This window comes from Henriciella mobilis, assembly GCF_003576315.1.
Taxonomy (GTDB): Bacteria; Pseudomonadota; Alphaproteobacteria; order Caulobacterales; family Hyphomonadaceae; genus Henriciella; species Henriciella mobilis.
Genome location: NZ_QWFZ01000003.1, coordinates 170339 through 226079, shown reverse-complemented (window position 1 = coordinate 226079; position 55741 = coordinate 170339). Strand labels below are relative to the sequence as shown.

General features: G+C 61.9%; 52 protein-coding genes, 4 tRNA genes and 1 other RNA gene (1 of these 57 only partly in view). 24 read left to right on the top strand and 33 right to left on the bottom strand.

Annotated features, from left to right (window positions below):
• Positions 1–80 precede the first annotated feature (80 nt).
• The 3 genes from D1227_RS01095 to D1227_RS01085 are packed head-to-tail and all read left to right on the top strand — an operon-like array spanning position 81 to position 1108.
• Complete coding sequence (locus D1227_RS01095; protein ID WP_119403489.1) at positions 81–368, top strand: GNAT family N-acetyltransferase; 288 nt, start codon at positions 81–83, stop codon at positions 366–368.
• Entirely contained in the window at positions 365–640 is a 276-nt protein-coding gene (locus D1227_RS01090; RefSeq protein WP_158586532.1) for a GNAT family N-acetyltransferase, read from the top strand. Before D1227_RS01095 ends, D1227_RS01090 begins: the two co-directional genes overlap by 4 nt.
• Before the next feature lie 15 nt (positions 641–655).
• Positions 656–1108, top strand: a complete 453-nt coding sequence (locus tag D1227_RS01085) for a YcgN family cysteine cluster protein (RefSeq protein WP_119403487.1) — start codon at positions 656–658, stop codon at positions 1106–1108.
• Between the two features lie 23 nt (positions 1109–1131).
• Here the strand turns inward: D1227_RS01085 and D1227_RS01080 are convergent, their stop codons facing one another.
• A complete protein-coding gene (locus tag D1227_RS01080; RefSeq protein WP_119403486.1) occupies positions 1132–2160 on the bottom strand; it encodes a TraB/GumN family protein in 1029 nt (342 codons plus the stop codon).
• 137 nt (positions 2161–2297) lie between these two features.
• Here D1227_RS01080 and D1227_RS01075 point away from each other — a divergent pair.
• Positions 2298–2374: transfer RNA gene (locus tag D1227_RS01075), tRNA-Arg, on the top strand.
• A 113-nt stretch (positions 2375–2487) separates the two neighbouring features.
• On the opposite strand, the gene D1227_RS01070 is transcribed toward D1227_RS01075, so the two are convergent.
• Together D1227_RS01070 and D1227_RS01065 are read right to left on the bottom strand one after the other, a co-directional pair.
• Positions 2488–3876, bottom strand: a complete 1389-nt coding sequence (locus D1227_RS01070) for an alginate export family protein (RefSeq protein ID WP_119403485.1) — start codon at positions 3874–3876, stop codon at positions 2488–2490.
• An 86-nt stretch (positions 3877–3962) separates the two neighbouring features.
• Entirely contained in the window at positions 3963–5759 is a 1797-nt protein-coding gene (locus D1227_RS01065) for a methyl-accepting chemotaxis protein (RefSeq protein ID WP_119403484.1), read from the bottom strand.
• A 475-nt stretch (positions 5760–6234) separates the two neighbouring features.
• Here D1227_RS01065 and D1227_RS01060 point away from each other — a divergent pair, with 475 nt between their 5' ends.
• Positions 6235–6882 (top strand): TetR/AcrR family transcriptional regulator, encoded by a 648-nt coding sequence (locus D1227_RS01060; RefSeq protein ID WP_119403483.1) that lies wholly within the window; start codon positions 6235–6237, stop codon positions 6880–6882.
• Between the two features lie 5 nt (positions 6883–6887).
• On the opposite strand, the gene D1227_RS01055 is transcribed toward D1227_RS01060, so the two are convergent.
• Both D1227_RS01055 and D1227_RS01050 read right to left on the bottom strand, forming a co-directional pair.
• Positions 6888–6961: transfer RNA gene (locus tag D1227_RS01055), tRNA-Gly, on the bottom strand.
• A 231-nt stretch (positions 6962–7192) separates the two neighbouring features.
• Positions 7193–7277: transfer RNA gene (locus tag D1227_RS01050), tRNA-Tyr, on the bottom strand.
• Between the two features lie 98 nt (positions 7278–7375).
• Between D1227_RS01050 and rlmB the strand changes: the two genes are divergently transcribed.
• Both rlmB and D1227_RS01040 read left to right on the top strand, forming a co-directional pair.
• Positions 7376–8149, top strand: coding sequence for a 23S rRNA (guanosine(2251)-2'-O)-methyltransferase RlmB (gene rlmB, locus D1227_RS01045; RefSeq protein ID WP_119403482.1), 774 nt, complete (start codon positions 7376–7378; stop codon positions 8147–8149).
• Positions 8146–9015 (top strand): alpha/beta fold hydrolase, encoded by an 870-nt coding sequence (locus tag D1227_RS01040; protein ID WP_119403481.1) that lies wholly within the window; start codon positions 8146–8148, stop codon positions 9013–9015. The genes rlmB and D1227_RS01040 overlap by 4 nt, the downstream gene beginning before the upstream one ends.
• Positions 9016–9019: 4 nt before the next feature.
• On the opposite strand, the gene D1227_RS01035 is transcribed toward D1227_RS01040, so the two are convergent.
• On the bottom strand, positions 9020–9544 hold the full coding sequence (locus D1227_RS01035) for a flavodoxin domain-containing protein (RefSeq protein ID WP_119403480.1): 525 nt from the start codon (positions 9542–9544) through the stop codon (positions 9020–9022).
• 177 nt (positions 9545–9721) lie between these two features.
• Between D1227_RS01035 and D1227_RS01030 the strand changes: the two genes are divergently transcribed.
• Positions 9722–10360 (top strand): protein-L-isoaspartate(D-aspartate) O-methyltransferase, encoded by a 639-nt coding sequence (locus D1227_RS01030; protein ID WP_119403479.1) that lies wholly within the window; start codon positions 9722–9724, stop codon positions 10358–10360.
• A gap of 4 nt (positions 10361–10364) precedes the next feature.
• On the opposite strand, the gene D1227_RS01025 is transcribed toward D1227_RS01030, so the two are convergent.
• The gene (locus D1227_RS01025) at positions 10365–10976 is read right to left on the bottom strand and encodes a trimeric intracellular cation channel family protein (RefSeq protein ID WP_158586531.1); all 612 of its coding nucleotides are present in this window, start codon (positions 10974–10976) and stop codon (positions 10365–10367) included.
• 225 nt (positions 10977–11201) lie between these two features.
• Between D1227_RS01025 and thpD the strand changes: the two genes are divergently transcribed.
• Together thpD and D1227_RS01015 are read left to right on the top strand one after the other, a co-directional pair.
• Positions 11202–12128, top strand: coding sequence for an ectoine hydroxylase (thpD, locus tag D1227_RS01020; RefSeq protein ID WP_119403478.1), 927 nt, complete (start codon positions 11202–11204; stop codon positions 12126–12128).
• A 200-nt stretch (positions 12129–12328) separates the two neighbouring features.
• Positions 12329–13099: a Crp/Fnr family transcriptional regulator gene (locus D1227_RS01015; RefSeq protein WP_158586530.1), complete on the top strand. Its 771-nt coding sequence runs from the start codon at positions 12329–12331 to the stop codon at positions 13097–13099.
• A gap of 5 nt (positions 13100–13104) precedes the next feature.
• Here the strand turns inward: D1227_RS01015 and D1227_RS01010 are convergent.
• Positions 13105–13178: transfer RNA gene (locus D1227_RS01010), tRNA-Gly, on the bottom strand.
• Between the two features lie 114 nt (positions 13179–13292).
• Here D1227_RS01010 and D1227_RS01005 point away from each other — a divergent pair.
• Positions 13293–14240 carry a radical SAM protein gene (locus tag D1227_RS01005; protein WP_119403476.1) on the top strand — a complete coding sequence of 316 codons (948 nt, stop codon included), beginning with the start codon at positions 13293–13295 and terminating at the stop codon, positions 14238–14240.
• Here D1227_RS01005 and D1227_RS01000 read toward each other — a convergent pair whose 3' ends face one another.
• The 3 genes from D1227_RS01000 to D1227_RS00990 are packed head-to-tail and all read right to left on the bottom strand — an operon-like array spanning position 14241 to position 15283.
• Positions 14241–14615 (bottom strand): hypothetical protein, encoded by a 375-nt coding sequence (locus tag D1227_RS01000; RefSeq protein WP_119403475.1) that lies wholly within the window; start codon positions 14613–14615, stop codon positions 14241–14243.
• Positions 14616–14647: 32 nt separating this feature from the next.
• Positions 14648–14863: a helix-turn-helix transcriptional regulator gene (locus D1227_RS00995; protein ID WP_119375349.1), complete on the bottom strand. Its 216-nt coding sequence runs from the start codon at positions 14861–14863 to the stop codon at positions 14648–14650.
• Positions 14864–14875: 12 nt separating this feature from the next.
• Positions 14876–15283, bottom strand: a complete 408-nt coding sequence (locus D1227_RS00990) for a hypothetical protein (RefSeq protein ID WP_119375348.1) — start codon at positions 15281–15283, stop codon at positions 14876–14878.
• Between the two features lie 123 nt (positions 15284–15406).
• Between D1227_RS00990 and D1227_RS00985 the strand changes: the two genes are divergently transcribed.
• Positions 15407–16711: an MFS transporter gene (locus D1227_RS00985; protein WP_119375347.1), complete on the top strand. Its 1305-nt coding sequence runs from the start codon at positions 15407–15409 to the stop codon at positions 16709–16711.
• On the opposite strand, the gene D1227_RS00980 is transcribed toward D1227_RS00985, so the two are convergent.
• The 4 genes from D1227_RS00980 to D1227_RS00965 form a co-directional block, all read right to left on the bottom strand.
• Positions 16708–16893, bottom strand: a complete 186-nt coding sequence (locus D1227_RS00980; protein ID WP_119403474.1) for a hypothetical protein — start codon at positions 16891–16893, stop codon at positions 16708–16710. The genes D1227_RS00985 and D1227_RS00980 overlap by 4 nt on opposite strands.
• An 85-nt stretch (positions 16894–16978) precedes the next feature.
• Positions 16979–18718, bottom strand: coding sequence for an N-acyl-D-amino-acid deacylase family protein (locus D1227_RS00975; RefSeq protein WP_119403473.1), 1740 nt, complete (start codon positions 18716–18718; stop codon positions 16979–16981).
• Between the two features lie 82 nt (positions 18719–18800).
• On the bottom strand, positions 18801–19241 hold the full coding sequence (locus tag D1227_RS00970; protein WP_119403472.1) for a hypothetical protein: 441 nt from the start codon (positions 19239–19241) through the stop codon (positions 18801–18803).
• Between the two features lie 64 nt (positions 19242–19305).
• On the bottom strand, positions 19306–20331 hold the full coding sequence (locus tag D1227_RS00965) for a 2'-deoxycytidine 5'-triphosphate deaminase (RefSeq protein WP_119403471.1): 1026 nt from the start codon (positions 20329–20331) through the stop codon (positions 19306–19308).
• Positions 20332–20377: 46 nt separating this feature from the next.
• Here D1227_RS00965 and metZ point away from each other — a divergent pair, with 46 nt between their 5' ends.
• Genes metZ through D1227_RS00945 form a run of 4 tightly spaced genes read left to right on the top strand, consistent with a single transcriptional unit; the run spans position 20378 to position 23664 of the window.
• On the top strand, positions 20378–21586 hold the full coding sequence (gene metZ / locus D1227_RS00960; protein WP_233349507.1) for an O-succinylhomoserine sulfhydrylase: 1209 nt from the start codon (positions 20378–20380) through the stop codon (positions 21584–21586).
• Positions 21587–21610: 24 nt separating this feature from the next.
• Positions 21611–22027 (top strand): Co2+/Mg2+ efflux protein ApaG, encoded by a 417-nt coding sequence (gene apaG / locus D1227_RS00955; RefSeq protein WP_119403470.1) that lies wholly within the window; start codon positions 21611–21613, stop codon positions 22025–22027.
• A gap of 51 nt (positions 22028–22078) precedes the next feature.
• Positions 22079–22978 (top strand): DMT family transporter, encoded by a 900-nt coding sequence (locus D1227_RS00950; protein WP_119403469.1) that lies wholly within the window; start codon positions 22079–22081, stop codon positions 22976–22978.
• Positions 22975–23664, top strand: coding sequence for an N-acetylmuramoyl-L-alanine amidase (locus D1227_RS00945; RefSeq protein WP_119403468.1), 690 nt, complete (start codon positions 22975–22977; stop codon positions 23662–23664). Before D1227_RS00950 ends, D1227_RS00945 begins: the two co-directional genes overlap by 4 nt.
• Here D1227_RS00945 and D1227_RS00940 read toward each other — a convergent pair.
• Complete coding sequence (locus tag D1227_RS00940; RefSeq protein WP_119403467.1) at positions 23649–24581, bottom strand: YhjD/YihY/BrkB family envelope integrity protein; 933 nt, start codon at positions 24579–24581, stop codon at positions 23649–23651. The genes D1227_RS00945 and D1227_RS00940 overlap by 16 nt on opposite strands.
• Positions 24582–24767: 186 nt before the next feature.
• On the opposite strand from D1227_RS00940, the gene D1227_RS00935 reads away from it, so the two are divergent.
• Together D1227_RS00935 and rnpB are read left to right on the top strand one after the other, a co-directional pair.
• On the top strand, positions 24768–25301 hold the full coding sequence (locus D1227_RS00935) for a low molecular weight protein tyrosine phosphatase family protein (protein WP_233349508.1): 534 nt from the start codon (positions 24768–24770) through the stop codon (positions 25299–25301).
• A gap of 53 nt (positions 25302–25354) precedes the next feature.
• Positions 25355–25728: RNase P RNA component class A (gene rnpB, locus D1227_RS00930), an RNA gene on the top strand.
• Positions 25729–25779: 51 nt separating this feature from the next.
• On the opposite strand, the gene D1227_RS00925 is transcribed toward rnpB, so the two are convergent.
• The 3 genes from D1227_RS00925 to D1227_RS00915 all read right to left on the bottom strand — a co-directional run bounded on the left by D1227_RS00925 (position 25780) and on the right by D1227_RS00915 (position 28340).
• On the bottom strand, positions 25780–26256 hold the full coding sequence (locus D1227_RS00925) for a DUF2721 domain-containing protein (protein ID WP_119403994.1): 477 nt from the start codon (positions 26254–26256) through the stop codon (positions 25780–25782).
• A 317-nt stretch (positions 26257–26573) separates the two neighbouring features.
• Positions 26574–27887, bottom strand: coding sequence for a UDP-glucose dehydrogenase family protein (locus tag D1227_RS00920; RefSeq protein ID WP_119403466.1), 1314 nt, complete (start codon positions 27885–27887; stop codon positions 26574–26576).
• Positions 27888–27995: 108 nt separating this feature from the next.
• On the bottom strand, positions 27996–28340 hold the full coding sequence (locus tag D1227_RS00915; RefSeq protein ID WP_119403465.1) for a hypothetical protein: 345 nt from the start codon (positions 28338–28340) through the stop codon (positions 27996–27998).
• Positions 28341–28498: 158 nt separating this feature from the next.
• Between D1227_RS00915 and D1227_RS00910 the strand changes: the two genes are divergently transcribed.
• The gene (locus tag D1227_RS00910) at positions 28499–29056 is read left to right on the top strand and encodes an RDD family protein (RefSeq protein WP_119403464.1); all 558 of its coding nucleotides are present in this window, start codon (positions 28499–28501) and stop codon (positions 29054–29056) included.
• Between the two features lie 13 nt (positions 29057–29069).
• On the opposite strand, the gene D1227_RS00905 is transcribed toward D1227_RS00910, so the two are convergent.
• Positions 29070–30755 carry an acyl-CoA dehydrogenase family protein gene (locus tag D1227_RS00905; protein ID WP_119403463.1) on the bottom strand — a complete coding sequence of 562 codons (1686 nt, stop codon included), beginning with the start codon at positions 30753–30755 and terminating at the stop codon, positions 29070–29072.
• A gap of 101 nt (positions 30756–30856) precedes the next feature.
• Positions 30857–32278, bottom strand: coding sequence for a protein adenylyltransferase SelO family protein (locus D1227_RS00900; RefSeq protein ID WP_119403462.1), 1422 nt, complete (start codon positions 32276–32278; stop codon positions 30857–30859).
• Between the two features lie 268 nt (positions 32279–32546).
• Here D1227_RS00900 and D1227_RS00895 point away from each other — a divergent pair, with 268 nt between their 5' ends.
• Together D1227_RS00895 and galE are read left to right on the top strand one after the other, a co-directional pair.
• On the top strand, positions 32547–35450 hold the full coding sequence (locus tag D1227_RS00895) for a TonB-dependent receptor domain-containing protein (RefSeq protein WP_233349510.1): 2904 nt from the start codon (positions 32547–32549) through the stop codon (positions 35448–35450).
• A gap of 176 nt (positions 35451–35626) precedes the next feature.
• The gene (gene galE, locus D1227_RS00890; RefSeq protein ID WP_119403460.1) at positions 35627–36628 is read left to right on the top strand and encodes a UDP-glucose 4-epimerase GalE; all 1002 of its coding nucleotides are present in this window, start codon (positions 35627–35629) and stop codon (positions 36626–36628) included.
• Between the two features lie 18 nt (positions 36629–36646).
• Here the strand turns inward: galE and D1227_RS00885 are convergent, their stop codons facing one another.
• The 3 genes from D1227_RS00885 to mutS all read right to left on the bottom strand — a co-directional run bounded on the left by D1227_RS00885 (position 36647) and on the right by mutS (position 42624).
• Positions 36647–38458, bottom strand: coding sequence for an SLC13 family permease (locus tag D1227_RS00885; RefSeq protein ID WP_119375331.1), 1812 nt, complete (start codon positions 38456–38458; stop codon positions 36647–36649).
• A gap of 121 nt (positions 38459–38579) precedes the next feature.
• Positions 38580–39467, bottom strand: a complete 888-nt coding sequence (locus D1227_RS00880; RefSeq protein ID WP_158586529.1) for a LysR family transcriptional regulator — start codon at positions 39465–39467, stop codon at positions 38580–38582.
• A 487-nt stretch (positions 39468–39954) separates the two neighbouring features.
• Complete coding sequence (gene mutS / locus D1227_RS00875) at positions 39955–42624, bottom strand: DNA mismatch repair protein MutS (RefSeq protein WP_233349512.1); 2670 nt, start codon at positions 42622–42624, stop codon at positions 39955–39957.
• A 153-nt stretch (positions 42625–42777) separates the two neighbouring features.
• Here mutS and D1227_RS20395 point away from each other — a divergent pair, with 153 nt between their 5' ends.
• Entirely contained in the window at positions 42778–45066 is a 2289-nt protein-coding gene (locus D1227_RS20395; RefSeq protein WP_119375328.1) for an NADP-dependent malic enzyme, read from the top strand.
• 23 nt (positions 45067–45089) lie between these two features.
• On the opposite strand, the gene D1227_RS00865 is transcribed toward D1227_RS20395, so the two are convergent.
• The 6 genes from D1227_RS00865 to D1227_RS00840 all read right to left on the bottom strand — a co-directional run bounded on the left by D1227_RS00865 (position 45090) and on the right by D1227_RS00840 (position 51702).
• Positions 45090–46523: an AmpG family muropeptide MFS transporter gene (locus D1227_RS00865; RefSeq protein WP_119375327.1), complete on the bottom strand. Its 1434-nt coding sequence runs from the start codon at positions 46521–46523 to the stop codon at positions 45090–45092.
• Positions 46520–47992, bottom strand: coding sequence for a response regulator (locus D1227_RS00860; protein WP_119403458.1), 1473 nt, complete (start codon positions 47990–47992; stop codon positions 46520–46522). Before D1227_RS00860 ends, D1227_RS00865 begins: the two co-directional genes overlap by 4 nt.
• Positions 47993–48046: 54 nt before the next feature.
• The gene (locus D1227_RS00855; RefSeq protein ID WP_119375325.1) at positions 48047–49606 is read right to left on the bottom strand and encodes a YifB family Mg chelatase-like AAA ATPase; all 1560 of its coding nucleotides are present in this window, start codon (positions 49604–49606) and stop codon (positions 48047–48049) included.
• Between the two features lie 90 nt (positions 49607–49696).
• Entirely contained in the window at positions 49697–50062 is a 366-nt protein-coding gene (locus D1227_RS00850) for a hypothetical protein (RefSeq protein ID WP_119375324.1), read from the bottom strand.
• 27 nt (positions 50063–50089) lie between these two features.
• Positions 50090–51040, bottom strand: a complete 951-nt coding sequence (gene gshB, locus D1227_RS00845) for a glutathione synthase (protein ID WP_119375323.1) — start codon at positions 51038–51040, stop codon at positions 50090–50092.
• Positions 51041–51183: 143 nt separating this feature from the next.
• The gene (locus D1227_RS00840) at positions 51184–51702 is read right to left on the bottom strand and encodes a fasciclin domain-containing protein (RefSeq protein ID WP_119375322.1); all 519 of its coding nucleotides are present in this window, start codon (positions 51700–51702) and stop codon (positions 51184–51186) included.
• A 189-nt stretch (positions 51703–51891) separates the two neighbouring features.
• Between D1227_RS00840 and D1227_RS00835 the strand changes: the two genes are divergently transcribed.
• Positions 51892–52764 (top strand): META domain-containing protein, encoded by an 873-nt coding sequence (locus tag D1227_RS00835; RefSeq protein ID WP_158586528.1) that lies wholly within the window; start codon positions 51892–51894, stop codon positions 52762–52764.
• 6 nt (positions 52765–52770) lie between these two features.
• Here D1227_RS00835 and D1227_RS00830 read toward each other — a convergent pair whose 3' ends face one another.
• Genes D1227_RS00830 through rsmI form a run of 3 tightly spaced genes read right to left on the bottom strand, consistent with a single transcriptional unit; the run spans position 52771 to position 54710 of the window.
• Positions 52771–53406, bottom strand: coding sequence for a BON domain-containing protein (locus D1227_RS00830; protein WP_119375320.1), 636 nt, complete (start codon positions 53404–53406; stop codon positions 52771–52773).
• 37 nt (positions 53407–53443) lie between these two features.
• Positions 53444–53833 carry a YraN family protein gene (locus D1227_RS00825; RefSeq protein ID WP_119375319.1) on the bottom strand — a complete coding sequence of 130 codons (390 nt, stop codon included), beginning with the start codon at positions 53831–53833 and terminating at the stop codon, positions 53444–53446.
• Positions 53826–54710, bottom strand: a complete 885-nt coding sequence (gene rsmI, locus D1227_RS00820; RefSeq protein WP_233349513.1) for a 16S rRNA (cytidine(1402)-2'-O)-methyltransferase — start codon at positions 54708–54710, stop codon at positions 53826–53828. The genes D1227_RS00825 and rsmI overlap by 8 nt, the downstream gene beginning before the upstream one ends.
• Before the next feature lie 35 nt (positions 54711–54745).
• Between rsmI and D1227_RS00815 the strand changes: the two genes are divergently transcribed.
• A protein-coding gene (locus D1227_RS00815) for a penicillin-binding protein activator (RefSeq protein WP_119403457.1) crosses the window boundary here: on the top strand, positions 54746–55741 show its 5' portion. 321 nt of this gene lie beyond the right edge of the window; 996 of the gene's 1317 nt are visible here — the first part of the coding sequence; it begins with the start codon at positions 54746–54748; the stop codon falls past the right edge of the window.

The following is a 55741-nucleotide window of genomic DNA, read 5'->3' as shown; positions in this document are numbered from 1 at the left end:
CCGGCGCAAGATCGCTTGCCATGGTCTGACTATTCATAATACCAGACTGCAATCGAAACGATTTGGTATTGCAGGCCCCGTTGAGCACATTTGAAATTCATCGCAGCGAAACCGATAGTGGCGGTCGCTACTCCGTATCCCTCGACGGCCACGTGGCCGAAATGACTTATTCCCGCGCTGGCGAGAGCATCATAATCATTGACCATACCGGCGTTCCTCAGGCGTTGGGCGGGCGGGGCATCGGGCAAGCCCTGGTGAAACGCGCTGTCGACGATGCCCGCGCCGAGGGCCGCAGAATTGTCCCGCTCTGTCCGTATGCGAAGGCGCAGATCGAGAAACACCCCGAATGGCAGGACGTACTGAGATGAGCGACCTCGTTCTCAAGGGTTCCGGGCAACGACTGACAGCAGATGTCGAAGGCCATGAGTTGGAAATTCGCTATGGCTGGGCGAAACCGGATGTGATGCGTGTCGACTTTGTCGGCGTGCCATCTGTTCTGGGCGGCAGGGGTCTTGGAACGAAACTCGTCGGCGCGCTGGTTGAAAAGGCGCGCCAGGATGGCTTTCAGCTTCTTCCGGTCTGCGGGTTTGCCAAGGTCCAGCTTCAGCGTCATCCTGAATGGCAGGACGTGGTCCATTAGACCGGGAGCTCGACGATGAGCCGGCCCTTCTGGGAAACGAAACAGCTGTCCGAGCTGACCAGAGAAGAATGGGAGTCACTCTGCGACGGCTGCGGCAAGTGTTGTCTGCTCAAGCTGGAAGACGAGGATACCGGCGAGGTGGCATATACGCGCCTTCACTGCCGGTTGTTCGATCCCGAGACCTGCAGCTGCTCAGATTATGAGAACCGCAAGGAGAAGGTCCCGGACTGCATCATCCTGACACCGCAAAGCGTATCGGACCTCAAATGGATGCCGAAGAGCTGCGCGTATCGAAGGATCAATGAAGGCCGGGGGCTGGCGGATTGGCACCATCTCGTCTGCGGGGATCGCAATCGCATCCATGAAAAGGGGCATTCCGTGCTCGGCCGCACTGTCAGTGAGGACAGCGTGCTCGAGGAAGACCAGATCAACTGGATCATCGACTGGGAAGGCAACCCGCCGGACTGACGCCCGGCGCGCCGGAACGGCGCTTACGGCCCCTCCACCTCATAGCCCTTGTCGCGCAGCATGGTGACGACGCTGTCTGGACCAGCCAGATGGCCGGCGCCGACAGCAACAAAAAAGGTGCCGGTTTCGTCGAGCATTGCCTCGATCTGCGGCACCCAGTTGCTGTTGCGCTTGATAAACAGCGCATCATAGATGCCCTCGCCGCCACCCGTGTCAGGATTGGCGACCAGTGTGCCGAGGCCCTCGACATCGCCATCGGCCCATTCATCCACGACCTGGTCGAGCATCAGCGTAGATTCGTCCAGCGTCAGTGCCGTCTCGTAGAGAAAGGTCTTCTGGACGTCTTCCGGCAGGGTGTCGAAGATATCGGCTTGCACGGCGGCTGTTTCGAGGAAGGCGAAGTTCTTGCCGTCATCCTTCGCGTCGGCGATGAGGACCTGTTCGACACCGGATTCCGGATCAAACCCTTCCGCCTGCAGGTGCGAGACCGACAGGGTGACCGCGACCATCCAGGGCTCCATCGGGTCGAGCGCGGCAATCGGCAGGCCGAGCGGCTCGAGCGCCGTTTCAAGGACGCTGAGGTCTTCATCGCTGAGTTGGCCGCTCAGCGTGCGGCCATCGCCGTAGAGACCGCGTTGCACGAAGTCCCGCATCACGGCCTGCTGGCCAGCTTCGCTTTCCATGTCGACTTCGAGAACCAGCGTATCGGCGCTGTCGAAAGCCGCGTCGAATTCGGGCGTGCGCCAGTCGAGATCCGGGCGCAGGATGTGGACCGTGCCGAACAGGTAGATCGTCGTGTCTTCGTCGGACAATGTCCACAGAGCTGGCTCGCCATTGCCAGACGTCTCGCGTGCCTCAGCCAGGGCGGCCTCATACTCTGCGATGATGTCCTCACGGTTGCGCCGCTCGGCCTGCTCGGTGCTGCCGGGTGCGTCAGTTGCGGCGGAGGCTGGTTCATCGCTGCTGGTCGAGGATGGATTGCAGCCTGCAAGCGTGAAGGCCAAGGCTGCGGCAGCGACGAGGCCGGCGTACGTTGAAAGTCCTGATTTCATGTCCGTGCAACTTCCTTCTCGAATGCCTTCGGATTGTCTGACGGTATTTTGCACAGACGCTCGAAAGGTAAAAGCTGAAACGGCGTGCTGGCGAGAGATTGCACCGTGAGCCAGCTTCGCTTACAGGGTGGCTCAACGCACCTATAGCTCAGCTGGATAGAGCGCTGCCCTCCGAAGGCAGAGGTCACAGGTTCGAATCCTGTTAGGTGCGCCATTCCTTTCGGCTGCCGCCCGTCATCCCTTTCGAGACAAAAAAAGCCTGCGAGGCCAGGGCCGCGCAGGCTTTAGATGATGAAGTTACCGGTTTCGCCGAGGCGAATCCGGGATCTAGAAGTGAATGTAGAAGTCTACGTAGCCGTAGTGGGTATCGCTCGTGTCCTGGACGTTCGGTGCATCTTTCAGGAAGCTGCCCTTGTTCAGGACGGCGCCGCCAATATCCATCTGCAGGAAGTCCGGGACGATCCAGTAGCGCAGCCGGGCTTCAACCTGGTTGGCACCGAAATCGCCGCTGCTTCCGCTCGCGTCGCGAATACCCGTCTTGGCGAAGCTGTCGGTTTCCTCGTCAAGCCAGACGCTGTGGGCCGAGATAAAGCCGTCGAGACGTTTGGAAGGCTTGAATTCGAACCGGACGCCAAGATCGCGGATATTGTTTCGGCTCAGCGGTCCGAAAAGGGAAGAGGATGGGCCCCATTCCCCGCGGCGGATGCCAAAAAGCGTGTCGAAACGGTTGAAATCCGAGGAGTCCGGATCGTCACCGCTGGCAATGTTCCCGACGAGTGCAACGCGCGGCTTGATCGAGGTGTCGAAGGTGTAACCGACTTCTGCGGCGATCGTGTAAGCCGACACGTCGACTTGCGGTGCGGCCGCAGCCGAGGATGTGCGAATGTCACCGGTCTGCCAGGCGCCTTCGAACTCATAGTCGAAAAGACCTGTGCCCTGGTCGGAGTAAATCCGCGCACCAGGCGTCAGTAGGTGACGGTTCCTCGTCGCACGGTCAGAGCGGTCATCCTCGTCGAGGCCGTAGAAATAGAGTTCGACAGTGCTGCGTTCGTTGACGGCCGGCGTGGAGAAGAACGCGCCCCAGAAGCGCAGGTCGTCGCCTTCGCGGTCCCACTCGGTCTCATTGTCGAGCAGTTCGCTCTTTGCCGAGGGCAGGCGCTGTTGCGGCAGCGTATAGAAGGCCGTGAACTTCTGCTTGCCGGCACCTTTCCAGTCCGCCTTGACGCCGGTAAAGCCGTTGCCCGTGTTGCGGAAGCCCGGTGTGGCGGCCAGGCGCTTGGATCCTAGATTCATCGTGAAACGGCCGGCTGTCAGCTCCGTGCTTGTTCCGGCGCCGGCGAAGTCCCCCAGCTCAGCAGTGACATAGGCCTGGAGAAGTTCGAACGTGTTCACTTCGGCCGTCGAGAGCGGCGTGTCGGTATCGGCGTCATAAGCGCGAGAATCCTGCAACGTTCCGCCAAAACGGAAGCTGCCGGCATCGTATTCAGCGTTGATGAGCGTGCGGAAGCTCACAAGGCTGTCTTCGGTCGCGCCGCTGGAGCGGAAGGCGCCATCAAAGCCTTCGAACCGGGTGCGGAAGGAGCCGTCGATCTTGAAGGCGTCGGAACCGAACGTTTTCTGAAGACTCGGCGCAGAATTCTCCTGAGCCTGGGCAAAGGGGCCCACTGTCGCGGCGCTGGCGCAAGCCAGAGCCGCGAGGATATGGTGTCTTTTCATTGTTATTTCCTTTGGGGTGAGCCGTCCTGGCTCTGAGCTTTTCAAGAAGAGTTCAGGGTTGCAGGAAGCGCGCGGCTCGTGCCCGCTTACCCGCCGACCACGCGCTTGCCACCCGTTGCGGCGACGCTTGTGGTCTGCTGGCGTGCATTGATCGAGTGGATTGCACTCACGCTGGATTGCTCACGCAGCGAGAACTGCGAAACCAGCTGTGCCAGGCTGTCGGCAGAACTCGCCAGGTTGCGGGCAGCAGCAGTGCTTTCCTCGACCATGGCGGCATTGTTCTGCGTAACCATCTCGACATTGCTCATCGAGCGGTTGGTTTCCTTGAGATTGTGCGACTGCTGTTCAGCCTTCGTGCTGATCTGCTCGACCAGGGCGGAGACACTGCTGATCCGCTCATTGATGCGTTCAAAGGCAGCGCCTGTCTTGCGCACCATGTCTGCACCATTCGCGACCTGGTTGCTGCTGGTCTGGATGAGGCCCTTGATGTCCTTGGCGGCATCGGCAGAGCGTTGGGCCAAGGCGCGAACCTCGTTGGCGACGACGGCGAAGCCGCTGCCAGCGTCGCCGGCACGGGCTGCTTCCACGCCTGCGTTCAGGGCCAGCAGGTTGGTCTGGAAGGCGATGCCGTCGATGACAGCAATGATCTGCTCTATCTTCTCAGTCGATTCTTCGATGCTGGTCATGGCGTGGACCGCCTGCTTGACGACGGCGCCGCCATCCTTGGTTTCGGCCATGGCTTCAGCAACGTTGCGGTCAGCCTCGGCGGCGCTGCCGGCCGTCTCGCTGAGCGTCGAGGAGATCTCGTTGATCGCCTCGGCAATGCGGGCCATGTCGCCCGCATGATGCTCGGTGCGCTGGGCCAGGTCGTCGGAGGCCGAGCTGATCTCGTTCGAGCCGATGCGGATCGAATGCGCAGACTCGGCAACCGAAGAAAGCGTATCGTGCAGCTGGTTGATCGTGCGATTGAAGTCTTCGCGCAGACCGGCATAGTTTTCGCCAAGCTGGCCGAGTTTGACGGTCAGGTCGCCGCGAGACATCCGCTGCAGGCATTCGCCGACCTGCTGGGCCATTTCGATCATTTCCGCATCCGACTGGCGTTTGGCGCGGCTGGTATCGCGAAGCTGGACGGCTGCGCGAGCCAGTTCACCGACATCGTCATTCCGCTCTGCGTGCTGGATTTCGATATCAAGGTCGCCAGCGAGGACTTTCTTGATTGAGCCGCTGATGGCGTCGAGCTCGCTCGAAATCGCCTTTTTGATGACCCGCGCGATCACGAAGGAGCTCAGGCCTGCCAGGATCGCAATCAGGATTGTGATGCCCATGATGGTCGTGGAAAGGCTTTCCTGAGCCACGGCGATCGCGGCTGACTTTGCAATGACCGGATCGCGGATCTCCTCGATGCTGGCGTCAACGATATCGCCCTTCTCCATAATGCGGTTGACGCCTTCGACGCCGGTATTGCCGGACCCGATCACCTGATTGACCGTGGCGACGTAAACATCGGCCGCTTTGCTGACGACGAGAAGCTGGGCTTGCTCGGACTGACCCAGCTTGGCCTGAGCTTCGGCTACCGCCTGACGGAAGTCGGTCACATTGCCTTCATAGTCGGCCTTGGTTTCTTCGTTCTGCAGCAGTGCGTAGCGAAACACGTCACGCTCGAGGGACGCAAAATCCTTCTCCAGCAGCGCAGAAGACAGCGCCTGCCCGGCGAGATCGTTGTCTTTCTGGATCATGCCTAGACTGACATAGGAGCCGCCCGCCAGAACTGCGACAAGGCAGAAGCTGAGCAGGATGGCCGAACCGGCCTGGAAGCCCAGCCGCTGATTGATGGATTTTGACTTCAGCCAATAACCCAGACTAAAAAACTTCAGAAACCGCATGATCGGCTATCCCTCAATTAGAGCCGTAGTTCACCATCTGGCAGTCATCCAGGACCATGCGGTTTGGATTTTGCAAATAGACGGCACCCAGAATTGAATACTGATGCTCGATTATGACCGGTAAGTAATTTAATGGTTAAATCGCCTGCGTGCGATTGTGCTAAATGCAGCTCTATCACCCAGTTATGACAGGCAATACTGGCGTTTCCGCAGCGACCGGTGGCTCGAAAATTTTCGCACCTTCGCTTCGGCGGATGATGTAATCCCACGGGTTTTTACTGTTCTTGTCACGTGATCATGCCTCAAGACTTTGTCGGTGTCTCGATGAACTTTTCAAGATTCCGATTCGCTCAAGACAAGCTTTGCAGGGAATTGCCTGACGCCGGATGCATCTGCTGGCACGATAAGACTAGTCATTCTAGCGTGTTGGCCTAGGCTCTCCGGGACGGGCAATCCTTAGTTGGAGGAGGGTGACATGGCAGATTTTGGCGAGCAGGTTTCGCGCAAGGCTGCCATTCTGGACGCAGCAGAAGCGCTGTTTGCCGAGCATGGCTACGACGCTGTCACGCTGCGCGCAATCGCGGCCCGCGCGGGAGTCGATGTCGCGCTGGCGAACTACCACTTTGGCCGCAAGCATGAATTGTTCGAGAAGACCTTCCAGCGCCGCGCCGATCTTCTCAATGCCTGGCGGCTCGATGCGCTCAGGGCCTGCCAGGCAAAGGCTTCACCGGGCCAGCCGGGCGTGCGCGACATCATCGATGCCTATCTGCGTCCTTTGCTGACGGGCCCGCATCTCAGCGATCCGGGCTGGCGCAACTATTATGGGATGGTCGCCTATGTGAACAGTTCGACGGTCTGGGGCGGGCAGCTGATGACCCGCTTCTTTGATCCGGCGATCCGCGAGTTCATCAAGGCGCTACGCGCGGCGCTCCCGGATGCGTCCGATGATGCGATCTATTGGGGATATCACTGCCTCTCCGGCGCTCTGACGCTGGCCTTCGCCCAGACCGGGCGACTTGACCACCTGTCGGGCGGCAAGGTCTGTTCGACTGATCTGGAAGGTGGCTACCGGCAAATGGTGGACTTCATAACCGCCGGTTTCGAACGCATCGCTGTGAAATGAGGTGTTGGAGCGGATAGCGGGAATCGAACCCGCATCCTCAGCTTGGAAGGCTGCTGCACTACCATTGTGCTATATCCGCGCTCCGAGCGGCAGGAGATACTTGGTGGGGCGTCGCGATGCAAGAGCTGAGCGTGGGAGTATGGCAGTGAGGGGCGTTTCTCCGATGACGAGCGAGCAGTCCTGAGCGCGATCCATGTGAGGCGCGCAGCGGTGATACGGGATCAAAAGGAAAAAGCCCCGGCCGGGGCATTCATTCCGCAAAATCAGTCTACCGGACTGATTGTCGGCCCGCAGGGCCACCCGGAATGAATGGTGGAGGGGACAGGATTCGAACCTGTGTACGCTATGCGGGCAGATTTACAGTCTGCTGCCTTTAACCACTCGGCCACCCCTCCAGAGGGTTGTCCTGAGGCGACTGGATTGACGCCCCCGGATCATCGCGCCAAATGCCTGCAACAGCAGTCACCTGCGCACCGAAGCGCGCTTTATAGGGATGAAGCCTATTCCACGCAACCATGAGAAACGCCGATTTGCAGCAGGCTCTGCAGCCGACCCGAACGGGCCAGTCTGGCTATGGGGGCAGCATGCGGTCGAGGCGGCCCTGGCAAACACCAATCGGGAAATCCTGCGCTGCGTCGCAACCGAGAATGCCGCGCGCCGGGTCGGGCTTTCGCAGGCCGAAACACTCGACCCCAAGGCGCTCGACAAGCTCTTGCCGCCGGGGGCTGTGCATCAGGGGCTGGCCGTCAGGGTGAAGCCGCTTGAGGCCGCTTCGCTGGATGATGTCCTTGCCCGGCCTGAGCTGCCAAGGCGTCTGTGCGTGCTCGACCAGATATCGGACCCGCACAATCTTGGCGCCATTTTCCGGTCGGCGGCAGCCTTTGGCGTTGATGGACTCATCCTTCAGACGCGGCACACGCCTGCGATCACCGGCGTGGCGGCCAAGGCGGCTGCGGGCGCTATCGAGACAGTGCCCGAAATCCGCGTGGTCAACATTGCGCGGGCGATCGATCAGCTGGGTGAGGCCGGTTACCACACCGTAGGGCTCGCGGGAGAGGGGGTGGAAACCATCTCCGCCGCCGTCCACCGGGCGGGCCGGGTGGCTTTTGTCATGGGCGCAGAGGGTTCAGGCCTCAGGCCAGCCGTCGCCAAGGCCTGCGCGACGCTGGCGCGGATTCCGATGACACCGGGCATGGAAAGCCTCAACGTCTCCAACGCCGCAGCCATTGCCTTCTACGAGGCAATGCGCCAAGAAACCGGCGCATGACACTGCACGGACCTGTTTCACACACATATTTTTCGCAACGCCTCAAGCTTCACTATGTCGATTGGGGCAATGAGAGCGCACCGCCCCTCCTGCTCGTCCATGGCGGGCGGGACCACTGCCGCAGCTGGGATTGGGTAGCCGAAGAGCTGCGCCATGACTGGCACGTCATCGCGCCGGACCTGCGCGGCCATGGCGACAGTGCCTGGTCGCCCGAAGGCAACTACAACATGCAGGCCTACATCTACGATCTGGCGCAGCTGATCCACCAGCTGAAGCTTGCGCCGGTCACGATCGTGTCGCACTCGCTCGGCGGGAATATCTGCCTTCGCTACACGGGGCTCTATCCTGAGAACGTCAGGAAGCTCGTCGCCATTGAGGGCCTCGGCCCGAGTCCGAACATGATTGCCGAGCGTGAGAAGACGCCCTGGCAGGACCGGTTCCGAAAGATGATCGAGGACAAGCGAGCCCTGTCCGGGCGCCAGCCAAAACGCTATGAGAGCCTCGAGCAGGCCTATGCCCGGATGAAGGAGGAGAACAGCTTCCTGTCCGAAGAGCAGGCCCGGCACCTCACCATCAACGGGATCGCCCGTAACGAGGACGGAACCTATTCCTGGAAGTTCGACAACTATCTACGCGTCTGGAATTCCGTCGACATCACACTCGAGCAGATCCATGAACTCTGGTCGTCCATCACCTGTCCGACGCTTTTGCTTTACGGCGAGAAGAGCTGGGCATCGGATCCGTTAAAGGATGGGCGGTCGAAGTACTTCCGCAATGCTGCGGTTAAACTCTTCCCCGATGCGGGCCACTGGCTTCATCATGACCAGTTCGACCTGTTCATGAAGACGTTGCGGGACTTCCTCTAGGGCCTCAATCCAGCCAGCTATCCAGCCAGGCGCCGAGATCTTCCCAGTCCGTGTATTCCTTGTCTTTGCCCGTATCGGCATCCGGATCTTTCGCTGCGATAATCCTTTTCATGATCAGGCGCGTGAAGATGTCGTACTCGGATGGCATGTACGCACCCGCAACATGTTTGCAGGCCTTGGGCTGCCAGCCCGTGGCTTCGCGGAAATCGTCCAGGATGTGATCCAGGCTTCTCCAGTCGTCGGCATCGTGACCGGCTGCAGCCAACGACACCGATATAAACCGGGTCGGGAGGGCATTCAGCTTTTCGGTATTGTCTGAAACGAATTTGATCAGCGCCTTCGGATAGTGGCCAACATGAATCGGGGCTGCCAGCAGGATGGCGTCAAACCGCTCCAGCCCGATCTCGCTCGCGTCTCGCAACGCCAGCAGCTCAACCGCATGCCCCTCATCGGCAGCCCGGTCGGCGAGAAACCTGGCAATCGTCCGGGTTTGTCCTTCCTTGGTGGCATAACCAATCAGAAGCTTCATGGTTCGGACTCCTCGCGCCTAAATCCAGGTTCAGCGCGAAAAGCCCTAGCCCTGAAGCAAGCGCTCCAAAATCCGGGAAAATACGCATCCGGGCGACCTCCGGGCATTGCGCGGCTTGTCGGTCCGGCCACTACCCCCGTTCGGCCACATGCGGCATACTGGCGTGTGGGAGGCGAGATGACCGATTTCGATGGCCTTCGGAGCCGAATGGTGGAGACCCAGCTCAAATCGCGCGGAATATCCGATGAGCGCGTGCTGGAGGCCATGGCGACTGTGCCGCGCGAGGCCTTCCTGCCCGATACGGGCCGTCTCGACGCCTATGAGGACCGTCCGCTCCCGATCGGTGGCGGACAGACCATCTCCCAGCCCTATATCGTTGCGCTGATGGCAGAGCTCGCCGATATCGAGCCGGGCGCCCGCGTGCTCGATGTCGGCCTCGGCTCGGGATACTCCGCGGCGGTCCTGGCAGAAATGGGCGCGGAGGTGTTCGCGATCGAGCGGCGCGGCGACCTTGCCCGGCGGGCCGAAAAGACGCTGCGCCGCCTCGGATATTTGCAGGTGACCTGCCGCACAGGCGATGGAACGCTCGGCTGGCCCGAGGCAGCTCCTTTCGATGCGATTCTTGTTGCTGCGGCTGGTCCGGTCACGCAAGCGCTTCGCGAACAGTTGAAAATAGGCGGGCGCCTGATCATCCCGGTCCCGGTTGGCGCGGGGCATCAGGAATTGCAGCGGATCACGCGCCGCTCGGAAACGGCGTGGGATACCGAGACCATTGGCGGGGTCAGCTTTGTTCCGTTGCTAAGCGGGGAATCCTGACGGCTCAGCCTTTCGCGCGCGGCAGGGACAGGCCGAACAGGATCGCACCGGCGCGAAGCATGAACGCCGTCGTCATGCCAGCCGCAAAGGCAATCGTTTCCCCGAGGCCAAGGCTGGCGGCGCCGAAATAGACCAGAGACCCGGCGAGCGCGCAGGTCGCATACAGCTCCCCGTCCTTCAGCACCAGCGGCTCCTCATTGGCCACGACGTCGCGGATCAGCCCGCCTGCGCTGGCTGTCATTGCGCCCATGATCAAGACAACGAGGAAACCGTGGCCGAGCGCCATGGCTTTCGCCGCACCGGACACGGCAAATAGCGACATGCCGACCGCGTCCGGCCAGCGAAGCGCCCGGAAGCGGCTGACGAAGCGATAGAAGAAGAAGGCCGCAAGCCCGCCCGCTACAGCCAGTAGCAGCGTCACGGTGTCGTTAAGCCAGAAGACTGGCTCATCGAGGATGATGTCCCGCAGCGTGCCGCCGCCAATGGCGGGCAGGAAGGCGAGGACGATCACGCCCAGAAAGTCCATCTGTTTGCGCACGGCGAGAACCCCGCCGGAAATGGCGAAGACGAAAACACCGATCCGGTCGGCCAGCGAGAGAAGCAAGTCAGGGCTCATGGGCGGCTTATGCATGACGGGCCGCCCTGCCGTCCATCCTCATGGTTCACGGCCGATCTCTTAACCGAGATTATCTGTGCGTGCGGTTTCTGTTTTTGCTTGCAACTCATTGGTGTGTCCGTGCGTAGGGGGCCGCGACGGATGACGAACGAGAATCCGTTCTTGAGTTGAGGCAGAGCCGGTCCCGGAAATACCGGCATCAGAACAGAGGAAATAGCAACTGACATGCAACAGGTAGGAAAGGATCTTTACCAGACCCGACTGGCCGGCAGCCCGCAGCGCATCGCTCGCCAGGAACCGGTCGTCCACAATGGCGACTGGAGCGGGGCCCCGTTGAACCGCGATGCGCTAGCCGCGTTCGAGCGCGACGGCTTTCTGGTCCTCGAAAACGTCTTCTCGCCCCGCGAAGTCGAGCAGATGCGTTCGACCGCCGAGGCGATGCGCGCTCACCCCGCCAGCCTGGCGCGGGAAACCGTCATCAGCGAGCCGGATGCAGGGGCGGTGCGCTCGGTATTTGCACCCCATCGTCAAAGCGACGAATTCGACCTTATCTCGCGCGATCCGCGCCTGGCAGGTCTCGCCCGATTCATTCTCGATGATGAGGTCTACATCCATCAGTCGCGCCTGAACTACAAGCCGGCTTTCACCGGCAAGGAATTCTACTGGCATTCGGATTTTGAAACCTGGCATGCGGAGGATGGCATGCCACGGATGCGGGCGCTTTCGATGTCCGTGATGTTGACCGACAACCATCCGCAGGCCGGGCCCGTCATGTTCGTCCCTGGCAGCCAGAAGCAGTTCATCGCCTGTGTCGGCGAGACGCCGGATGAAAATTACAAGTCTTCCTTGAAACGTCAGAGAACGGGAATCCCGGACAGGGCGTCGATTTCAGCCATGGTCGAGGCCGGTGGCATTGAGGCACCTGCGCCCAAGGCCGGATCGGTCGTGATTTTTGACTGCAACACGCTGCACGCCTCAAGTGGGAACATCACACCATTCGAGCGGATGAACGCGTTTTTCGTCTTCAATGCGTGGTCCAATCGGCTGGAGCAGCCCTTTTCTGCGTCCAGACCCCGCCCGGAACACATCGCGCACAGACGGGTCGATGGGCCACTCAGGCCGATCACGCGCGGTCAGTGGGACATAAGCTGACAGCGGCCTGCATCCGCGAAAATACTAAATGCCGGCAAGGAACTAGCGCTTCCTGCCGGCTTTTTCTTGCGCGAAACGGCCCTCGAATTGCCCAGAAATCGCCCGGAACTATTTCCCTGATGGATCGTCACTATAGCGAGCTGATGGAAAGCAGCAGGGCCCTGAATTCCTTGCTGATTTAGCCGCAAATGAGAAGACTGATGACACTTTCGGGACCAGAATATGTAGAGCCGTGCGAGCAGGCAGACAGCTGCCTGGCGGAAAAGCTGCGCACGCTTGCGCCTATTACAGAAGAGCAGGCGGGCCTGATGGCCGACCTTGAGCGCAATCGCAATGAAGCCAGGTCCGGTGATGTGATCGTCGAGGCCGGAGCGCCGTGCAACGACCTCTTCGTCCTCAAGAAAGGCTGGCTGATTTCGGAGTCGTTCAGCTCGGGCGGCCAGAGGACCATTGTGCGTGTTCACCTTCCTGGCGACATCATCGGTTCCTCCCAGGTGCCGTATGCTGCGACCCCTTATCGAATCATTGCCCGGTCGGACGCGATTTTGTGTCCCTTCCCGCGCAAGAACATGTCAAACCTGCTGGAGCGCTCGCCAAGGCTCGCGTCCTTGCTTCTGACGATCGCGATGATCGAGAGCGCCGAACAGGAGGACCGTGCCTCGGTGTTCCGGCGCAACAGCGCGGTGGCAAAACTTGCCCTCTTTGCGCAGCAGACCTTTGGCCGCCTGAAGCTGATGAACCCGCTCCTGCGCGACAGCTTCCACTGTCCGCTGAACCAGACCGATATCGGCGATGTTGTCGGCATGACCAGTGTGCATGTCAGCCGGACGTTCTCGCGGCTGGAGGAAGAGGGCGCCCTGAAGCGGCATGGTTCACTGATCCGCCTGATCGATGAGGACGAGCTGTCGGCATGCTCAGGCTATATAGACCGGTATGACCAGCTGGATCTCAGCTGGATTCCGGAAAAATAGGCGGCTGGAGCGGGTGAAGGGAATCGAACCCTCGTCTTAAGCTTGGGAAGCTTCTGCTCTACCATTGAGCTACACCCGCGACGGCGAGCATGCTTTGCCACGGCGGTTGGCTGCGTCAAGCTGAATCACATCTGTGTCATCGCCTGCGTGCAGCCGCTTGCCTTGCGCGGTCGTGCGCATAGTCTCGCGGGCCATGGCGCATACGACCCTGATTCAGCAGAAGTTCCACGATCCCTTTGTGACCGCCAAGGGTGAAACGCGCGGCAGCGTCGACTGGCGCGGGCTCAAGACGCTCTGGCTCAACACCGGGACGCTCTGCAATATCGCTTGCCGCAATTGCTATATCAAAAGTTCGCCAACCAATGACGATCTGGCCTATCTGACGCTGGGCGATGTCATGCCCTTCCTCGATGAGATCGATGCGCTCGGCGATGGCACGAAGGAAATCGGGATCACGGGTGGTGAGCCGTTCATGTGCCCGGACATTCTGGCGATCATGGAGGCGATCCTCTCACGCGGCCACAGGCTGCTGCTGCTGACAAATGCAATGCGCCCGATGATGCGCCCGCGCATCCGAGAGGGCCTGCTCGCCCTGAAAGCGCGCTTTGGCGGGCAGATGACGCTGCGCGTTTCGATGGATCATTACCTGGAGGCGCCGCACGATGAGGAGCGCGGGACCGGTTCATTCGCGGCAGCGCTTGAGGGGCTTTCCTGGCTGGCTGGCGAGGGCTTCCGCATCGCAATTGCGGGCCGGCAGGCGCTGAGCGATGACGATGCGCAAGCCCGCGCGGGCTATGGGGCGCTGATCGGGCGGTTTGGACTGGGTATCGATCCGTCGGACGCCCGTCAGCTTGTCCTGTTTCCCGAAATGATCGAAGGCGACGACCCGCCTGAGATCACCACCGCCTGCTGGAGCATCCTGAATATCGATCCGTCCGACATGATGTGCGCAAGCCAGCGCATGATCGTGAAGCGGCAAGGGGCGGCAAGACCGGTCGTGACCGCCTGCACGCTTCTGCCCTATGACTCGCAATTCGAGCTTGGCGAAACGCTGTCGGAGGCGACGGCAGCGCCTGTCCAGCTCAACCATGCCTGGTGCGCCAGCTTCTGCGTTCTTGGCGGCGGCAGCTGCTCGGCCTGATTAGCGCGCTTCCTCACACATCTTCTCAATGAGGGCGGTAGCGATACCCATCGGTTGGTCCTGTCCGGAGAAATCAACGCCCATGAGGGTCACCTGGCCGGTGGTTTCATCATAGAGAAAGCCAAGCCGTGCCGTTTTATAGGCACCGGCGAACATGATCTCGCCTTCGGCATAGACTTCCCTCGTGGTCTCTGTTTCGCCATTGTAGGCCGTCCAGCTGGTCGTGTTGTAGAAATTGTTCACGATCGTGCCGATGTCGTTCGACGGGCATTCGGCAAGACGTGCGTTTTTCACTTCGTCAATAATGCTTGGCCCGCCGCACGATGCGGCAAGCGCCAGAGCAGCGCTTGCCACAATCAGGTGTCTCGTAGTCATTTTTTCCTCCCCCGATTCCTCCGGGAGAAATTCTACTCGGCAGCCTTCTGATTGCCCACCCCGTCGAAGAAAACCTCCTCGATCGTCTTGCCGAACAGGCGGGCAATGGCGAATGCAAGTGGCAGGGACGGGTCGTACTTGCCGGTTTCGATGGCATTTACCGACTGGCGGGAGACGTCCAACTTTTCAGCCAGTGCCGCCTGACTCCATCCATGTTCAGCGCGCAGCGTGCGGATGATGTTTTCCATCGCTGACGCCTCTCACACTGTCTTGCCGAAGAGGTCGGGCAGGCAGGTTGCCAGTCCATAAGCCAGGAAGAAGGCAGGGCCGACCCAGAAGACTTCGAAATCGTCGATAACCTCGAACAATTGCATGAAGCCGATGACGAAGACGCCGGAAATGGTCAACGCGGCCCCGCGGGCAAAACCTTTGAGGTGCTTGATGCGGGTGTACTCGTCGGTCTCGCTCATCCAGCGGACAATCGCCCACAGAGCGATGCAGACTGGAATGGCCGTTGCAACCGCAATGCTGCCCGCAATCCATTTCGGCGTGGTTTCCTTGTCGACGATCCACGCCCCGGTGAGCACGATTGCGACGTAAGCGGCCATGGCAGGCCAGAATATGCGGTGATACCGCTTCTTGGCGGCGTTGAATCCGACTTGGGCCATGTTCAGTTTCCTTCAAGTTGTCGAGTTTCCTTGACATTTAGACAAGGTCACTTGTCATGTCAAGCGTCCTTGTCATGTCTTTCCCGTTGCGCCGTTCTCACGAAGCGTTAGGACAGCGCTCCCATGGCTCTTGCTCCGTCACTCCAGGTGTTTCGCCACCGTGCCTACCTGCATTACTGGTCGATGCGGGTTTCGATTGCGGCTGCTCGTCAGATGGAAGCGATCACGATCGGCTATCAGGTCTACGACCTTGCGCGCCGCCCTGCAGAGACGGGCGGGCTCGGCTGGAGCATCGAAGAAGCGGCCTTCCTCCTGGGCCTTGTGGGGCTGACCCAGTTCGTCCCCGTCCTTTTGCTTTCCCTGCTGGGCGGGCAGGCGGCGGACCGGCTGAACCGCAAGATGATCCTGATCATCGCGAATGTGATCAGGCTGCTCTTGTCCTTTGCTCTCCTCGCTTCGGTTTTCCTGCCGGCCGGGAGTGCGTTGCCGATCATCTTCTGTGTTGCGGCGCTGCTTGGCTGCGTGAATGCGTTCACGCCGGCCGCCGCCAATTCCCTTTTCCCGCAACTGGTGCCGCGCCAGGAACTGCCGAATGCGATTGCCTGGAACTCGCTCGGCTTCCAGACGGCTGTGATCATCGGACCGGCAGCGGGCGGCCTGATCTATGGCTTCTTCAGCGCAGCGACGGTGTATTGCGTGGCCATTGTGCTGGTCACTTTCGCCATTCTCGCCATTTCGACAGCAAAGACGCCCGCGCACAAGAAGCTCGCCAATGCGCGTGGCTGGTCGATGGTTTTCGAGGGGCTTGGTTATATCCGGCGCAACAAGATCGTGCTCGGCGCGATTTCGCTGGACCTGGTCGTCGTCTTCTTTGGCGGCGCGAAGGCGCTGCTGCCTGTGTTCGCACGGGACATCCTGCATGTCGGCCAGGAAGGGCTCGGCCTGCTGGCCGCCTCGCCGGCGATCGGCGCCGCGACCGTTGCCTTCATCCTGGCCTCAAGGCCGCTGTCGCAGCGGGTCGGCCCATGGATGATGTGGGCGGTGGGGATCTATGGCGTCGCAACGCTCGTCTTCGGCCTGTCGCCATTCTTCTGGCTGTCCATGCTGGCGCTGATCGTGACCGGGGCGGCTGACGAGATCTCGGTCTATGTGCGCGCTTCGCTGATCCAGTTGGCAACACCGGATGAGATGAAGGGCCGCGTGACATCGGTCTCCTTCATCTTCGTGTCGGCGTCGAATGAACTGGGGGAATTCGAGAGCGGCGTAGCCGCCCGCCTGCTCGGACCGGTGGGGGCAGTCGTCTTCGGCGGGTGCATGGCGATCGTCACGGCACTTGCCTGGACGCGCCTCTTCCCGGAGCTTGCCGGTGCAGACCGCTTTCAGGATGTCGAGGAGCAGGATATCAAGCCAGCCAGGGAGCAGGCCTAGCGCCAGAACGTCCGGCGGTTCTTCTTCATTCGTTCGCTTTCCCAGCCATCGTCCTGCATGCCCAGCAGTTCGGCGAGCGTCCATGACCTGTAGAACGCCACGACATAGAGCGCGCGAAACGCGAAGATGGCAGCAAAAACGCTCGCCACGACGGCCATTGCTTCCAGTGTCTGTTGCGACATGCGGCGTCCCCTCACGATTCGCCTGACAGGCGAGATGTGATGCCAGGATGTTAGTGCAAACCTACTGAGATCGAGTAAATTTGTCCTATTCGGCCGCAATCCGGGATATTTCCGGAGAGTGTTGCGCGCCGCGCACAAGCCGGCCCGGTTTGGCGCCGGTCGGGTCTCCGTCGCGGTAGATGATTTCACCGGCGACGATGGTCGCCGTATAGCCGGAGGCGCGCTGCATCAGCCGCCGCCCGCCAGCCGGAAGGTCGCGGAGGATCTCCGGGCGGTGCAGGGTCAGCCGGTCATAATCGATGACATTGAGATCGGCCCGGTATCCGGGGACGATGAGACCGCGGTCGTTGAGCCCGACCCAGTGGGCGGTATCGGCTGTCTGGCGCTTGACGATCCACTCGACCGGGAAGCGATCACCGCGTCTACGATCACGTGTCCAGTGGGTCAGCATGCTTGTCGGGAAGGAACCGTCGCAGATCATGCCGACATGCGCGCCGCCATCCGAAAGGCCGGGAATGGTCGCCGAGCTTTTCAGCATTTCATATGATGGATCGAGCGACCCTTGAGCGTAGTTGAGGAAAGGCAGGTACAGCATACCGTGGCCGTCATCCTCGAGCAGTATGTCGAGCGCGGCCTCTTCGTTCGAGACGCCGCGCGCTTTCGCGATTGCCTCGACCGTGCGGTCGGCGGTTGGCTCATAGTCCGGGACGGCGTCCAGCGTGAAGAGTTTGCCGAACTGGCGCAGCAGGCTTTTGACGAAAGGATTGTCGGGATCCGGCCGGCTCGCGAGCAGGCGGGCGCGAAAATCCGGATCGCGCAGCGCGGCGACCTTCTCGGCGAGCGGCTTGTCCCTGATTTCCTGGAAAACCGGATGGGCCGTGAACGGGTTCATGGTGAGCTCGAGGCCGAGCAGCACGCCCACTGGCCGCCCGCAGACCTGGGCGCGCATCGGCAGTCCCTCTTCGACGGCCTGCTCGATTGAGGCCAGCAGGACCCGCCACCCTTCGGGCGCACGATCCGATTGGGCGAGCGAGACCGAAAGCGGCCGGCCGGAGGCCTCGACAATCCGGCGCAGCATGGCCGCTTCCTTTTTTGGATCGTCGAAGTCGGACACAAACTGGAGCACGCCCTTGCCGGCCTCTTTGAGCGCCATGGCGATTCCGGTGAGTTCGGCTTCGGAGGCGGTCAGGGTCGGAGTTGGCTGGCCGTCGGAGGTACGGTGGTTGAGCGTGCGGGAGGTCGAGAAGCCGAGTGCGCCGGCTTCGACGGCTTCTTTCGCGAGCTTGGCCATCTGCGCGATTTCCGTCTCGGTGGCTTCCTCGCGATTGGCGCCGCGTTCGCCCATGACGAAGACGCGCAGCGCGGCATGCGGCAGCTGGGCTGCGAAGTCGATGTCGAAGGATTTGGCGGAAAGACTGTTCAGATAGTCAGGGAAGCTCTCCCAGTCCCAGAGAAGGCCGGTGAAAAGGACAGGGAAGGGAATGTCCTCGACGCCCTCCATCAGTCGGATGAGCCGGTCATGGTCTTCGGGCTTGCAGGGGGCGAAACCGACCCCGCAATTGCCCATCACGGCGGTCGTCACGCCGTGGATGGAAGAGGGTGTCAGCGTATCGCCCCAGGTAACCTGGCCGTCATAATGGGTGTGCACGTCGACGAAGCCGGGCGTGACGAGCTGGCCCTTGGCATCGATCTCCTGCAGGCCTTTGCCTGGCACCTTGCCGACATGGGCGATGCGGCCATTGTCTATGGCAATGTCGGCCTCGCGACCGGGTTCGCCTGTGCCGTCGGCAACGAAGCCGTTGCGGATAATAAGATCATGGCTCATGGCGTGTCCTCCTGATGACCCGTCTTTACGCGGGCAGTTTGACGTCAGAGAGCACGCCTCACCATGCGGAAGTCAATCGCCGTCAGCTTGCCGGGCAGCTGCCGGTTTCCTCGAAGCCATCGGCAATGTCGTCGAACATGCCGCCGACCAGACGGACGCCGGTCTGGGTGGCCTGCGCATCCATGTCATCCGGATTCGCCATGGCATCGGAAATCATCCCGCCGACGACATCCTCGGTCCCGCGCCCTGTTTCCTGCATGCCATCGGCGACCTCGCTCATGATCGACTTCACGCTTGCACCATCATCCTCGGGCATGGCGGCCACGACAGCCACGACGCAGGAGCAGAAGCCTTCAGCATCCGTGCCCATGCTCGCGATTTCTTCGACCCCTTCAGGGTCATTTGCGATGACGATGCAGTCTGCCTTGAGGCTGTCGGCCTGGCTGGCGCCAGCGTCCTCGCCGGAACCGTTGCAGGCTGCAAGCGCCAGAAAGCCGGCGGAGAGGAAGAGGGCATGTTTCATGTCGCGGTCCTTTGGGTCTCGATCAGGGGAACAGTCGAGCGCACTTGTTGCGCGCTGTCCAGCCTCAGGCCTTCGGCGCCTGGAAGTGCTTCGACAGTTTCAGGCCCTGGCCCTGATAATTGCTGGTACCGCTGCCATAGAGGGCGCCGGGCTTTGCCGCCATGTCTTCATAGACCAGCTTGGCGACAGGCTGGCCGTGCTCGAGGATGAAGGGCACATCGCGCGAGCGAACTTCCAGGACGGCACGCGAGCCGCCCTTGTTCGTACCGAATCCGGGATCGAAGAAGCCGGCATAATGAGCGCGAAATTCGCCCAGCTCTGGTGCAATCGGCGCCATCTCCGCAGCCTTGGTGCCTGCGACTTTCACGCTCTCGCGCGAGGCCAGGATATAGAAGTCGTCAGGATTGAGGACGAGACGGCCCTTGTGCGGGAAGAGCGGCTCCCAGAAGTCAGCGACTTCATGCCTGCCGATCCCTCGCAGGTCGATCAGCGGCGCGTGCCGCTTGGCGCGCCAGCCGACCGGGCCATCGCCCGTCTGCATGTCGATAGAGACGGTCTTCTCGGAGGTGTTCTGCGGTTTGCCGCGGCGCAGGCGCAGCTGGGCGAGCCGGTCACCCGGCCGCACAAAGATGGAGAAGGTGCGCGGGCTGATTTCCAGCCAGAGCGGCCCGGAATAGCCGGTCGCGATATCGTCGAAGGTTTTTCCGCGATTGGTGACGAGGCGGGTGAACACGTCGATCCGCCCGGTCGAGCTTTTCGGATTGGCGCGCCCTGAAATGCCCGGTGGCAGGCGCAGCGATTCCATTAGCGGGACGAGATAGACGCAGCCGGTCTCCAGCACAGCGCCCTGCACGGTCAGGTCGATCCGGTGAAGTTCGATGCCGGGCTCCTGCAGCACATCGGCGACCGAGCGGTTCGGCCCTGGCAGGAAGGAGGCGCGGATCCGGTAGGCATCGGGCCCGAGGCGCAGGTCGAGGCTGGCCGGCTGGATCTGGTCATGGTCCAGCGTATCCGTCGAGCGAATTGCCCCTGTGTCGAACAGGGCTGCGATGTCGGTATCGGGCAGAACGCCCGGCGTCGCTTCAGCCATCCCTTGATCCCTTTCAGGAAAAAGGCTTAGAGCGGAGCGCTCTTTAATGGAAGGACCGATCGCCATGTCCACGCGCGATGGAAAAGACTGGAAGCCGGCGACCAAACTCGTGCGCGGCGGCACCATGCGCTCCCAGTTTGGCGAGACGTCCGAAGCGCTCTTCCTGACCTCCGGCTATGCCTATGACAGCGCCGAACAGGCGGCTGCCCGTATGGCTGGCGAAGAGGAAGGCTTTGTCTATTCGCGCTATGCCAATCCGACTGTGCGGATGCTGGAAGACCGGCTGACCATGCTCGAAGGCTCAGAGACCTGCCGCGTCACCGCGTCCGGCATGGGGGCGATCTCGACAACGATGATCGCACCTGTCGGGCAGGGTGACCGGGTGGTCGCCGCCAGCGCGCTTTTCGGCTCCTGCCGTGTCATCTGCCAGACCATCCTGCCGCGCTATGGTGTGGAGACTGAATTCGTGCAAGGCTCAGACCTTGATGCCTGGAAGAAGGCGCTGTCGAAACCGGCGAAGCTGGTCCTGATCGAGTCGCCGTCCAATCCCCTTCTGGAGGCTGTTGATATCGCGGCCGTGGCTGAGCTTGCGCATGCGGCCGGAGCAAAGCTGGTCGTGGACAATGTCTTCGCCTCGCCGATCCTGCAGAAGCCGCTGGAGCTCGGCGCTGACATCTCCGTCTACTCGGCAACCAAGCATATGGACGGGCAGGGGCGCGTCCTCGCCGGGGCGATATGCGGTCCGTCGGACTGGATCGAGGAACACATTGATCCGTGGATCCGCCATACCGGTCCGGCCCCGTCACCTTTCAATGCCTGGGTGGTGCTCAAGGGCCTCGAAACACTGGACTTGCGCGTGCGCCAGGCTAGCCGGAATGCGGCCCGTCTGGCCGATGCGATTGCGGGCCATGCCAATGTAAAAGCTGTTCGGTATCCGGGACGGAAGGACCACCCGCACTACACGATTCACGCCAAACAAATGTCCGAGGGCGGAACACTTGTCGCCTTCTCGGTGAAGGGTGGCCGGCCCGAAGCATTCCGTGTGCTGAATGCCATGAAGCTTGTGGACATTTCAAACAATTTAGGTGACACGAAATCGCTGGCTTGCCATCCCGCTTCAACAACCCATCGCGCGTTGAACGAAGAGGAACGGGCCTCCATGGGGCTCGACGAAAGCTGGATTCGCATTTCGGTGGGCCTTGAAGATGCCGGCGACCTCGAGGCGGACATCCTCGCGGCTCTTGATGCCATGTAGGCCCTTAAGGGAGTACCAGACAACATGGCAGGACGTCCTCCGCCACCGGTCTACGAAGCCGATACCCGCGGCGTGAAAATCCGCGTCCAGCCGCGCTTCCTGCATGACGAGTCGCGTCCGGCTTCCGGCCAGTATGTCTGGCAGTATACGGTCGAGATCGAGAACGGGTCGGAACAGACCTGGACGCTGACGACCCGCCACTGGGAGATTGTCGACAGCCAGGGCCGCCGTCAGATCGTCGATGGCGAGGGCGTCGTCGGACAGCAGCCGCGCCTCGAGCCTGGCGAATCCTTTCGCTACTCCTCCGGCGCGCCGCTCGCGGCCCCGTCCGGCATGATGGGCGGCAACTATACGATGGTCAGCGAGAACGGTGAGGAATTCTCCGCCCGTATCCCGACCTTCTCGCTCGACAGCCCATATGAGCAGTCCCGGCCGAGCTGACCGGAATATAGTGCCTGACTTTTGTGCGCATTTGCTGCTAGACGGGCGCAAATGGGATTCAGGGATTTCGTCCTTCTATTCGCCGTCTGCTTCGTCTGGGGGCTGAACCTCGTCGTGACCCGCTGGGTCGTGGCCGATGCCGGCGTGCCGCCCATTTTCTTTGCCGGCGTGCGCTTTGCGGGAATCGCACTGGTGCTCATTCCCTTTCTTTTGCCGCTGCCAAAGCAGATGGGCATGCTGTTCATGATATCCATGTGCATGGGCGGAGTGCATTTCACGCTGCTCTTCATGGGGCTTGCGCATGCCGAAGCGAGCGCGGTGTCGGTTACCGGCCAGCTGGGTGTGCCCTTCTCGACCTTGATGAGCATGGCCTTCCTGGGTGAGAAAGTGGGCTGGCGACGAGGGCTGGGCATCATGCTTGCCTTTGCCGGTGTCACGCTGATTGCCTTCGATCCAGGCAGCTTTTCCGTCAGCTATGGCTTGCTCTATGTCATCGCCTCGGCCTTCATCGGCTCGGTTGGCGGCATCCTGATGAAACGCATGGCCCCGATAAGCGCCCTGCAGCTGCAGGCCTGGCTTGGCATGTTCAGTTTCGCGCCGCTTATCCTGTTCTCCCTTGTCGTCGAGCAGGGACAGGTCGCTTCTTATGTTGCGGGTGGCTGGCTCGTCTGGATCGCGACCGCCTTTGCGGTATTGGGCGTCAGCGTGTTTGGCCACGGTGCCTTCTACACGCTGATCAAGAAGTACGATATTTCACTATTGTCGCCGCTGACCCTGATGACGCCGATCTGGGGCGTCATCCTGTCCATCGTGCTGCTGAACGAGCCGCTGACGCTGAAGCTGGTCGTCGGCGCGGCCATCTCGCTGGGCGGGGTCTTTGTCATTGCGGTGCGCGGCAACAAGGCCTTGCCCGAGGCGTCGATCACGGAAAGGATTTCATCCCCGAGATGAGCGAGATAGCCCAGCAGCCGAGCCCGAATTTTGACGACCGGCGTTTCCCGGTCAGCATGCTGGTCCTGCATTATACCGGCATGCAGACTGGCGAGGCGGCGCTTGAGCGGATGTGCGATCCGGAGGCTTCGGTCTCGGCGCATTACATGGTCTGGGAGAGCGGGGACATTGTCCAGCTGGTCGACGAGGACAAACGCGCCTGGCATGCCGGCGTCTCGCGATGGCAGGGCGAGGAAGAACTCAATTCGCGCTCTATCGGGATCGAGATCGTGAATGGCGGACATGACTGGCGCTTGGAGGACGGCCGCCTGCCGCCCTATCCGGCCGATCAGATCGATGCGGTGATCGCGCTGTCCCGCGACATCATCGCGCGGTGGTCCATCCCCCAGACGCGGATTGTCGGCCATAGTGACATCGCGCCAACCCGCAAGCAGGACCCGGGTGAGCATTTCCCGTGGGCACGGCTTGCCGGCCAGGGCGTCGGGCTTTGGCCGCTCAGCCTTGAAGCAAGCCAACGTCCTTCGATCGACGCAGCCCTGCAAGCGATCGGATACGATACAACTGACCTTGGCGCGGCAGTGACGGCGTTCCAGCGGCGCTGGCGGCCAGCGCGAGTGGATGGGCTGGTCGATGCCGACACCCGGTCCATCGCTTTTGCCGTGGCCGACCTCTACTTGGCGAGCTGATCGTCCTCACTGGAGGCGATGGCTTCGTCCGGGTCCAGGCCTTCACCGGAAATTCGCCGCGCCCATTCGACGGTGAGCGCTGCCCCGAGCAGTAGCGACGAAACCGACACGAGCAGCCAGATAAAACCCAGGATGACGGAGGCCAGGGCCCCGTAGAAGGTGTCGAGCACCGAGACCCTGAGATAGAGGTGATAGGCCCAGGTTGCGATGGCCCACGAAAGGGCGCCAGCCGCCGCGCCCGCTGTCATGGCCCGGCCGGAGCTGATCCGCCCGTGCAGGGAAAGAGAGATGATCAGGTAGAAGATCGCGAAGCAGGCCAGGAACTTACCGATCCAGAGCTGCGAGGCGAGTTCCGAGATCCGCTGCGCCAGTTCGAACGCGGCGATGCCCTGCCTTTCAGTCACGAAAGACATCAGCAGTTGCAGCGCGCCGAGCAGCCAGACGAGACAGATTAGCAGGGTCGTCATCAACAGTGAGACGCCCTGGAAGCGGATGATGTTCGAGCGCTTCTCGCTGCCGGCCACCATGCGGATACCTGTAATGGCGGCCTTGGCGCCGGAACTGGCCGTGTAGAAGACGATCAGGATTGCGATGAAGGCGCGCACGGTCAGGCCTTGCGGCGTTGCATCCCGGATGGCGGTCAGGTCCGCCTGCTTGAGGGGCGCGACGGCGGAGATCAGCACCTGGTCGATGGTCGAGGACAGGCTCTCGGAAAGGTCGTGCGGCAGCAGCGAGAACAGGAGGGCAAGGGTGAGGTAGATAAGGGGAAAGACCGAGAAGAGGGCGTAGAAGCTGATCCCGCCTGACACGATGCGGACTTCCGGCTTCGACAGGCGGAGGATCGCATGCCAGAGCGGCAGCAGGACCCAGTCCTTGACCGCCGCCGGCAGTGGTAGCTTGTTCAGCCAGGTTTCCATTCACTCCCCCGCGCTTGGCGGCCGCCGAGCCAGCATGGCGCAGCACACGCTCCATAGCCAGACATTCAAACAGGGGGGGGGTCAAATTCCTTGCATCTTGCCGTGCCCCGTCATATATCGCGGCTCCAGCGTGTTCTCGTATTGCCGCGGCTGCTGACCCGAACGGCAATAGAAACGAGGAACACAATGTCTCACCCGATCTCGCGTGCCGAGCGGCGCGCGCTTGCTCGCAAGCATGGCGACCGTCATGGTCCGGCAACCTGTCGCGGCTTTGAACAAAAACAGTGGAAGCTGATCTACCGGCGGGCTAACAAGCTGCGCCGGGCGTTGCAGATCGGCAGGATCTGGCCCTATCGCGAATGGGAGATGCTCATGGCGGATGCCGAGCCCTTGCGCCTGTTGTTCATCTGCTCGCGCAACCGCTTGCGCAGCCCGACCGGCGAAGCCATTTTCAGTGAGGTTGAGGGCATAGAGACGCGGTCTGCGGGAACGGCCCGCGATGCGGACTGGCAGGTCACGCTGGATGACATCCGTTGGGCGGATATCATCCTCGCCATGGAGCAGAAACATGCCAACCGCATCAGGGCGGACTTCCGGCAGGCGGTCGCCCACAAGACCATTCGCGTGCTCGGCATCCCGGACGACTACAAATACATGCAGGACGAACTTGTCGCGCTCCTGCGTGAACGGGTCATGCCGCTGGTGCGGGCGCAGGAATAGGGCGCAGGCGGGACTGGCGCCGGGTCGGCAAAATGACTATATCCCCCACCTGACCAGACGGCCGGGCAGCCGCTGGTAGTGGGGTAACCTGCTGCTGGAGGAAAGTCCGGGCTCCATGGAGACAAGGCGGCGGATAATGTCCGCCCGGCGCGAGCCGAGGGAAAGTGCCACAGAGAGCAGACCGCCCCGTCCGTGTGACGGGGTAAGGGTGAAAGGGTGGGGTAAGAGCCCACCGCGGGGGCGGCAACGTCCCTGGCATGGTAAACCCCGCCTGGAGCAAGACCAAATAGGGGGCGCGCATGGGCCGTTTCCAGCCTGCGCCCCGGGTGTGTCGCGCGAGGGTCCTGGCGACAGGGCTCCCAGAGGAATGGTTGCCGAACCCTGAAAAATGGGGGAACAGAACCCGGCTTACAGGCCGTCTGGTCAGTTTTACAGAGACAAATGAGGCGGGCCCCGGTCTTTGCCACCGGCCAGAGGTCTAGAAGAACCGCCGGCGTTTGACCTGCATGCGCTCGAGAAGATCGGTACGGACTTGCAGCATTTCCGCGGCGACATGGATTTCCCAGAGAAAATTGCCCAGGGCCGCGATCAGCACGCCCATGGTCAGGATGAACAGGACGGAAATCAGAACTGACAGGTCAAACGCCAGGAGCTGGCCTGTAAACAGGGTCACAATGACGAGACAGACCAGAAGCATGGCCAGCGTCGACAAGGTAATCGCCCTGTTGATCCAGGCCATGCGCCGGTCAAGCAGGACAAGTTCCTTGGCCCAGCGCGGATGGGTTTCCATAGGCTGTTCGATGGACAGCTCGATTTCCAGCGCTCGCGTGCGGTCCACAACCCGGCCGAGCCGGCTGGTCAGGACCGAAAGAAGATGGCCGATACCCGCAATCAGGAAGACTGGCGCAACCGCCAGCTGGATGATGTGGGCGATATCGTCGGCCATCCCGTTCATGAAAATGAATTCGGGCCGGGCGCGTGCGAAGTCAAGCCAGAGGCATACCTTCGTTCTGCGGTTCAGGCATTCGTCGTAAACTCCGGGCGCCGCACGCGTGCGGGCAAACCGCTCCGTGGCGGCGTAAGCCCGCGCCCGCAAAGCACGGCAATCATGATCAAGATGACTAGAACCACGCCCCCGCGCCCCCAGTTCTGAAGCCCGGGCGCAGTTATTAACCATATTACCGGTCAACGCGAGTCTTTATCGACGAAAATCCGTCCGTCGTTTCGCCGATAAGGAGAAAACCTGCCTACGTTTCGATATGGCTTTCCAGCCTAACCGACGGTGGGGCGACCGACGGACGTGTACTCGAAGCCACGTTTTGCCATGTCTTCCGGCGCGTAGATGTTGCGCAGGTCGACAACCACATCGCTCTTGAGCAGCGTCTTGACGCGGTCGAGGTCGAGTGCGCGGAACTGGTCCCATTCGGTGATGATGACCATGGCATCGGCGCCCTCGATGGCGCCATAGGCGTCCTCGGCATAGTCGAGCCCGCTCATCAGCTTCTGGGCCTCGTGCATGCCTTCGGGGTCGTAAGCGACGACCTTCGCGCCAGCCTCGATCAGCGCCGGGACAATGTCGAGCGAGGGCGCATCACGCATGTCGTCGGTGTTCGGTTTGAAGGCGAGACCAAGGACGCCGATCGTTTTGCCTTTGACGTCGCCGCCCATGGCCTTGATGACCTTGGCGGCCATGGCTTTCTTGCGGGCGGCATTCACCTCAACCACCGTATCGACGATGCGCACAGGGCTGCCGGCCTCGTTCGCCGTGCGGGTCAGCGCGAGCGTATCCTTCGGGAAGCAGGAGCCGCCATAGCCCGGGCCGGCATTGAGGAATTTCCGGCCGATCCGCCCGTCGAGACCGATCCCGCGAGAGACTTCCTGGACATTTGCGCCAACAGCTTCGCAGAGGTCGGCCATCTCGTTGATGAAGGTGATCTTCACCGCCAGGAAGGCGTTGGCCGCATACTTGATCAGCTCGGACGTGCGACGGCTCGTGAACAGGATCGGGGTCTCGTTCAGGAAAAGCGGGCGATAGAGCTCGCGCATCACCTCGCGGGCGCGTTCGCTGTCGGTGCCGACGACCACGCGGTCCGGGATCTTGAAGTCCTTGATGGCCGCGCCTTCGCGCAGGAATTCGGGATTGGAGACCACGGCGAAATCGGCATTCGGCTTGGTTTTGGAGATGATCGCCTCGACCTCGTCCCCCGTCCCGACCGGCACGGTGGACTTGGTCACCACGACCGTGAAACCGTCCATCAGCTGTGCGATTTCCTCGGCGGCGGCGTAGACATAGGAGAGGTCGGCATGGCCGTCGCCGCGACGGGATGGTGTGCCGACGGCGATGAAGACGGCGTCGGCTTCGGCGATCGCATCCTTCGCCTCGGTCGTGAAGTTGAGGCGCCCGGCATTCACATTCTGGGCGACAAGGTCGTCGAGGCCCGGCTCATAGATCGGAATTTCGCCCTTTTTCAGGCGCTCGATCTTGCTGGCATCCTTGTCGACGCAGGTCACGACATGACCGAAATCGGCAAAACAGGCCCCGCTCACCAGGCCAACATAGCCCGTTCCGATCATTGCTACGCGCATGGCAACATTCCCATTTCAACTACGCCACCTTGATGGCGGCGAGGGGTGCGATTTTTCGCACGAAAGGTCAAGCCGGACGGGGCAGGCGAGCGTGTCCGGCAGGCAAATTCAGTCAGGCTCGGCAAAGCCCCAGCCATCCGGCTTGAAACCGCGGGCAAGCGCCATCTTCGTTGTGCGCTCCTCATGCAGCCAGATATCCTGCGGCGTGAAGGGGATCGGGCCGATGCTGGCGGCGACCTGGCCTGGCTCGTCTGCTTCGGCAATCTCATAGCCGAAGCTGGACAGCGCCTTCTCGAAGGCCTCGCGGCGGGCCTCTTCGCCCTCAATGGGCGCGAAGAACAGGTCGAGCATGATGTCGCTATGCGGTTTGACGCCCTGCTTGTCGCGCAGCTGTTCGCAGGTCCAGACGGTCTCGGCCTGCTGCTCGGCAAAGTTCCAGTCCGCCTCGTCCATGCTCGCTCCGTTCGTCAGTCCCGGCCCGTATACGACCGGCGCGGGGCATTTGTCGATTGGCAGGCATAGCCGGCCCGCTGCGCCGCAGCCGGCTCACCGAAATTTGCGCTTTGGCCGCATTGACCCATTAAGACCCAGCAAGGCAGAAACGCGGCATCATGAAGCGCTGGATGGTCCTGGCCGTTTTTCTTGTCATCATGGGGCTCTGGGTTGGTGTCCCGATGCTCGGCCTCGCCGTAGAGCCCGGTACCGTGCGGCTGTTTGCCGGCCTCGCGCTGGCGGCTTTCATGTTCGGCTATGTCCCGGAGGGTGACCTAGTCGAAACCGGCGAGCCGGTGCGGCTCTGGCGTCGCTTTGCAGCCTTCCTTGCCGACATGGTGGCGCTCTTCCTCGTGCTGCACCCGCTCCTCTCGATGATCCATGTGGTGGCCGCGATCCTCGCGGGGCTCGCGCTGGTCTTCAGCTATTTCTGGCTGCACCCGGTGTTCGGGCGTGCCACGCTCGGCCAGTACCTGGTGGGCTACCGGATTGTTCCTGCCGGCGGGGTCAATGGCGACCCGGAATACGCCCACCGCACCCTGTCTGCCTTCTTCGCCCTCTGCCAGTTCCCGGTAACCTTCATCTCGGCCTCACAGGACGATGCCACGCCGGGCACCTATCACTGGGACCGCGAGAGCCACACGCAGGCTGTCAGGGTTGAGGGGCTGGGGCGGTGAGGCCCCCGCAGCCCTAGTTTCCCTGCTCCACCAGCCGTCTTGCGATCACCATGGCCTGCACTTCGCCGGCGCCCTCGAAGATGTTCATGATCCGGGCATCGGCGAGCACGCGCGAGATCGGATACTCCATGGCAAAGCCGTTGCCGCCATGGATCTGCAGGGCGTTGTCGGCGGCGGCCCAGGAGACACGGGCGGCGAGCAGTTTCGCCATGCCGGCCTCAAGGTCGCAGCGCTTTCCGGAATCCTTCTGGCGCGCCGAGAAATAGGTGAGCTGGCGCAAGCCGACGAGTTCGGCCGCCATCATCACAAGCTTGTTGGAGACGCGCGGAAATTCGAAGATCGGCCGGCCAAACTGTTCGCGGTCGAGCGCATAGCGAAGGCCGAGTTCGAGCGCACACTGTCCAACACCAATTGCGCGCGCCGCGGTCTGGATGCGGGCGCCTTCGAAGGTGGCCATCAGGTGGCGGAAGCCCATGCCCTCAACCTCGCCAAGCAGGTTGGCGGCAGGCACTTCGAAACCATCGAAGCTGATCTCGTATTCCTTCATGCCGCGATAGCCGATGACCTCGATCTCGCCGCCGGTCATGCCATCAGCCGGGAAGGGGGTGGCATCGTCGCCGCGCGGCTTTTCAGCGAGGAACATGGACAGGCCGGAGAAATTGTTCGTCGCCGGGTCCGTGCGTGCGAGCACGGTCATCAGGTCGGCGCGGACCGGGTGGGTGATCCAGGTCTTGTTGCCGGTGATCTTGTAAGTGTCGCCATCCTTGACCGCGCGCGTACGCAGTGAGCCAAGGTCGGAGCCGGTATTCGGTTCGGTGAAGACGGCCGTGGGCAGGATTTCGCCGGACGCGATGGCCGGAAGGTATTTTTCCTTCTGGGCATCGGTGCCGCCCGTCAGCAGCAACTCGGCGGCGATTTCCGAGCGCGTGCCGAGTGAGCCGACGCCGATATAGCCGCGCGACAGCTCCTCGGAGACGACGCACATGCTCGTCTTGCCAAGGCCAAGCCCACCATATTCTTCCGGGATGGTGAGGCCGAAGACACCAAGCTCGGCCATCTCCTTGACGACCGGCATCGGGATGTAATCGTTCTTCAGATGCCACTCATGCGCATGCGGCACGATCCGGTCGTCGGAGAAGCGGCGGAACTGGTCGCGGATCATGGTCAGCGTTTCGTCGAGACCGGTCTCCTCGACGGTAGCCCGGCCAAGCGAATCCGGCAGGTGCTTTGCGGCCGCCGCCATGGCTTCGGTCGTCTTGCCTTCGGTCATGAACCGCTGGACGGCCGGCTCGAACAGGCGCGCCATTCCATCCTTGGTGACGCCGAGATCGGCGGCCCGGATGATCTCGCCCTGGTTCATCGGGATGCCGCCAACAAGCTGGGCGCAATATTCCGCGAAGAGGATCTGCGAGAGCAGCTGCTCGATCTCGCCAAACTTGCCTTCCGCCTGCATGCGCTCGGCCCAGTGGGCGGTCTCGCGCAGCGTTTCGACATAGGTGATGACCCAGGAGAGCCCGTGCGCAGCATGCTGGTGAAGGTCGAGCGCCTTGCGGTCGGGCTTGCCGCCGGGGGCCAGCCTCTGCTTCATCGAGGCCTTGGCATCTTCACCAAAAGCTTCAAGGCTGATGACCGCCTCTTTCATGGCCTCGATCAGGCCATCCATCACAGGCGACGTTTTTTCGCTCACTGCAGCGTCCATTTTTCCCTCCGGGCGTCTTCTTGCGCACTCATTTAAATCGATGGCGGCTGTTTGACACAAATTTTGCTGCAGCGCAGCGAAAAGAATGTCGCAGCGGCAGTTTACGTAACGACAGCCGAGTCGCCGAGGTCAAGGGCCTGACGGGCGGCTTCGATATCGTCGAGTTTTGCCTCGAAAGCCGACCAGTCGTCATGCTCCGCAATCTGCGCCCACAATGCTTCAACCTCATCATAGACGAGTGAGACAGGCTTTTCGCGGGTAAAGTAAGGATGGCCGAGCCGTTCAGGCCGTTCGGCCTCGCGTGCATAAAGCCCGTCGCGAACAGCGGCGAATTTCTCTTCCCTGTATCGCGAGGCGAGCGGGCTGCTCGTGGCGCGCTCCTCTGACAGCCTGCCGCCGAACCAGTCGAAGAAGACCTGCGGCCAGCTCGCAGCGGTTTCCGTCATCCAGCCATAAAGGGCTTGAAGGAAGATCAGGTCCTCCTGAAGGCTTGCGCCGTCTTTCAGGCCAAAAAGGGCGAGTGTGTGCCGGGCAAAGGCGCGCTGATAGGCCCCCTCAAACGTCTTCAGCGCATCGGTGAGCGGTTCGGCATCAGCGACAAGGGTGAGCGTAGCGGCAAGCTGCTGCAGCGCCCAGAGACCCTGCGTGGGCTGGCGGCCAAAGCGGTAAAGGCCCTGCTGGTCAAAATAGGCGGCCGTGAAATTCGGGTCCGAATAGGGCAGGAAGCGCCAGGGGCCGTAGTCGAAGCTCTCGCCGGTGATGTTGAAATTGTCGGTGTTCATGACGCCGTGGACGAAGCCCGTAGTCATCCAGCCGGCGATCATGCGGGCGGTCTCGCGCGTGATCTTTTCAAGCAGGGCAGGCGCCATGACGGTGAGGTCTTCATCGGCGACATCGGGGTAGTAGACCTGCGCGCAATGGCGGATCAGGCGCGCGAGGCTTTCGCGATCTTCATGATAGGCAACGCGCTGGAAGGTGCCAAAACGGATATGGCTGTGGCTGAGGCGGACGAGCACAGCCGATCGTGTTGGCGAAGGCTCGTCATTGCGGGCTAGCTGTTCGCCCGTCTCGATAAGGCTGAACGGTTTTGACGTTTTCACACCATGGGCTTCCAGGTACTGCGCCGCGAGGACTTCGCGCACGCCGCCTTTCAGCGTCAGCCGGCCATCGCCCTGGCGGGACCAGCGTGTCTGGCCGGAGCCCTTGGTGCCAAGGTCGAGCCAGCGGCCGCGGTCATCCTTGAGCTGGGCGAACAGGAAGCCGCGCCCGTCGCCAAGCTCCGGATTGTAAACGCCAAACTGGTGACCGTGATATCTGAGCGCCAGGGGCTGGTCGAGATTGCCTGGAAGTGGCCGGAAACGAGCGAAGTGTTCGGCCCATTCCGTGTCGGTCAGGCTGCCCAGACCGACATGGCGGGCCCATCGATTGTTGCGAAATCGCAACACGGCGCGGGGAAAATTTGCCGGCGTTGCTGCATCTGCGAAGGCGTCGGCGATTTCGAGAATAGGGGCAGGTTTTGTCATCACAGCCTCATGTGTTGGCAGGACTTGCCGCAATCTGCAATGCCTTGCGCGAGGGTATTCCAATTCCATGCCTTGAGGTAGCAGGCTCCCTTTCACTGAAAGGGACGTAAGGGAAAGCAGTCCCGGAAAATGGATATGTCACTAGTGAAGGATTTTGATGCGCCGCAGCAAAGAAAACAGTTTGATTCCTGTCTGAACTGAGCCAGCCTGATGTCGGAGTCGGTGGATAAAACAATGCTGACCACAAGACCTTATCGGGAGGAAAACAATGAAGTTAGTCATGAGACTCGCCTTCGGCGCGTCAACCGTAGCTCTTGGCCTTGCGGGCGCTGCTCACGCCCAAGACAATGATGACGAGGTACTGCGCCAGCAGAAGGTTACGGTGACCGGCTCGGCCATTGCCGGCACGCCGGAAGACGCTGCACTGCCCGTCGATGTCCTGACGGCCGGCGACCTGAAGCTTGAGGGTGATCCGTCGATCACGGAACTGATCCGCAACCTCGGTGTCTCGTCGGGTGTCGATGGTCAGACAAACCAATTTTCGTCGAACGGTCTGGAAGGCACGTCAAACATTAACTTGCGGGGGCTTGGCCCAGGCCGGACACTGGTCCTGCTGAACGGAAAACGCCAGGTTTTCGCGCCTTATGCCATTGGTGAACAGGCTCAGCTGTTCGTCGATACGAACATCCTGCCATCGGCGGCCGTCGGGCGCATCGAGGTCCTGAAGGACGGTGCCGCGGCTGTTTACGGGTCTGATGCGATTGCCGGCGTTGTGAACTTCATCACGCGCGATGATCTCGATGGGTTCGAAATTTCGGCACAGTACGAGACATTCGAGGGCACAGATGGAGAGTATGACGTATCTGCGGCCTATGGACTGCAGGGTGACAATTGGAACTGGGTGACCAGCGCCGGTTACCAGTTCCGCAGCGAGGTCGGCCTGATCGAGAAAGACTGGGCGGTGCGGCCTTGGGAGGAAAACCCTGTTGGGGGTTGGTCATCGCTCTCCAATCCGGGCCGGTACGTAGCGCTCGGAATCACGCCTACTGGCGTCGGTCCTATCGGTTCTGTCGATACGGAAGCTGGATGTGATGATGTCGGCGGTTTCGTAAACCCGTACGTCCTCGACCGCTGCTACTTCCAGTTCACCCAGTTCGACAATCTCGTCGAGGAAGAAGAGCGCTATCAGGTCTTCTCCGAATACAATCGGACTTTCGCGAACGGCATCGATTTCCATCTGGAAGGCCTTTATGCGCACACGGATGTGCCGCAATGGAAGACCTCGCCGTCCTATCCGCCGCAGGAACTGGCAACGCAGGTCGTACTGGCCTCCAATCCAGGTTTCCAGCAGTATATCGCGGATAATCCGGGTGACTTCCCTGCTGGTACGATCGCGGCCCTTTACATTGGCCGTTCCTTCGGCTGGGGCGGTTTCCCGGCAACGGGCGGCGCGCAGGAAGGTTTCCGGACCTATGACAGCTATCGCCTCTCAAGCGGCCTGAAGGGTACCTTCGAGAATGATGTCGATTGGCATGCCGATCTCACCTGGCATCAGACCGAAGGCGAGCGGATCACAAACGATACCTATATCCGCGGGTTTACCGCCGCGCTCAACGGCTTTGGTGTGTGTACCGATCCAGCGACCGGGGTAGACCCGGCGACCGGTACGACTCCGTTCAGCAACCCCAGCTATAGTGGCAGCCTCGTCGCGGGACAGGGGAGTTGCGAATACTACAACCCCTTCTCTAATGCGATCCCGGCCAATGCGATCACTGGCAACGCCAACCCGGCTTATGTGCCCGGTCTGGAAAACTCTGTCGAGCTGGCGAACTGGCTTACCGATGGAGTCGGGACAGTGGTCACAACGGACCTGCTCGTTTTTGATGCGGGTCTTAGCGGGCAGAGCAATGTGCAGGCTGCGGGCGGGTCGGTTGGCTACGCCGTTGGCGTGCAGGTCCGTCGCGAAGGCTACGAGGTTCAGCCGAACGAGGTTACAGACCTTGCCAAGAGTCCAGGACCGGGTGGGACAGGACCCTTCTCCTTCCTGGCGGGCACCAACGCATCGGATGAAGATCAGACGATCTACGCCATCTTCGGCGAACTCCAGATCCCGCTCTTCGACAATGTGAACGTTCAGGTGGCAACACGCTACGAAGATTATGGTGGCGAAGTTGGTTCAACTTTCGACCCGAAGGTTGCCGTGAAGTGGGATGTGAATGATCAGTTCGCCCTTCGCGGATCGGCACAGACCTCCTTCAAGGGGCCAACGCTGAACCAGCTGTCGGGTCAGGTCACGACGCTGCAATTTGTAGCACCGACCTCAGCCTTCAAGGCTGTCGACCAGTTCGGCAATCCGAATCTCAATCCGGAAAGTGCCTTCAGCTTCAATATCGGGGCTCTCTACGAGAATGATAGCGGGTTCTCGGCGTCGGTCGATTACTACAATTTCGACTTCACCGACCCGATCATCGTGGAAGACCAGGCTGAACTCGTTCCGGCCGCCCTGGCCGCGCTTGCGGCGGGCGACCTTGATGCCAGCATCCTGTCGCGCATCACGTTCACCGACAACAATAATGACGGTCTCCCGCAAGCTAACGAGATCGCACGTGTGCGGACGAATGTGGTCAACGGCCCTGACATCCAGACTTCCGGTATCGACCTTCGGGCCGAGCAGCGGTTCGACATGGGTGCCAGTGATGTCACCCTGGGTTTCGAAGCCACGTACATCATTGAGTATGATGTTGCAGACTTCGCGATCGAGGACGCCATCATTCCGGGCGGTGACCGGGTTGGCCAGTTCAACCGGTCGAACTTCTCGCGGTCTCTGCCGCAATGGAAGGCTAATCTGTTTGCCAACTATGCGCTCGGAAATCACAATTTCCGCGGTGTGGTTCGTCACGTAGACTCCTATGACGACGAACGTGGTACGCCGAACTTGGCCGGTGCCTTCACGGGAGGCCCCTCGGAAATCGACAGCATGACGACCCTGGACCTGTTCTATACATGGCAGTCCGATTATGGTCTCGATCTCGGCCTTTCGGTCGTGAATGCCTTCGATGAGGATCCGCCGCTCGCCTTCTTTGATGTGAGCTACGACCCGTACACCCACAACCCCTTCGGCCGGACCTTCAAGGTCAGCGTGACCAAGACGTTCGGCGGATCGGGCAACTAGCCCGAGGGGATTACCAATCAGGAGGAGGCGGCGCTTCGTGCGCCGCCTCTTTTTTATTTTCGCCTCTCAGGGGAAACTCTCCCTAGGCGGTGGCGCGCGGAATCATTATTGCAAGGGCGGCAAGCAGGGCCGCGACTGGCGGCCATGTCCAACCTTTCACTCAGGGGATACGTGCCTTGACCAGAACAGTTCTCGTGACGGGCGGCGCCGGCTATGTCGGCAGCCATTGTTGCAAAGCCTTCCGCGATGCCGGGTGGAACGTCGTTGTCTTCGACAATTTCTCGCGCGGCTGGCATGACTTCGTGAAATTCGGCGAAGCGTTCGAGGGCGACCTCCTGAACGCGGACGATCTCGACGCAGCCTTCGCCAAGTACAAACCCGACGCCGTCGCCCACTTCGCCGCGCTCGCCTATGTCGGCGAGTCTGTCGAGAAGCCCGGCATGTATTACGAGAACAATACGATGGGCACGGTGCGCCTGCTCGATGCCATGGCCAAGGCTGGCGTCGACAAGATCATTTTCTCGTCGACCTGCGCGACCTATGGCGTGCCGGAAAAGATGCCGATGACCGAGGACCTGCCGCAGAACCCGATCAATCCGTATGGCATGTCCAAACTCTTCGTCGAGAAAGTGCTCGACGATTATGAAGTCGCCCACGGCATCCGCTCGGTGAAACTGCGCTACTTCAACGCTGCCGGCGCTTCGCCCGATGGCGAGGTTGGCGAGCGTCACGAACCGGAAACCCACCTCATCCCGCTCTGCATCGAAGGCGTGCTGAACGACACGTTCAAGCTGACCGTCTTCGGCGACGATTTTGACACGCGCGATGGCACCTGCATCCGCGACTATATCCATGTCATGGACCTTGCCGACGCGCACCTGAAAGCGCTGGACTATCTCGACAAGGGCGGCAAGTCGGATGCGTTCAACCTTGGCACAGGCACTGGCACAACAGTCATGGAAATCGTCCAGGCGGTTGAGCGGGTGACCGGCAAGCCGGTCCCGCGCTCCATCGGGCCGCGCCGCGCAGGCGATCCGCCGGCGCTTGTGGCGTCCGCCGAAAAAGCCGAGCGCATTCTTGGCTGGAAGCCGACCCAGTCGGACGTCAACAGCGTCATCGAAACCGCCTATTCCTGGCACAAGAAGGAAATTGCCCGGAAGGCGGCGACGGCAGAGTAGGGCTTTCCGGCCGCGCGCTCAGGCCAGTGGCCAGAAAGCCGGGATGACCAGCATCGATACGGCAAAGAAAAGCAGGTTCAGCGGCAGGCCCACCAGGGCGAAGTCGGTGAACTTGTAACCGCCTGCCGTGTAGACCAGCGTGTTCGTCTGATAGCCGATGGGCGTGGCGAAGCTTGCGCTGGCCGCAAACATGACCGCGACGACGAAGGGCCTTGCATCCACGCCAAGGCTTGCTGCGAGCCCGATGGCAATCGGCGTCATCAGGATGGCGGTGGCATTGTTGCTCACAAATTCGGTCAGCACCGAGGTGATGAGGTAGACCGCCGCCAGCGTGACAAGCGGGGGCAGGTGACCGATCTGGCCGGCTATGCCATCGACAAGGAAAGCTGCCGCGCCTGTCGTCTCAAGCGCCTTGCCCACGGCGAGCATGCCGAAGATCAGCATCAGGATCTCCCACTGGATCGACTTGTAGGCCTCCTGGTGGTCGAGACAGCCGAGGGCAATGACGCCCGCCGCCGCAATCAGAGCGAGCCCGGCAATCGGCATCACGCCAAAGGCAGCAAGGATCATCACGAGAGCGACAGCTCCGATCGCGATCGGGGCCTTGTCGCGCCGGATGGGGCGGTCTTCGGTCTCCGTTAGATTGGACAGCATGCCATCATCGAACATCTGGCGAAGGCCGGCAGGCGGACCTTCTACCAGCACCGTATCGCCGATGTCGAAGCGGATATTCTTGCCGCCCAGCCCGATATTCTCCCCGCGCCGATGGATGGCGATGGCATAGACACCGTAGAGACGGACGAGACCGGCGCCGACAATCGGGCGCCCGACCAGCCGCGACTGCGGACCGACAACGCCTTCCATCACCCGGGTTTCGGTCGTCTGAACGGGCTCAAAGGCGTGGGCGCTTCCCGATCCCGAACCGATGGCGACGTCGCCAGCTTCGCGCAGGGACAGCATTTCGGATACGGGTGAGCGGATCACCAGACGGTCGCCGCCCTGCAGCGACAGGGTCGACAATTCGGTCCGGCGTGAGCGGTTCTCGCGCATCACGTCGATTACGGTGAAGCCCTTCTCCGCCGTAAACCCTGTTTCCTTGATCGTCTTGCCGACAAGGACGGAGTCGACCGGGACGAGCACCTGCGCGACAAACCGGCGGGATTTCGTGCTGGGCAGCATGGTGGCCAGGGTTTCGCGATCCGGCAGGAACCAGCGGCCGACCAGTGTCATGTAGACCGTGCCGGCGAGCGCCAGGCAGAGGCCCGCACCGGTAATCTCGAAGATGCCGAACGGGGTCAGGCCGCTATTTTGAACGACACCATCCACCAGCAGGTTGGTCGAGGTGCCGATCAGGGTTGTCATGCCGCCGAAGATCGAGGCGAAGGACAAGGGAATGAGCAGCCGGGCTGGCGATATGTTCACCGACTGCGCCAGCCTGATCGCAACAGGGATCAGGATGACCACAATCGGCGTATTGTTCATGAAGGCTGACAGCACGATGACGACCAGCATGAGGACTGCGATCGCTGCGAACGGGCTCCATGTTTTCGAAAGCCGCACCACCGAATTGCCGACCGCACCGATGACGCCGGTTCGCTCCAGCGCCGCCGACAGGACGAACATGGCACCGATCGTGATCGGCGCGGCATTCGAGAAAACATCCAGCGCGTCGTCTACGCTTAACAGGCCAAGTATGAGCAGCGCCGCCATGGCAAGCAGGGCGACGACGTCTGACGGGATACGTTCACGGACAAATCCGGCGAAGACGGCCACGATGAGCGCGAGGACGAGCGCAATCTGGACCGGTTCTGGCAGGGAAAGGTCAAACATGGGCAACAGACAGGTAAATGGATCCTGTGATGAGGAAAGTATCTGCCAGCTGAATGCAACGCAGTTTTTCTCAGCCGTGATGTGCGTTTATCGAAGGTGAGCGCTTGTGCCGGCCGGCCCGTCAGGCCTCGAAGCGTTCGCGATAGGCCGGTAGCGTTTCGCTGAAAAAGTCCATGGCGGCGCGCACGCGTGGCGACTGGCGGAAGTCAGGATGGGTTAGCACCCACAGCCCCGTGGCCAGCCGGTCTTCGATCAGTCCGTCTGCCCGTTCGAGCCCTTCGATCCGATCGCCATAGCAGCATGGCAGGATGGCAACGCCCTGTCCGCGCCGGGCCGCTTCGGCCGTGGCCACAAAGCTGTCGGCGCGAAAGCATATGCGTTCGGCCGGGACATTGCTGGCAAGCCAGACTTCTGCCGGGGTCTGGCCGTGAAGGGACTGAAGGCTGAGCCAGGCATGTTCGCACGGCATGCGGGTCCGCGTGGCCAAGAGATAGGCGTCTGCGGCATAAGGGGCGAGTGTCAGGTCACAGATCCGCCGGCCGACCAGATGTTCGGGCGGGGCATCCGACGGCCGGATCGCCACCTCACTCTCGCGCCTGTCGAGATCGAGGAGCTGTGTGGTCACACTTAGCTGGACCTGGAGGGAAGGGTAGTGCTGCTGGAACTCGGCGATAATTTCGCTGATCCCGGACAGGAAGATGTCGTCCGGGGTGGTCAGGCACAGGACGCCGCCAATATCCCTTGAGACGTCGGTCGTCTTTCGCTCGATACGAACCAGCGCGTCGCCGATCTGTCGGGCGGCCTCGAGAATCGGATTGGCCTCGGGAAGGGGTTTGAGCCCCCAGCCATCCCTTGAAAAGAGCGGGTAGCTCAATTGTGTCTCGAACGCTGAAATCCGGCGCTGGACTGTTGTGCGGTTAACATTCAGACGCCGGGCGGCTTCCGCGACTGTGCCAGTTTCTGCCAGCACGGCGACAAAGCGCAGATCATCCCAGTTCCAACTATGCATCCCCGCAACACGCCGCCGCAAAAACCCAGCAATTTGAAGCATAGACGTCTAATGACGAATCCGCTTCAGTAGACACTTCGAGTTTTCTCTAGTAATTCGCCCTTCAGGCGAGTATACAGAAGCTCAAAGCTCGTATGGGGCTGGCCATTAGCCGCCCGTACATAAAAATTGTCGACGCCGCCCAGGTCCCGTCCCTGGACCTTGTAGAGGTGAACTCTGTAGGCTGGCCCGTTGCTGCGAACAGCGGTCAGTCTAGTCACGGCCACGTTGTCCCCCATTACCGAATGTGGCTGTGAACGGGCTGGCGTCGACAAACTTATTCTGTGCTTAAAATTTTGTTAATGACAAGTCGAATCGGCCCAATTGGTGCGCGAAACCGAAAATAAATTCGCATTTTTCCCCTCACAGGCGAGTGAGATTTCCACAGCCTATCCACAGGCGCGAAATATCGTTCCAGCTTGCCGCCGCGAGGGCTATCTTGCGGCAATCAGCGTTCCGGTGTGCGAGCCTGCTTTAGCCGGTAGATGACATCCAGCGCCTCGCGCGGGGTCAGTCCGTCCGGATCGACCGTGTCGAGCAACCGCGTCAGCTCGCTCTCTTCCGCCGGACCAGGCTCGGCCTGGCTGGTGGCAGCGAAGAGAGGAAGGGTCTCAACGGCGCCCGGTTTCGATTCCAGCTGCTTCAGGATTTGCTCGGCCCGTTTGACCGCCCGTGCGGGCAGCCCGGCGAGCCGGGCGACCTGGACGCCGTAGGACTTGTCGGCTGCCCCTTTCTGGACATCGTGCAGGAAGACAAGCTCATCCTTCCACTCCTTGGCGCGCAGGCTGAGATTGACGGCGTGCTCCAGGTCTTCGGCGAGCCCCGTCAGTTCATGATAATGCGTCGCGAACAGGGCGCGGCACTTGTTGACGCCGTGCAGATGCTCCACCGCGGCCCAGGCGATGGCCAGGCCGTCATAGGTTGATGTGCCACGTCCGACTTCGTCGAGGATGACGAAGCTCTGCGGTGTCGCCTGGCTCAGAATGGCGGCCGTTTCCACCATCTCGACCATGAAGGTCGATCGTCCGCGCGACAGGTCATCGGACGCACCCACGCGGGAAAACACCCGGTCGGCGAGACCGATGCGGAGCCGCCGTGCGGGTACGAAGAGGCCCGCCTGCGCAAGGATGATGGCAAGGCATGCCTGGCGCAGGAAAGTCGACTTACCGGCCATGTTCGGCCCGGTCACGACGGCCAGCCGTGCCGCCTGCGCACCGCTTGCGTCAAGCGACAGGTCGTTGGCGGTGAAGCCCTCGCCCTCTTTCCTGAGGGCGGCCTCCACAACAGGGTGGCGTAGCCCTTCAGCCTCAAAGACTGGTTCGGCCGCGATCTTCGGGCGGACCGCGCCGATTTCGTCGGCCCATGCGGCCGAACTGGTCGCGACATCGATGACGGCCAGGGCACGGGCGGCGGCCGAAATCGCTTCATTCTCAGCTTCGACACGGGCGCAGAGATCGCGGAAAAGCGAAAGTTCCCGCGCGATCGAGGCTTCCTCGGCACGCGAGATGCGTCCGGCGAGGTCTGACAGCTCCGCGGTCGAGAAGCGGATATTGGAGGCAAGCGTCTGGCGGTGGATGAACGTCTCGGCATGCGGGGGTTTCAGTAGCGCATCGCCATGGCGGGCGGGCACGTCGATGAAATAGCCAAGCACATTGTTGAACTTGATCTTGAGCGCGCTGATGCCGGTCTCCTCGGCATAGCGGGCTTGCAGCGCGGCAATGACCTGCCGGGAATCGGATTTCAGGGCGCGGGACTCATCGAGTTCGCTGTCCCAGCCTTCGGCGATGAAGCCGCCATCGCGGGCAAGCGCTGGCAGCTCCTCGGCCAGGGCGTTCGAGAGGTCGTCACCCAGTGATTTCAGTGCGGCCTGCCGGCTGGCGTCCAGTGCACGGCTCGCCTCGGCCAGCGGTCCGGGCAGGCCGGTCTTGTTGCCGGCAAGGACCGAGGCGATTTCGGCGCCCTGAATGATGGCTCCGGCAATCGCCTTAAGGTCCCGAGGGCCGCCGCGTTCCAGCCGGATCCGCGTGCGGGCGCGCTCCAGGTCCGGCACGGCTTTCAGCCGCGCGCGGATGTCTTCAGTCAGCGCGGGTTCCTCAAGGAAAAAGGCGACGGCATCGTGGCGCGCGGCAATTTCCCCGGCATCGCACTCCGGTTCGGCAAGGCGCGCGGCAAGCAGCCGGGCGCCCGGTGCAGTCAGCGTACGGTCGACGGTGGCCAGCAGCGTCCCGGCCCGCCCGCCGCGAATGGCGGTATCGATCTCGAGGCTGGCCCGCGTCGCCGGATCGATGGCAAGACGCTGGCCGTGACTGGCGCGGCGCGGCGCGTCGAGCCGGATATCGGCGCCCGCCTGCGTCAGTGAAAGATAGTCGAGCAGCAGGCCGGCAGCGGAATACTCGGCGCGCGAAAAGTCTCCGAAGGCATCCAGCGCCGAGACCTTGTAGGCGGCCTTCAGTGCCGCCTCGCCCTGCTTTGGTGTTGCGGCCCGTTTCGGACGGCACGTGATCGGCACACGCAAGGCCGACAGGGCAAGGCGTACCAGCGGGCGGGCCTCGTCCTCCTCGGTGACCAGCAACTCGCTGACCGGCAGGGCGGACAGACGCTCGCCCAGTGCCTCTGGTGGAACCTCCCGGATTTCGAGCGCGCCGGTGGAGACATCGCAGGCGGCAATGGCGGCGTCCGCCCCTCCGCTTGCAAAGGCCAGCGCGACCAGCGCCTGACCCTGGCGTGCAGGCAGGATTGTGTCTTCGGTAATCGTCCCGGGCGTGACGATGCGCACGACTTCCCGGTTCACAATGGCCTTCGAGCCGCGCTTCTTCGCTTCGGCCGGGCTCTCGGTCTGCTCGCACACCGCCACGCGTTCGCCGGACTTGATCAGCCGCGCAAGATAGGGCTCGGCGGAATGGTAGGGCACGCCTGCCATCGGGATCGGCTCACCCTCATGCTCGCCGCGCGCGGTCAGCGTGATATCGAGGATTTCCGCGGCGCGTACGGCGTCCTCGAAGAACAGCTCGTAAAAGTCGCCCATGCGGAAGAAGAGCAGCGCGTCCGGGTGTCTCGACTTTATGTCAAGATACTGCGCCATGAACGGCGTGGGTGCCTTTACGGCAGGCGGGTTCATATGACTATCCGGCATGGTGACATGATTAAGGGATTCGCATAGCAGCGCTGCAATGGAAATAAGCAGGCTGAACCGGGTTGTCGCCCCATGCGGAGCGGCTTAGAGGTGAGCGCCACGACAAACCACAAAAAAAGTATCTGAAGGCACACCGCAATGACGTCCAAGCGCCCGACATTCACGGACAAGGAAGCGCTCGAATTCCACCGCCACCCGCAGCCCGGCAAGCTGTCGATTGCACCCACCAAGCCGATGGCGACACAGCGCGACCTTTCGCTGGCTTACAGCCCGGGCGTCGCCATCCCGGTCAAGGCGATTGCCGAGAATGAGGATCTCGCCTTCGAGTACACCTCCAAGGGCAATATGGTCGCCGTGATCTCCAATGGCACAGCCATTCTCGGCCTCGGCAATCTCGGGGCCATGGCGTCGAAGCCGGTGATGGAAGGCAAGTCGGTCCTGTTCAAGCGCTTTGCCGACGTCGATTCCATCGATGTCGAAGTTCAGACGACCGATACCGAAGAATTTATCACCACGGTTCGCAATATTGGCGAGACCTGGGGCGGCATCAATCTTGAGGATATTGCCTCTCCGGAATGCTTCATCATCGAGAGCCGGCTGCGCGAAGAACTCGATATTCCGGTTTTCCATGATGACCAGCACGGCACGGCCATCATCGCAGCTGCCGGCCTGATCAATGCGTGCCACATCACGGGCCGCAAGCTCGAAGACATCAAGGTCGCGGTTTCGGGCGCGGGTGCGGCGGGCCTGTCCTGCGCCGGCCTCATCCGCCATCTCGGCGTAAAGCCGGAGAATATCCTGATGTGCGACTCGCGCGGCGTCGTCTATGAAGGCCGCACCGAAAAGATGGACCAGTTCAAGTCCGCCTTCGCCGTGAAAACGGAAAAGCGCACGCTGGCCGAAGCCATGGATGGCGCCGACGTATTCCTGGGACTGTCGATCGCCGGAGCAGTCGACAAGGACATGGTCAAAGCCATGGCCAAGGACCCGATCATCTTCGCCATGGCCAATCCGGATCCGGAAATCACGCCGGAAGACATCAAGTCGGTTCGCGACGATGCCATCATCGCGACGGGCCGGTCTGACTATCCCAACCAGGTCAACAATGTTCTGGGTTTCCCGTATATTTTCCGCGGCGCCCTCGATGTGCGGGCCCGCGGCATCAACGAGGAAATGAAAGTCGCTGCCGCGCAGGCCCTGGCCGAACTCGCCCGTGAGGATGTGCCCGACGAAGTAGCCGCAGCCTATCACGGCTCGCGCCCTCAATTCGGCAAGGACTACATCATCCCGACGCCGTTCGACCCGCGCCTGATCAGCTTCATCCCGCCCTTCGTGGCGCAGGCAGCGATGGATACCGGCGTTGCCCGTACACCGATCCCGGACATGGACGAGTATCGCCGCATGCTGGCGCGCCGGCTCGATCCGACGGCGTCCTTCCTGCAGGGCGTCCAGGCGGCGGTGCGCGAGAAACAGCCGCGCATCGTCTTCGCAGAGGGTGAGGAACCGTCCGTGGTGCGCGCGGCTTACTCCTTCAAGAACCAGGGCCTTGGCCATCCGATCCTGATCGGCCGCGAGGAGCAGGTCACCCGCGCCATGCACCAGATGGGCGTACCGGAAGGCTCGCTCGACATCATCAATGCGCGCCTGTCCGACCGCAATCCGGAATACACCGACTATCTCTACGACCGGCTGAACCGTCAGGGCTTCCTGCGCCGCGACGTACAGCGCCTGGTCAACCAGGACCGGAACATTTTCGGGTCCTGCATGCTGAAATTCGGCGATGCCGATGGCATGATCACGGGCGTGACGCGAAACTATGACGTGGCCCTGAAGGATGTGCAGCTCGTCCTGGACCCCATACCGGAGCGGCAGGTCATCGGCATGTCCATGGTCGTCAACCAGGGGAAGACGATCTTCATCGCCGACACCTCGATCACCGAGCTGCCAGTGGCCGAGGATCTGGTCGGGATCGCCGAGGAAGCGGCCAGCTCCGTCAAGAGCCTCGGTTTCACGCCGCGCGTGGCCTTCGTCTCCTACTCAACCTTCGGCAACCCCTATGGCGAGCGTATGGAAAAGGTCCGCGAGGCCGTTGCCATGCTCGATGCACGCGACGATATCGACTTCGAATATGAAGGCGACATCTCGGTCGACGTGGCGATGAACCCCGGCCACAAGCTGATGTATCCGTTCTCGCGCCTGACGGATTCGGCGAATGTGCTGGTCATGCCGGCCATTCACTCTGCCGCCATCGCGACGAAGCTGCTCACCTCCATGAGCCGCGCGACGGTGATCGGACCGATCCTGCTCGGCTTCGAGAAGCCGGTGCAGATCGCATCGCTCGGCGCGACGGTGTCTGATATCGTGAACCTTGCAACCTTCGCTGCCTTCGATATCGACCAGCTGGTCCGCCGCGAAGTCGCCGAATAGGGCAATAAGCGGGTGCGCCCGGGCTAGGCGAAGTCCTTGTCCGGGTGGTCTTCCGGTTCGTCTTTCCGGATGCCTTTCGCCCTGTCTGGCCCATACCTCATGATAAAGATGATGAGGGCGATGGGCGGCAGGGTATAGAGCGCCGTGACGGTGAAGAATCCGGCCCAGCCAATCGCCTCCGAAAGCGGGCCCGAAGTGGTCGTTGCGGCCAGCTTGCAGAAGAAGGAATAGGCAGAGCTGAGCAGGGCGTACTGCGTGGCAGCGAACTGCCTGTCAGCCAATGACGACATATAGGCGATGAAGACCGAGCCGACATAGCCGGCCGCAAGATTGTCCGCGACGATCACGCCCATCAGGGCCCAGACGGTCGGCGTGTGGACTTCAGCACCCGGCGGCGGGGCCACGCCTTGGGAAACCGCATTGGCAACCACGTCAAGGTCAGGGCCGGCTGCCAGCGCCAGCCCTGCAAAAGCGCCATTGGTCAGCAGTGTGATGACGCCGCCGGCGATCAGCGCTGGCATGAGGCTGTAGCGTACGGCGACAAATCCGCCGACAAAGCCTCCGACGATGATTGGCCAGGGGCCAAGCACACCCTGAATCCACCCAACCGTTTCGCGTGAATAGCCGAGATCGACATAAAAGGGGCTCGCCATGACGCCCATGGTGAAATCACTGATGCGGTACAGCGTGACGACGCCGGCAACCGGAAGAATCCAGATGCCGAATTTGCGCACCAGCTGCCAGAATGGTTCGATGACCGCGTCCTTGACCTTCAACGCGAAGGACTTGCCCTCGTCCTTGAGCCGGTCTGCATGCTCAGGTTCGGAAATGAACACGATGACGATTGCGCCGATAGTCAGCATGACGATGGCCATCAGGGCGTAGGCGAAATGCCAGCTCGTTGCCCCGGCGATGACCATGCCGAACCCTGAAAACATGATCGCGAACCGGTAGCCGAGATTGTAGACGGCCGCCATGTTGGCCTGCTCGTCATTTGGAGCAGACTCGATCCGCCAGGCGTCGACCGAAATGTCCAGCGTCGCGCCGGAGAAGGCGAGGACGAGGGCGCCGACCACTGTTGGCATTATGGCAACGGCCGGGTCGGTCGAGCTGATGAGGAAGAGACCAAGCGACGTCCCGCAAATGGCCAGTACCATCCAGCTTCGCCGTTGGCCCAGCAATGATCTCAGGACCGGGATCTTGATCCGGTCAACAGCGGGCGCCCAGAGGAATTTGAGCGAATAGGCAAACGATACGGCATAGAGGCCGCCGATGGAGGCCCGGTCGATTCCGGCTTCGCGAAGCCAGAAGGACAGTTTCGAAAACACCATCATGAGCGGCAGGCCGGACGCAAATCCGAGCACCAGCATGAAGGCCATTGTTGGTTTCAGATACTTGCGGAACGCCGTTCCGACGGTCTCGCGGCCAGGTCCAGCTGCCGGGCTGGCCTCGCTCATGCAGCGCCCGACTGGCGGTGGGTCCAGTTGACGGCGAGGCGGCGCAGCGCATCGGCATCAAGTGGCTTGGCCGCAACGCCATCGGCCCCGGCGGCGCGCGCGCGGCGCTCGATCTCGGGATTGATCTCGGCGGAGATGGCGATCACGGGCATGTTCATGCCGGATGCCCTGAGGGCTTTCATCGCGTCGTATCCATCCATGATCGGCATGCGCAAATCCATGAAGACGAGGTCCGGTGACCAGCTTTCGCTGAGATCGACCGCTTCGCGGCCAGTTGCAGCGACTGTGACTGAGAAACCGGCCGATTCCAAGGCACGTCGTGCAATCAGCGTGTTTACCGGATTGTCATCGGCAATCAGGATGCGGCCATTGTGCGTGGCCTCGTCATCCTGGTCAGTGGCCGTGCTGCCCTGGCCAGCCAGGCGCACCCGTTCGATCAGCGTCGAGTGGCGCAGGGGGCGGACCAGCCAACCGGCCGCGCCCATATCGTGGAACCGGCTCATCAGGCCGCGATCGCCCGGCCGCATCACGACGAGGGTTGGCGCGATCCGCGTGAGCGCACGCAGTGAGCGCTCGGGCATTTCGGCCGCCGCGATAATCACGTCGGGCTTTGCGCGGCGCGCCTGTTGAGCGTTGTCGACGATCGAGACGCTGGCACCGGCATGCGAGAGGATGCCCCAGGCCGATAGCGTGGTTGCTGTGCTGAGCCCGGCAAAGGCGATCTGCCGGACCGTTTCAAGCTCGGGCGGCGGGTCGAAGACGGCTTCGTCATGATCAATCGGCACGTCGACACGGAAGCATGCGCCCGCGCCCTGGACGCTGCACAGTGAGACCGTGCCGCCCAGCGTGTCGGAAAGCTTGCGGACAATGGCGAGGCCGAGGCCGACACCGCCATCCTTCATTGCGTCGCCAGCGGAGCTTTGCCGGAAGGCTTCGAACAGGCGGTCCTGGTCCTGCGGGGCAATGCCCGGACCGGTGTCCATGATGCGGAAGCTGAGCTTGCTGTCCTCATAGGCAATATCAACCAGCACGCCGCCCTGCTCGGTGAACTTGATAGCATTGCCGACGAGATTGAACAGGATCTGCCGGATCTTGCCCGCATCGGCGAGGATTTCAGCGGGCACGCCGGGACGGGCGAGAACGCCGAGATCTATGCCGCTGCCATGGGCGCGCGGGGCGAGCAGTTCGGTGACTTCCCGGGCCAGGCCGGCCACGCGAAAACGCTCCGGTTCGACCGTCAGAGCGCCGGCATCGAGGCGGGCGAAGTCGAGGACATTGTTCAACAGGTCGAGCAGGCGGGAGCCCGACAGCCGGATCGCCTCGGCATATTCTTTCTGGGCCGGGTCCAGATCGGTCTCGAGCAGGAGCGACACTGTGCCCAGAATGCCGTTGAGCGGCGTGCGGATCTCGTGCGTTGTCGTCGCCAGGAAGGCCTGTTCGGGCGAGAGGTTGCCGGATTCGTCTGTCATGCGTCCGAATTACCGGCAAATGACTGACAAATCGCTTATGCCGCAATCCTGATTTCAGCGGGCCAGAGAGGAAGACGACGCGGCGCTTGTCTGGCCCGGCTGCGCGTCGGGCGGGCGGCGGCGATAGGAGAGGGCCTCGGCGATATGCACCCGCCGCACGCTGGTGCTGCCATCGAGATCGGCAATTGTCCGGGCGACCTTGAGGACCCGGTGATAGGCGCGTGCCGAGAGTGCAAGCTTGGCCGCGGCGTCCGACAGGAGCGCATTGGCGCCCTCATCCGGGGCGGCGATGGTGGCAATGTCACGGGCCGGGGCATCGGCATTGACGGCGCGCCGGCCTGTGCCGGCGACGTCACCAAACCGTTCATGCTGTACGCTTCGGGCGGCCGAGACGCGCGCAGCCGCTTCCTTCGATCCTTCGCTGGGTGCGGGCAGCGAAAGATCCATGGCCGTGACGGGCGGAGTGTCGAAGAAGAGGTCGATCCGGTCGAAGAACGGGCCGGAAATGCGGGCCTGGTAGGTGCGCGCGCAGGCGGGCCCACGCCGGCAGGCGCCGTCGCCCGGGCCGCCCCCGCAGCGGCAGGGATTCATTGCCGCGACCAGCTGGAAGCGTGCCGGGTAGCGCACATGCCGGTTGGCGCGCGAAATCACGACGGAGCCATCTTCCAGCGGTTGGCGCAGACTATCGAGAACCTGGGCCGGGAACTCCGGTAGCTCGTCGAGGAACAGTACGCCGTGATGGGCGAGCGAGACCTCGCCCGGCCGGGCCCGGATGCCGCCGCCCACCAATGCCGCCATGGAGGCTGAATGATGCGGCGCGCGGAACGGGCGCTGGCGCGACAGCTGGCCGCGCTCAAGCAGGCCGGCAACGGACTGGATCTGCGAGACTTCCAGGAGTTCGCTGGCCGACAGCGGCGGCAGCAGGCCGGGCAGGCGCTGGGCCAGCATCGACTTGCCAGACCCTGGCGGGCCGCAGAAGAGCAGGTTGTGCCCGCCCGCCGCGGCGATCTCCAGGACACGCTTGGCGCCGTCCTGACCCTTTACATCTGCGAGGTCCGGCATGGCGTCCGGTGGTGCAAGTTCCCCGGCAACCGGTGCAGCGAGGCTCGCGCGTCCGGCAAAGTGATTGATCAACGCGATCAGGCTCGGCGCAGCCAGCGTGCCTTCACCTGCCCAGGCCGCTTCCGGGCCACAGGCTTCCGGGCAGATCAGGCGCAGGTCCATGGCCTGGGCTGCCATCGCCGCCGGCAGGGCGCCGAGCGTTCGCCCGACCGTACCGTCCAGCGACAGCTCGCCAATGGCGGCATGCCCATCCAGCGAATCCGGTGCAACGACGCCCATGGCCGCCAGCAGGCCGAGCGCGATGGCCAGGTCATAGTGACTGCCCTCCTTGGGCAGGTCGGCCGGCGCGAGGTTGACGGTGATATGCTTGGGCGGCAGCGCGAGGCCAACGGCGGCAAAGGCAGACCGCACGCGCTCGCGGCTTTCGCCGACGGCCTTGTCCGGCAGGCCGACAATGGCGAAATGCGGATTGCCTGACGTGATCTGGACCTGCACGTCGACAGGTTTTGCTTCAATGCCTGCAAAGGCGAATGTCGTTATTCGCGCCACCATGCGCCCATACCCCAGCTTTTATGCAAAGCTAGCATGAGGTCAGGAACAAATAAAGAACAAAATCGGATTTTCGCGAATCCGCGGCGCGCCCTAGTCGAGGCGGATGATATCGTCTTCCGGATCTTCCTCAGGCTGAGGGTCAACCACGCCAGGCGTCTGGATTTCCTGGATGCCGCTCAGCGCATCTTCGCGCACAGCCCCTTCCGGAAGCCGCAGACCGCCACTGTCCATGCCCGCATCCGCTGATTCCGGAATGCGCAGGTTGAACTCGCCGGAAGCACCGCTGCTCGCCGGCTGCGTGTCGTTTGTGGGAAAACGAAGGTTGAATTGACCCTGCTGCGGCTGAGCGCTTTCGCTCGTTTCAGCCGGCTGTTCATTCTCCGCGGGCGCCTTTTCAGAGCACGCAACGCCGGCAAGCGAAACGGCCAGGATGGCAGCTAGAACGGTGGCTCTCATATTCATCCTCCCACAGTGGCTTTCCTGTCAGGACTTGGCAACCATCTGTTGCACCACATCGAAGAAGATGGCCGCTGCATCGATTCCTGTAAAGCGCTTCAGTTCCTGAATGCCGGTGGGGGAGGTCACGTTCACCTCTGTCAGCTTGTCGCCGATCACGTCGATGCCGACGAAAAGCTGGCCGCGGCGTTTCAGTTCCGGCCCGATCCTGTCGCAGATGTGGCGGTCTGCATCCGTCAGCTCGACCGGCTCAGCCGTGCCGCCCACATGCAGGTTGGAGCGGGTTTCGCCCTGTTTCGGCCGCCGGTTGATGGCGCCGACCGGTTCGCCATTGACCAGGATGATGCGCTTGTCGCCATTGGACACCGCTGGCAGGAAGGCCTGCGCGATGAGCGGCTCGCGCGTGCGCTCAAGGAACATTTCCATCAGTGAGCTGAAATTGCTGTCGTCTTCCTTCATCCGGAACACGCCAGCCCCGCCATTGCCGTAGAGCGGCTTGATAATGATGTCCTTGTGACGCGCGCGAAAATCGATGATCGCGCCGAGATCGCGAGAGATCAGTGTATCGGGAATGATATCCGGGAAGATGAGGGGAAAGAGCTTTTCCGGCCCCGAGCGGACAAATTCCGGATCGTTCAGCACCAGCGTCTCGCCTTTCAGCAGCTCCAGCACATGGCAGGCCGTGATGTAGGCCATGTCAAAAGGCGGATCCTGACGCATCAGGACGACGTCGACATCGTCGGCAAGGTCGAGAATGGTTTCGCTGCCAAGGATGCCGGGCTGATCCTTCACACGCTGGACCTCGGCTGGCCGGGCCCGGGCGACCACGCGCCCGGTGTCGAAGCTCAGATGCTCTGGCTGGTAGACCCAGAGCTTGTGCCCGCGCGCCTGCGCGCACTCGGCAAGCGCAAAAGTGGTGTCGGCGTTGATGTCGACGGATTCCAGCGGATCCATCTGGATGGCAATGCGCAGGCTCATACTGTCTCCCGGTTCGTCACTGCCGGGCTATATGTGATGAATTGGCGCGCTTGATAAGACATCAGAGGGCTTTCCTTGTCCTGTGCCCATGAAAAAACCCCCGGCCGCGGGGCCGGGGGTTGGGATCATGCAAGCGCGAAAGCCTATTGCGGCAGGATCACGCTGTCGATGACGTGGATGACGCCATTCGAGGTGTAGATGTCGGCTTTCACGACATCCGCGCCGCCAGCGGTGACACCGTCAGCGCTCTTGGTGACTTCGATCGTGTCGCCCGCAAGCGTTTCGACTTCTGTCGTGCCGTCAGCGATGTCTTTCGACTTGATCTTGCCGGAGACAACGTGGAGCTTCAGGATGGCTTGCAGCTGACCGACATTCTCTTCCATCAGCAGTGTGTCGAGCGTGCCTTCTGGCAGGGCATCGAAAGCCGCGTTCGTCGGCGCGAAGACAGTATAGGGGCCTTCCGCCTTGAGGGCGTCGATCAGGCCTGCAGCCTTCACGGCAGCGACGAGCGTGGAGAAGTCCTCGTTCGACGCAGCGGTGTCGACGATGTCTTTCTTTTCATGCTTGTCGTGGCTTTCCATATGGTGGTCAGCATGGGCAGCCATGCCCGCGCCGCCAATGAAAAGGGCCGTTGCAGCAACAGAAGCAAAAAGGGTTTTCATGAGGGAGTCCTTTCTTGTGGTTGATGCCCTCATTACGAAGCCCGAATTCGGCTGGATTATTAAAAATTGTAAATGAAACAAGGCTCTATAAATATGCATAGATTGCTGCCTGTACTTGCGTTTACGATGCAGACCGACCGCTGGATCAATGGCCCGTTACATTTGTCAGATTGCTGGAAGGGACCCGACATGAGGAGAGCCACCGTCTTCTTCACCGCTTGCCTGCTGGCGGCGGCGTGCGTCACCCGGCCAGCTGAGGAAACAACCGTTCCTACAGAACCGGCCGACACGGCGGAGAGTGACACGGACACCGGGGCAGATGTTGAAGACGCTGTCGCGTCGGTTGCCAGCACAACGGCGCCGGATCTCGAGCCCATGCAGGTGACCGGATCACTCACCTATCGCCAGAGAGTGGCCCTGCCCGCCGACGCCGTGGTGAGCCTGTCGCTGTGGGAGCATGGTCTGGCGCTTTACGTACCAGAACCCTTCCATTCGGAGACCATCGCGCTCAACGGCCGTCAGGTTCCGGTTCCATTCGAGATCAACATCGACAAATGGAAGGAAACCCGCGGCACGATGGTCCGGCTGGAAGCGCGTATTGCGGATGCGGCTGGAACGCTCCTCTGGACGAACAATGACGGTACGGCCTTCACCAAGGAAGCCGGTCTTGTCGATCTCGGGTCGGTCAGGCTGAGCCCGGAGCCGGAAGCCGTCGTCACCATGCCGCAGCTGGCGGGCCGGGAATGGATGGTCGCCCGCATCGATGGCGAGCCGCTTCTCCAGACGACCCGCGCGACGGTGCGGTTTGGCGAGGATGGCCGGATCAGCGGCAATGCCTCGTGCAATGCCTTTACCGGGAGTTTCAAGCTGAATGCCGGCATACTCACCATTGCCCCGCTCGCAACCACGCGGAAGGCCTGCGTGCCGCAGCTCATGGAGCAGGAGCAGGCGATCATCTCGGTGCTGCAGACCGTATCCTATGTCGAGATCGACGAGACAGGCCTGCTGACCCTGCAGAATGAGGAAGGCACGCTGATCACGGCCCGGCAGGGCGCGTCCTGATCGCGGTCAGTTGGTCGCCGGTCCGCCGGCAAGCTCACCATTGTTGGCCGTGTTCGACGACGGGCGGGTGCGCTCCGGGCTGATGCGAACATAGGAGACGACGCGTTTGACGCCGGTGACGACGCTCGCGCGTTCGGCGGCTTCGGTAAGTTCCTCCTGGGATCGGGCAATGCCCATCAGATAGACGACACCATTATAGGTCTCGATATTGTAGTTGATGCTTTTCACCGTCTTGGATGCCATGAGCGAGGCTCGCACGCGGGCGGTCACCAGTTCGTCCGCGGCATTGGCGAGAAAGCCGCCCGCCGGTTCGATATTGATCTCGTTGGCAACGTCCTGCGTGCGCGGCGCACTCCAGGCGATATCCTCGGCGCGTACGCGTTGTTCAGGCGTATTCACCCGCCCGGAAAGCAGGACGAGACCCTGGGCAACCTCGACATCGACTTCGCCAAAGCCTTCTTCGCTGAGCAGCCTTGTCTTGATGTCATTGGACAGGGTCGAATCGTCGAGCGCCTGGCCCATGGAGCGGTCCTGCGCTGCTGAAACGCCGACGGCACCGGCGGCGCCGGCAACGACGGCCACACAGCCTGAAGACAGGATTGGCGCACACATGGCGAGCGAGAGAAGGGCAAGTCTGGACATGGCTAATACGTGTAAACCTTGTTCTGTTCCCAAGCCATTAAAACCGCGTTGAGGCAAAATCTGGGCGCCATCTGTCACGCAGGTGCAACGGTATTTTCAAGGGCAGGATGACCACCAGGTCGAAACGCCAGTCGAGCTGGGCGAGCTTCGGGCGGGCCGCCATCCAGCTTTCCGCCGCGCGGCTGATCCGCCGCCAGCTGGACGGTGTGACGGCTGTTTCGCCCTCCAGCCTCGTCTTGCGCGCCTTGACCTCGACAAAGGCCACCAGATTGCCGCGCCGGGCGATGAGGTCCACCTCGCCAACGGGCAGGCGTACCCGGCGGGCCAGAATGCGATAGCCCTTCAGCTGCAGCCAGAGCGCGGCGATCGCCTCCGATCGCCGTCCGCGCGATTCTGCAGCGACACGACGGGCCCGCTGGTCAGCCATCTGATTTCAGCGCCAGCGCCCGCTGGTAGGCGTCGCGCTTCGATATGCTGAAAGCGGCGGCAACGGCATTGGCCGCTTCCTTGACCGGGCTGTCTGCAAGGGCTTTGCGCAGGGCGGCGTCTATGTCGGCGGGGCTGGCGTCTTCTTCTGCTGGCGGGCCGGCAAGAATTACGATCTCGCCCTTGGGCGGACCGGCCTTCCTGTAGTGGGCCGCGAGATCGCCAAGCGTGCCGCGCCGGGTTTCCTCGAACAGCTTCGTCAGTTCGCGAGCCACTGCGGCGGGGCGGACAGCCCCCAAAATGTCTGCCATGTCCTCAAGGCAGCCCGCCAGCCTTGAGCCGCCCTCATAAAAGATCAGCGTGGCGGGCACCGGTTTCAGGGCTTCGAGCTCGCGTTTGCGCTGACCGGACTTCGCCGGGAGGAAGCCGCAGAACATGAACCGGTCACTCGGCAGGCCGGAGGTGACGAGACCGGCCAGCATAGCCGAGGCACCAGGAATGGGCACGATGCGGATGCCGGCTTCGGCAGCTTCATGCGCAAGCTTCCAGCCCGGATCCGACACCAGCGGCGTGCCGGCATCGGAGACAAGGGCGATACGCGCCCCCGCCTGCAGCTGCTTCAGGATACCGGGGCGCCGGTCTGCCCCATTATGGTCATGGTAGGCACTCAGTTTTGCGCGAATGCCATGCGCATCTAGAAGCTTGCGGGCGACCCGTGTGTCTTCGGCCAGCACTTCATCGGCCGACGATAGCGTGTCGAGCGCGCGAAGCGTGATATCGCGCAGATTGCCGATGGGCGTTGAGACAATGTAGAGACCCGGTTCGAGTTGCGGTTTGGTGTGTTGCTTGCCCCCCGCAGCAGCACTAGTCTCGGGCACCGAACGGCTCTCTGCCGGAATGGAAGGATCACTGGATGACATCTCGGGCACAATCGCGCTTTGGACGGCTCGCGCCAAGCCTTGTTTTCGCGGCATTCCTTGCCATGGCCGGATGTGCCACCGGTCCTGCCTCTCCGCCAGCGCCAATCTCCAGCGGCAAGCCGCGCGTCGATCCCGGCAAGAGCGGCCAGCAGGCCGGTCTCGAGGAGCCGACCAGCCTGCATGCCAACGGCATGGAAATCGACGCGAACGGCATGCCCGTGCCCATGGCCGGTGAGTTCACGCCGGAATTCCTCGAAGGCAAGGACCTGGTGCGCGCGGGCGTACTGTTGCCTTTCTCGCATCCAAATTCAGGTGTGCGCGCCGAAGCCGAGGGCATGCTGGCGGGCATCGAGATGGCCCTGTTCGACCATGCCCCCGATTCCTTTGTCATCCTGCCGAAGGATACAGCCGGCTCGCGCAGCAAGACTGTTGAAGTGGCCGAACAGGCCAGGGCAGAAGGCGCCGAGTTTTTCCTTGGCCCGCTTTTTGGCAGTTCAGTGGCCGCGCTCAATGAAGACCGATTTCTTGCGGGCATGCCGATCATCGGCTTTTCGAACGACCGGGATGTCGCGGGCGGCAATACATTCCTCGCTTCCATTAGTCCGGAGGAAGAGGTCGCGGCCCTGGTCGAATATGCCGTGAACAACGGTTTCCGCCAGTTTGCCTATTTCGGCCCGCAAAGTGCGCTTGGCATGCGGATCGAGACGGCGCTGCAATTCGAGGCCAGCCAGCAGGGCGGGATTGTTGTCGCCTCGGGCTTCTATCCCGACGGCAGCGGTTCGCCGACCAGCGAAGCGGAATACCTCGCCACCTCGATCAACAACGCCTCTGAATTCGGCGGCCCCGTTGCCGTTCTCATCCCCGAGCGCGGCACGCAGCTCCGCAAGGTCGCCCCGCTGCTCGCCTATTACGACATGAACCGTGAGACCAAGCTGATGGGCTTGTCGGGCTGGAACGATCCGAGTGTCTGGCGTGAGCCGTCGCTGAAG

Bases quoted from the DNA above. Each gene is read 5' to 3' on its own strand.
- D1227_RS01090 (WP_158586532.1), top strand. From the start codon at position 365: ATGAGCGACCTCGTTCTCAAGGGTTCCGGGCAACGACTGACAGCAGAT.
- D1227_RS01085 (WP_119403487.1), top strand. From the start codon at position 656: ATGAGCCGGCCCTTCTGGGAAACGAAACAGCTGTCCGAGCTGACCAGA.
- D1227_RS01080 (WP_119403486.1), bottom strand. From the start codon at position 2,160: ATGAAATCAGGACTTTCAACGTACGCCGGCCTCGTCGCTGCCGCAGCC.
- D1227_RS01070 (WP_119403485.1), bottom strand. From the start codon at position 3,876: ATGAAAAGACACCATATCCTCGCGGCTCTGGCTTGCGCCAGCGCCGCG.
- D1227_RS01065 (WP_119403484.1), bottom strand. From the start codon at position 5,759: ATGCGGTTTCTGAAGTTTTTTAGTCTGGGTTATTGGCTGAAGTCAAAA.
- D1227_RS01060 (WP_119403483.1), top strand. From the start codon at position 6,235: ATGGCAGATTTTGGCGAGCAGGTTTCGCGCAAGGCTGCCATTCTGGAC.
- rlmB (WP_119403482.1), top strand. From the start codon at position 7,376: ATGAAGCCTATTCCACGCAACCATGAGAAACGCCGATTTGCAGCAGGC.
- D1227_RS01040 (WP_119403481.1), top strand. From the start codon at position 8,146: ATGACACTGCACGGACCTGTTTCACACACATATTTTTCGCAACGCCTC.
- D1227_RS01035 (WP_119403480.1), bottom strand. From the start codon at position 9,544: ATGAAGCTTCTGATTGGTTATGCCACCAAGGAAGGACAAACCCGGACG.
- D1227_RS01030 (WP_119403479.1), top strand. From the start codon at position 9,722: ATGACCGATTTCGATGGCCTTCGGAGCCGAATGGTGGAGACCCAGCTC.
- D1227_RS01025 (WP_158586531.1), bottom strand. From the start codon at position 10,976: ATGAGCCCTGACTTGCTTCTCTCGCTGGCCGACCGGATCGGTGTTTTC.
- thpD (WP_119403478.1), top strand. From the start codon at position 11,202: ATGCAACAGGTAGGAAAGGATCTTTACCAGACCCGACTGGCCGGCAGC.
- D1227_RS01015 (WP_158586530.1), top strand. From the start codon at position 12,329: ATGACACTTTCGGGACCAGAATATGTAGAGCCGTGCGAGCAGGCAGAC.
- D1227_RS01005 (WP_119403476.1), top strand. From the start codon at position 13,293: ATGGCGCATACGACCCTGATTCAGCAGAAGTTCCACGATCCCTTTGTG.
- D1227_RS01000 (WP_119403475.1), bottom strand. From the start codon at position 14,615: ATGACTACGAGACACCTGATTGTGGCAAGCGCTGCTCTGGCGCTTGCC.
- D1227_RS00995 (WP_119375349.1), bottom strand. From the start codon at position 14,863: ATGGAAAACATCATCCGCACGCTGCGCGCTGAACATGGATGGAGTCAG.
- D1227_RS00990 (WP_119375348.1), bottom strand. From the start codon at position 15,283: ATGGCCCAAGTCGGATTCAACGCCGCCAAGAAGCGGTATCACCGCATA.
- D1227_RS00985 (WP_119375347.1), top strand. From the start codon at position 15,407: ATGGCTCTTGCTCCGTCACTCCAGGTGTTTCGCCACCGTGCCTACCTG.
- D1227_RS00980 (WP_119403474.1), bottom strand. From the start codon at position 16,893: ATGTCGCAACAGACACTGGAAGCAATGGCCGTCGTGGCGAGCGTTTTT.
- D1227_RS00975 (WP_119403473.1), bottom strand. From the start codon at position 18,718: ATGAGCCATGATCTTATTATCCGCAACGGCTTCGTTGCCGACGGCACA.
- D1227_RS00970 (WP_119403472.1), bottom strand. From the start codon at position 19,241: ATGAAACATGCCCTCTTCCTCTCCGCCGGCTTTCTGGCGCTTGCAGCC.
- D1227_RS00965 (WP_119403471.1), bottom strand. From the start codon at position 20,331: ATGGCTGAAGCGACGCCGGGCGTTCTGCCCGATACCGACATCGCAGCC.
- metZ (WP_233349507.1), top strand. From the start codon at position 20,378: ATGGAAGGACCGATCGCCATGTCCACGCGCGATGGAAAAGACTGGAAG.
- apaG (WP_119403470.1), top strand. From the start codon at position 21,611: ATGGCAGGACGTCCTCCGCCACCGGTCTACGAAGCCGATACCCGCGGC.
- D1227_RS00950 (WP_119403469.1), top strand. From the start codon at position 22,079: ATGGGATTCAGGGATTTCGTCCTTCTATTCGCCGTCTGCTTCGTCTGG.
- D1227_RS00945 (WP_119403468.1), top strand. From the start codon at position 22,975: ATGAGCGAGATAGCCCAGCAGCCGAGCCCGAATTTTGACGACCGGCGT.
- D1227_RS00940 (WP_119403467.1), bottom strand. From the start codon at position 24,581: ATGGAAACCTGGCTGAACAAGCTACCACTGCCGGCGGCGGTCAAGGAC.
- D1227_RS00935 (WP_233349508.1), top strand. From the start codon at position 24,768: ATGTCTCACCCGATCTCGCGTGCCGAGCGGCGCGCGCTTGCTCGCAAG.
- D1227_RS00925 (WP_119403994.1), bottom strand. From the start codon at position 26,256: ATGAACGGGATGGCCGACGATATCGCCCACATCATCCAGCTGGCGGTT.
- D1227_RS00920 (WP_119403466.1), bottom strand. From the start codon at position 27,887: ATGCGCGTAGCAATGATCGGAACGGGCTATGTTGGCCTGGTGAGCGGG.
- D1227_RS00915 (WP_119403465.1), bottom strand. From the start codon at position 28,340: ATGGACGAGGCGGACTGGAACTTTGCCGAGCAGCAGGCCGAGACCGTC.
- D1227_RS00910 (WP_119403464.1), top strand. From the start codon at position 28,499: ATGAAGCGCTGGATGGTCCTGGCCGTTTTTCTTGTCATCATGGGGCTC.
- D1227_RS00905 (WP_119403463.1), bottom strand. From the start codon at position 30,755: ATGGACGCTGCAGTGAGCGAAAAAACGTCGCCTGTGATGGATGGCCTG.
- D1227_RS00900 (WP_119403462.1), bottom strand. From the start codon at position 32,278: ATGACAAAACCTGCCCCTATTCTCGAAATCGCCGACGCCTTCGCAGAT.
- D1227_RS00895 (WP_233349510.1), top strand. From the start codon at position 32,547: ATGAAGTTAGTCATGAGACTCGCCTTCGGCGCGTCAACCGTAGCTCTT.
- D1227_RS00885 (WP_119375331.1), bottom strand. From the start codon at position 38,458: ATGTTTGACCTTTCCCTGCCAGAACCGGTCCAGATTGCGCTCGTCCTC.
- D1227_RS00880 (WP_158586529.1), bottom strand. From the start codon at position 39,467: ATGCATAGTTGGAACTGGGATGATCTGCGCTTTGTCGCCGTGCTGGCA.
- mutS (WP_233349512.1), bottom strand. From the start codon at position 42,624: ATGAACCCGCCTGCCGTAAAGGCACCCACGCCGTTCATGGCGCAGTAT.
- D1227_RS20395 (WP_119375328.1), top strand. From the start codon at position 42,778: ATGACGTCCAAGCGCCCGACATTCACGGACAAGGAAGCGCTCGAATTC.
- D1227_RS00865 (WP_119375327.1), bottom strand. From the start codon at position 46,523: ATGAGCGAGGCCAGCCCGGCAGCTGGACCTGGCCGCGAGACCGTCGGA.
- D1227_RS00860 (WP_119403458.1), bottom strand. From the start codon at position 47,992: ATGACAGACGAATCCGGCAACCTCTCGCCCGAACAGGCCTTCCTGGCG.
- D1227_RS00855 (WP_119375325.1), bottom strand. From the start codon at position 49,606: ATGGTGGCGCGAATAACGACATTCGCCTTTGCAGGCATTGAAGCAAAA.
- D1227_RS00850 (WP_119375324.1), bottom strand. From the start codon at position 50,062: ATGAGAGCCACCGTTCTAGCTGCCATCCTGGCCGTTTCGCTTGCCGGC.
- gshB (WP_119375323.1), bottom strand. From the start codon at position 51,040: ATGAGCCTGCGCATTGCCATCCAGATGGATCCGCTGGAATCCGTCGAC.
- D1227_RS00840 (WP_119375322.1), bottom strand. From the start codon at position 51,702: ATGAAAACCCTTTTTGCTTCTGTTGCTGCAACGGCCCTTTTCATTGGC.
- D1227_RS00835 (WP_158586528.1), top strand. From the start codon at position 51,892: ATGAGGAGAGCCACCGTCTTCTTCACCGCTTGCCTGCTGGCGGCGGCG.
- D1227_RS00830 (WP_119375320.1), bottom strand. From the start codon at position 53,406: ATGTCCAGACTTGCCCTTCTCTCGCTCGCCATGTGTGCGCCAATCCTG.
- D1227_RS00825 (WP_119375319.1), bottom strand. From the start codon at position 53,833: ATGGCTGACCAGCGGGCCCGTCGTGTCGCTGCAGAATCGCGCGGACGG.